Raw genomic sequence first — 57,671 nt, 5'->3', positions numbered from 1 at the left:
GAGATATTGCTCCTTACATCTCTAAGAACGAGTTCACGGTTCTCGAAAGCAAGTTGGTGAACGGTGAAATTAGTGTTAAGGAATTTATTCAAGGTTTGGGTTACTCTAGCCTTTACCAGAAAGAGTTCTACACTCCTTACCCCAATACAAAAGTAATTGAGTTGGGTACTAAGCATTTTTTGGGTCGCGCCCCGATTGACCAAGCGGAAATTCGCAAATACAACCAAATTCTGGCTACTCAAGGAATTCGTGCCTTTATTAGCGAGATGGTGGATAGTGCAGAATACCGTCAAGTGTTTGGTGAGGATACTGTTCCTTTCCGTCGCTTCCCCACGTTACCTGCTGCTAACTTCCCCAATACCGAGAAGCTTTACAACCAGCTAACTAAGCAGAATGATGATTTGGTTGTTCCTAGCTTTGCCACTGTGAAGCCACGGATTAAAACTGAGAATACGCCAATTCTAGCGAAGGCGATCGCTGATTTGGCAGCCCAAGCTAAAAAAATGGACAAGACTAAACCCTTGTTTATTGAGTTGGGTCGTTCTTTCAATGATGGTCGTGGTCAGTCTGTGGAAGTCGGTGTGGGTACAAGCCGCCGCAAACCAGCCCGGATTTACCGCGCTACCACTGGGACAAATTCCCCAGAAACCAATCAGGTAATTAATGCTATCTACTGTCAGGTAATGGACGTATTTAGCGGTCAAGTTCCTGAATATTTCCGCCGTTCTGAATTAGATAGCAAATTGCGTAACGGTGAAATTACCGTGCGTGAATTTGTTCTCGAACTAGCTAGTTCAGATATCTATCGCAAGCGGTTCTACACTCCTTACCCCAACACTAAGGTAATTGAGTTCCTATTCCGTCACCTATTGGGACGCGCACCAGCTACCCAAGGCGAAATCCGTCAGTATAACAAGTTGCTGGCTGATAGCGGTTTAAGGGCTGCTGTAGAGGCAATTGTCAACAGTCCAGAGTATGCTCGCTACTTTGGTGAAGACGTAGTACCTTACAACCGCTATCCATCTTTACCAGCCGGTAATTATTTGGGTAGTGTCCAAGCTGCTGCTGACTTGGTGAAACAATCTTGGTCTAGCTTGTCTCCCTCTGTTTTAACAGGTCGTCCTAGTAATAGGTAGGTGACAGGTAACAGGTGACAGGTGATAGAAAAGAGCTTTTGATCTTGCTCCTACTGGCTTTTTACTGTTCCCTGTTCCCTGTTCCCTGTTCCCTCAGAATGAGCAAATCTGAAAATAAATGTTACAAAATATTAAGAGCAGTAATAAATGCTCAACATAATACTGGACAATGTTTTCCGGGAGGTAGTTGAGTTTCCACCTTGTTTACACTAAATCCGGTCAATCTGGCTAAAAATGTAAATCAAGATGTTAAGTCCCTATCAACCGCATAAAGTCGTACCAGTTTAATCAAATTCTGGTTCCATTAGTTTTGGAGGAGTCCATTAATGAGTATCGTCACGAAAGCTATCGTGAATGCTGATGCAGAAGCTCGCTACCTCAGCCCCGGTGAATTAGACAGAATCAAAGGTTTTGCTGCTGGTGGCGCACAACGCCTCCGCATCGCTCAAGTTTTGACCGAAAACCGCGAACGCATCGTTAAGCAAGCTGGCGACCAACTGTTTCAAAAGCGTCCTGATGTTGTTTCCCCTGGTGGTAACGCTTACGGACAAGAAATGACAGCTACTTGTCTTCGTGACTTGGACTACTATTTGCGTCTTGTTACCTACGGAATCGTTTCTGGTGATGTAACCCCCATCGAAGAAATCGGTATCGTTGGTGTTCGTGAAATGTACAAATCTTTGGGTACTCCCATTGATGCAGTTGCTGGTGGCGTTGCCGCTATGAAGAACGTTGCTGCTACCTTGTTGTCTGCTGAAGACGCTGGTGAAGCTGGTTCTTACTTCGACTACGTTGTTGGTGCAATGCAGTAAGTTTTAGCTATTTCTAGGCTCAAACGAATACTGTTGCAATCAGGTTGGAAATAAGGAAAAAAACAACAATGCAAGACGCAATTACCTCCGTTATCAATTCTTCAGACGTTCAAGGTAAATACCTTGATACCGCTGCTCTCGAAAAGCTAAAAGGCTACTTCGCTACTGGTGAACTGCGCGTTCGTGCGGCTCAAACAATCAGTGCTAATGCTGCTGCGATCGTTAAAGAAGCTGTAGCTAAGTCCTTGTTGTACTCTGATATCACCCGTCCCGGTGGTAATATGTACACCACTCGTCGTTACGCAGCTTGTATCCGTGACTTGGATTACTACTTGCGTTATTCTACCTACGCTATGCTCGCTGGCGATCCTTCCATTTTGGATGAGCGTGTATTGAATGGCTTGAAAGAAACCTACAATTCCTTGGGAGTACCCGTAGGCGCTACCGTTCAAGCTATCCAAGCTATGAAGGAAGTAACCGCTAGTTTGGTTGGTCCTGACGCTGGTAAAGAAATGGGCGTTTACTTTGACTATATCTCCTCTGGCTTGAGCTAGGAGTTAGGTTTGCACTTAGTCATGTAGGTGCGACTTTATTAAGGTCTGGAAATCAATCATGATTGCTAGAAGGTTCTCTTGCTGATTGGTTGTAAGTGTTATCAGTCTAGTATTGATGGTTGATTCCCAGCCTTGGAAAGAATAATTTAAAGATTTTCACTCAACATATTTGAGATAAAAAGTTTCCAAAACAATATCAGGAGATTTGAAACAAAATGGCTCGTTTATTTAAAGTAACTGCTTGTGTTCCTAGCCTAAGTCGTACTCGCACCCAACGCGAATTACAAAATACTTACTTTACTAAGTTAGTTCCTTATGAAAATTGGTTCCGTGAACAACAACGGATTCAAAAAATGGGTGGCAAAATTGTTAAGGTGGAATTGGCAACTGGTAAGCAAGGTACTAATGCTGGTTTGTCTTAATTTCTATAAATCAGAGATTATTTTAGTAGATTTGGAAGGGGTCAGTGATGACCTCTTTTTTTTGTTTACAATTAAGAGTATTTAGCTCACGCAGAGGCGCAGAGTCACAGAGAGTGAGAGTAGTAAGAGTTTAGTTTAGTTTATCTTTTTTTCATTTGATATTCCTTGGTATCAAAGAGAAAGTTGCAAAGTGTTTTAGCTGAGTTAACTGCTAATCTTGCATGATGTTCTGACGGTTTATAGGAAATTACATGAGAATCACTCATTGTATTTCGTAATGTAGCCAAACCAGAAACAATACTTGTCAACCCTGAAAGGATTTGTTGTAAGCACTCCCCAATATTTTCCTGTCCTGGAGAAAGATTCAAATGATTTTGAACTCTCCTGTAAAGTTTTGGAAGATTACCATCATATTTTGGTGGCTGAGGATCAAACTCTTTTTCAATTGCAGATAAAACTGCTTCAATAAGAGACCGCGCATTAGTTATAGCACCATCAAAGTCCCCTTCAGTAAGTTTTCTATCACACTTTTTAATTTGCTCATCAATAAATATGTGTGTTATCTCAACTGAATTCTCATAAGGATGTAATAGATCAATTTGAGTATCAACTAATTGAGAAACTTTCCATTTATTACCAACAGCTATTAATTGATATCCATCAAATTTAAGAAATTCGTTAAGATAATCAACTGCACTTTTAATATCTTTACCTCCATTGAGAAAGTCCAGAGGATGAAAAGCAGTTTCTAAGATATTTTTCATGGAAACTGTATTATTAAAGTCATACAGTTTATCCTTTGTATAACGCCAACGAGAAGGAAAACCGCTCTCATATATATCATCTGAACCAAAGGTACGGAAAAAATCAATGAGTTGTGGACCAGTTCGGTATGGCGAAATTTGTTTATCACCTGTAATAATAGATCCGAGTGCCGATATTGTTTGTTCTGATAAATTCACACTTTAATTAATCTTGATTATTGCATCAACAATTATAAAGTATTTTTCTATGTATCACAATGTAGAAATCTTACCAGCAAGTAATCTATATTATGAGCGATCGCCTGTGGTGCGATGCGCCAACAATAAACTAAAATTAAATAACCTTAGCTAAAAATTCTCTCAACTATGCTAACTGCGACTAACATTGGTACGCTAGTAACCTGTTCTCCAGATGTAAATAATGGTCGTCCCGTGATTACAGGGACTAAAACTTCTGTAAGTCGGGTGGTTGTTCTTTACAAACAAGGTGCAAATGCTGAAGAAATTGCCCGTCGGATAAGTTACCTCAACCTTGCTCAAATATATGCAGCTTTAGCTTACTACCACGCTAATCGTGATCAGATTGAGGCTGAGTTAACTGAAGCAGAGGCTGAATATTGGAGTTTAGCAACTTTACACAGCCAGAAAGATAAAAAAGCAGATGAATAAGATCCGACTTTATATTGATGAGGATTCTATGGATGAAGACTTTGTTCAAGCTTTGCGTTCCCGCAATGTAGATGTATTAACGGTTGCAGATGTGGGAATGTTGTACAAATCTGATCCAGAACAGCTAACTTGGGCTAAGGAAAACAACCGAGTTATATTTAGTTTTAACGCCAGAGACTTTTACCAGATTCATACTAATCTGCTGGAACAGGGTTTATCTCATGCTGGAATAATTCTAGCACCACAACAACGATATGGAATTGGTGAATTAATGCGTGGGGTTTTGCGATTGATTAATACCAAATCAGCAGAAGATATGCAGGGGCAAGTAGAGTTTTTAAGCAACTGGGTTTATTAATTATGCCAGGTTTTACAGTCAATCATACAAAAATGAGATGGGCTGTTATGCCCACCCCTAATTTATTAAACTTATTTAAATAATTAAGAATTATTGAGGTTTATTTTGTTGACGGCGAGAACGCATATCTTCCCGCATTTGCTTCATTTGTGCTTGCTGTTCAGGAGTTAATACAGCTTGCATTTGTTGTTTAGATGATTCTTTAATTTGTCTCATTTGATTTTTCTGTGCTTCCGTTAGGTTCAAAGAAGCAAAGAGATTACCCTTCTTACCACGTCTACCCTGACGTTGCCCTTGTCCTTGTTGGCGTTGAGCCTTACGTTCTGCCATTGCAGCCGTTAATTTAGCTTTTTGTTCGGGAGTTAAAACAGCTTCCATTTGGGCGCGGGTACTGCGGCCAATTTCCTGCATTTTAGCTTTTTGTTCGGGAGTCAAATTCAATTTTTGGAATTGGCCTTTTTTTTGCCATTCTTTGCCAGGTTGAGGAGAAGATGGATTTTGTTGTGCTTGAACTGCAAAAGGAGTTGCGGTTAAAGTCAAAGCCAAAGTACCAGCAATGAGTGATAATGTTTTCAGTTTCATAGTAACCTCTTAGTTATCTCGGTTTTCCATGCTTCTATCATAGGGACTAATGCCCAGTAACGACATGAGGCAAAAGTCACGTCTACATCCATTACTTTAGTCATGACATTAGCATTCAGATATCTGGCTCTCATCCTATTGAACTTGATCGTGATACAACTATTTTAAATCCGGGTTAGGCTTCCATCTTTTCAATTGTCAATTTTCAATTATCAATTGTCAATTATTTATGAATCGTCCTATTCAGTTTAATAATCATCCCTTTCGATTTTTACTGTATTTAGAATGGCTACTATTAGGATTTTCTACTTTAATGGCATTAATGCCATCTCCATCACCGCGCTTTTCTGTCTTGTATCCAGAACTGACAATTTGCAGTTTGGCAATTTTTGGGTTGATGGGTTTAAGGTTGCCTACTTACAATAAAACTAATAAAGTTATCTATACAGCTATTGAGGTAATATTAATTTTAATTACTGGTTTTTTTGGTGGTAGAAGTGCCAGACTTTTTCCTTTTCTTTATCTAATTTTAGTAACTCGCAGTTGTTTAATATTTAAACTTCCAGGGCGGTTAACAATAACTCTTGCGTCATTTGTTTTATTCTTATTTAATCTTAGGCAAAGGATGCCTCCGGGTAAATTTGCACCCATAGCCCAAGAAAGATTTAGATTTTTTAGTTTTAGTTTAGCTGTTATATTTGGTTTAAGTTTAGTATTTATTTTATTATTAATGAATGCAGTATTATCTGAACGTGAAAGTCGAGATAAATTAGAAAATGCCAATGAAAAACTTCGTCAATATGCACTGAAAATTGAAAATCAAGCTACTTTAGAAGAACGTAACCGCATTGCTAGAGAAATTCATGATTCTTTAGGACATTCTCTCACTGCTTTAAATTTGCAATTAGAAACTGCTTTAAAATTATCAAAATCTGATATACCTAGAGCTATGACATTTTTAGCCACTGCCAAAGAACTCGGTTCAAAAGCCTTACAAGATGTGCGTCAATCTGTTTCTACAATGCGATCGCATCCTTTGCAAGGAGAAACTTTAGAAAAGGCTATATATCTCTTATCTACAGATTTTCACCGTTCTAATGGCATTTTACCTAGTTGTCATATTTCTATTATATCTCCATTGTCTCTAGAAATTAGTACCCCGATTTATCGCATTATTCAGGAATCATTGACAAATATTTCTAAATATGCACAATCTACAGAAGTTAAACTAGAATTAACCACAACAATAGACACTTTAAGGTTAATAATTGAGGATAATGGCAAAGGTTTTGATTTGGAGAAAAATACGACTGGATTTGGTTTACAAAGTATGCGCGATCGCACTTTAGCATTAGGAGGTGAATTTCAGATTCATAGCAGTCATAATCATGGTGTTAAAATTCTCGTTGATATCCCTTTACCCAGATATAAATAATGATTACACTCTTGCTAGTTGATGATCAAAGTCTTATTCGTCAAGGTTTAAGAGCATTATTAGAATTAGAAACAGATATAGAAATTATTGGAGAAGCAGAAAATGGTAAAATTGCCATTGATCTAGTTAAAGAATTACAACCCAATGTAATTTTAATGGATATCAGAATGCCCATCATGGATGGAGTTGCAGCTACTAGAGAAATTAGCCAATATTTCCCCCATAGCAAAGTTTTAATCTTAACAACCTTTGATGATGAAGAATATGTTAAAGCTGCACTCAAAAATGGAGCAATGGGTTATTTACTCAAAGATACACCATCAGAAGAATTAGCAGTTGCCATTCGCGCTGTTGATAAAGGATATTCCCAGCTAGGACCAGGAATAGTTAAAAAGCTTTTAACTCAATTTTCTTCTCATCCACCCCAACCTGTATTATCTGTACCACAGAACTTAGTGGAACTCACACCGAGAGAAAAAGAAGTTTTACGACTCATTGCTATTGGTGATAATAATCGAGAAATCGCCCAAAAACTTTACATTTCTGAGGGTACAGTCAAAAATCATGTGACAAATATTTTAAATACACTCAATTTACGCGATCGCACTCAAGCTGCTATCCTAGCCAATAGTTTTTTTGCTTACTTAGAACAAGATACTTAAAAAAATAGCACCTAATTAATTTAAGTGATAAATACTAGATGGCTATTTTTTTGCCTTTACCATAGTTACGTATCTATAACTTAATTCTTAATAAAGATTAATATATAATTGGGTAAACTTAGCATGGCTAAAATGCTGGTAATGCTTATTCTACATGACTTTTTTAGACTTATTTAACCCAAATATCTCATTTATATGCTTAACTTATGTTAATGATAAAATAAACTGAATCCAGTATTTTCTCGGTATTATATTAATCTTTTTTTCGGCATAATTTAAATCACAAGGACACTAGTGAAGAGGCATCTAAGTAATAGGACATAATTAATTACACAACTGATCTTTCTGTTCCCTGTTACCTCTCTCAACAAGTGAATTTGATTTTGTCCGACTACTTATTTACACAGTTACCTGATTTTTAAAATTAGTTAGTTTAGATTATGTTTATTTTTGCAGCAGTCGGATAGATTCGCAGTGTCAGCCTGTAGTGAAATCAGGAAAAATGTGTTACCTGATGGAAAGTTGCGTAGTTTAACGCTCAGAGCTTTTTTTCCAAGTAAATATCGGCATATTTGAATTCTGGGTTTTAATTTTCATATTAATAAGGAGGTCGATTATGTCTATTACTGGTAACTTTGCAGATTTTTCTTTGCCAGAACTACTACAATTTTTAGATCAAGGCAAAAAAACAGGTATACTTCATATTGAATTATCCTCTGACAAAAATCAAACTAACGCCAAACAAATTTATTATATTTGGTTGCATCAAGGACGAGTTATAGGTGCATCTGATCGTTTAGATCATCAAGGTTTAACCTTAATGATTGCTCAAAGAGGATGGATAAGTGAGCGTGTAATTTCCAGGGTGACTCAAATTTCCTCATGTTTTATTAATGCACCTCTTGGGCTATGCTTAAAATCCCAAGGATTAGTACAACCCGAACAACTAAAATTGTTATTTAACTCCCAAGTTCTTCGGCCAGTTTGTGCTTTATTTCAAATTAAAGATGGTCAATTTAAATTTGAAGCAATCTCAACATTACCCTTGGGAGAAATGACAGGTTTAAGTATGTCTGCAACCGAAGTTATATTAATTGGTTTGCGAGCATTACGAGACTGGAGAGCTTTAGCAGAAAAACTACCAGATCCTACTTCCGGTTTATCAGGGTTAAGCGCAAAACAGCCTCGGTTACATCTAAATGCTCAAGAATGGCAAGTATGGGAATTTGCTAATGGTGAAGTTTCTTTAGAAAAAATTGCCAGTCAACTCAATCTAAGCGTAGAGACAGTATTGCAAATAGCGTTCCGTTTGATTGTCGTCGGTTTGGCAGAAGAGCATTTTATGGTTACGGCTGCTTCTATCCCCATGATAGAAGATTCTCACCCCGAAATACCTTTGGTAACATCAGTACCAGAGCCTACTCAAAAGCCATCTGTTAGTCAATCATTCCTCAAAAATTTAGTAGGTTTTCTGAGAAGTAAAACTATATAAACTACCCTGTTGTAAGACAGACAGGGCTTCCCAATTCATCGGGAATAATCCAAATAGCCAGATATTTTGCACAAGTTTTCCACATTCTGCCTTTATATTCTTGAATATAGCACTCAGAGCAAGGTAAACTATGGCTATCTCAGGATTCCTATCTGAACTTTCCCTCGCAGAAATCTTTCAACTGCTTGAGCAAGGAAATAAAACAGGCCGGTTAACAATTAAAGCCCAATCACATCTTTCCTCTCAACACGAAAAAAACTTTTATATTTGGTTTAAGCAAGGACATATTGTTGCTGCGGCTAATAGGTTAGATGGACAAGGATTGTTATCCATCATCCAACAACGAGGTTGGCTTAGTATGCGTGCTGCGGCTCGAATTACAGATGTTTGTGCAACTAATCAACCAGCAGGTTTGTGCCTCAAATCCCAAGGAGTATTAGAAGCAGAGCAATTAAAAATATTATTTAATTATCAAGTTTTGAATCAAATTTGCCAATTATTTGAGTTAGAAGATGGAAGATTTCAGTTTGATACCAAAATGCCCTTACCTACTTCAGAAATGACAGGTCTAACTGCTGTACCCAAGGAAGTTATACTGATGGGCTTAAGAGCTATGCGTAATTGGCAAGTGCTGGAAGACAAGTTACCAGATCCAAGTTTTGCTTTAGTCAGTACAATTAATGAGAAGCCTCGATTGCGCTTAAATCAACTAGAGTGGCAAGTTTGGGAATTCACCAAAGGCACAGTTTCAATTATAGCGATCGCTGAACAGTTAGGGATGCCTATAGCCAAGATCCAACAAGTTGCATTTCGGCTCATAGTTGTCGGCTTATTAGAAGAAGTGCCGATTGTTTCCGAAGCACTAGGTCGGCTATCTGAACTAGAATCCACCATGCTTGAGCTAGAATTTGAACCAAGCAAAAAACAAGCTCCTGTGAGTAAGTCTTTTCTTCATAGTCTAGTTGGTTTTCTCAAGAACAAGGTTTAAATTTTCAATCAAAAATATCTATGATCTATGAATGATTATAGAACTATAAGACTTCGATGGAATTTTTGTGAACGTAGTCTAGACTTTGTGCTTAAAATTTCTTATGCATCTACCACCTAATTTCATACTATAAATATCTATCTAATTTTACCTATTGTTTTAAATCTCTGGCAATCTTGGATAGGGATAACGAGGCAAGGATATAATAAATGTTGTGCCTAAATTCTCCTGGCTTTCTAAAGAAATAGTACCTTGATGGACTTCAACACATTTTTTGACAATTGCTAATCCTAAACCTGTTCCCTTAATATTACCCACATTACTACAACGATAGAAGGTTTCAAACAATCTTGATTGACTCTCTACAGGAATACCAATTCCTTGATCTTTGATGCGGAATATAGCCTTCTGATTTTGACATTCTAAGTCAAAATAAATTTTTGATTCAGGTGAAGAATATTTAATTGCATTGGAGAGTAAGTTAGTCAGAATTCGCTGAATTAATGTAGAATCCATCTCTGCATCTGTAGGTTCTTCCGGGCAAGTAAAGCAAATTTGATGTTGATTATTTAAACTATATTCCAAAGTATCCATAACTTGCTGACAAAATTCTTTCAAGTTGATATTTACAGGTTCATACTGCATTTTAACTGCTTCCATATTGCCAACAAGCAGGATTTCATCTAATAATAATAGCAATTGATCAACAGCAGTATTAATCTTGCCAATATAACGGTTGATGATTTCAGCAGGAGGAATATTGCCACCACATTCAAGTAATCCGGCAAAACCTTGAATACTGGTAAGCGGATTGCGAAAATCATGGGAAATCATGGAAACAAACTCTGATTTCATCCGATTAAGTTCTTGTTCTTGCACTAAAGCTTTGAGAGCTTGATCTTTTGCTTCTTCCAGTTCTATTTGCATCCGTCGTAATCGTAACTGATTTTCAATCCGAGCTAGAACTTCTTCTACTTGAAATGGTTTAGTGATGTAGTCTACTCCACCAATGCGAAAAGCTTTAATTTTATCTATAGTTTCGCTCAAAGCACTCAGAAAAATTACTGGGATTTCACAAGTATTGGAATCTAGCTTTAACTGTTCACAGACCTCATAGCCATTGATATTGGGCATATTGATGTCTAACATGATTAGATCTGGATGCTCTATTGCCACAGCTTTGAGTGCGATCGCTCCACTGTTTGCACAACGCACATCATATCCTTGTTCTTCTAGCATATTAGAGAGCAAATGTAGATTGTTTGGTGTATCGTCAACTATTAAAATAGTTCCTTTATATGGTTCATATTGAATATTATTCATCATTTAATACACTTCACTAAAAAATAAAAACAAGAATTTATATGATGTTAAAAAATCTATCTAAACGTGATTTCGGATTGTGCGAATACGTTGAAGGCGATTGCTAATTCTGGTTAAGAGTTCTTTAGGAACAATAGGTTTATTTAAGTAATCATCTGCACCCATAATAAAGGCTTTGTGTAACATCTCTGCATCATTAGAGCCAGTCAAAACTAGAATTGGCAGCCAGTTCCAATCATGATTTTGGCGGACAGCTAAACATAAATCTAACCCTTCTGTGCCACTAGGCATATTAATATCAAGAATCAGAAAATCTGGACGAATTGATGCCAATATTTCCCAGAACTGATATTGATTTTCCAAACAAGTAAGCTCAACACCTAAAGGTTCAATTAATTTTTTTAGGGTGATCAAAATTTGTGGATCATCATCAACTGCCAAGATTTTGGCATTAATTTCTTCATACTCATTTATAGTAGGTAAACTAATTACCTCTTGAGCATACCCTTCTAAATGCTGGCGTAAATTTCTGACTAACAGATCTAATTTTTGAGCAACTTTATGTTGGTGAACCGGTGTAAAATGTGATGATAACTTAAATTCTGACTCCAATATAACTTCTATTTTTCGAGCCAAAATAGTTCCCTCATCTAAGCCAAACATACCCAAAGATCCAGCAAGTTTATGAGCATTTTGAAGAGCTTTTTGGCATAAATTATCATCAAAAACACCAACTAATAAAGAAGATATAGTTTCTTCTATAGCAATTAATCGGTCAAAACTTAAATTTTTGGTCTGGTTCCAAATTTTCCCCAAAGATACATTTAATATTTCTTCTTTGGCTACAGTGGGAATTGTTTGATTATTTTTGGGTAAAGTAAAAGCCGGATTAATTCTGTACCCCTGTCCATAAACTGTTTCCAGGAAATCATCCGCACCAACCACTTTTAAATTTCGACGAATATTTTTAATATGGGATCTGACTGTAGATTCATTAGGTGGTTCAGCATCAAATGACCAGAGGTGATCAACAATATCTCTGGGACTATAAACCCGTTTTTGGTTGCGAAGAAACAATTCCACTAACAGATACTCTTTACGGCTAAGTTTCAGCACTTGTGACTGATAACTCACTTCGTGCATACTTGGATCAAGGGTGATATCACCACATTCTAGGATAGGAGAAACTGATGTGCTGCCACGACGAATTAAAGCCCGAATTCGAGCAGCCAGTTCCTGAACATGAAATGGCTTCACCATGTAATCATCAGCACCGCTATCTAAGCCGACAAGTTTATCAGTCGTAGTATCACGAGCCGTCAAAAGCATAACTAAAACTGGATTTTTTCTCTCTCTTAAGCGGCGACAAAAACTAATTCCATCCAATTTGGGGAGCATCACATCTAAAAGGACTAAATCATATTGAAAGCTTTCGAGAAAGTCCCAACCAGCTTCACCATCGTGAGCAACATCAACAATATAGTTTTGCTTTAATAAAAGCTCGGTTAAGACTTTTATTATAGTTTCATCATCATCTACTAGCAAAATTCTCATCAGTTGTAATATATAGCAGTCCTAAATGATACAATCCTAGATTGAGCCTATAGCTTAAGGAAATTTTACCAAAGAAATGGGTTTAAAGCCTTGCCCTTTTAGACACTAACGGAATTAAGTATAGTATTTGATTTGGTAAACTCTATACAGCACTTCGCGGTGTTATGAGGTACAATTCTAGCCATCAAGATGCCTACACCACAAGAGTTTCATAATTTTAGTTTGTATCTCAAAAGAGCGCAATCTGCTGTATTAATACAGATAAAGAATACTAAATAAAGGTTACTGATGAAAAGTAAAAAAGTTTTAATAATTGATGATGAAGAGGATATTCGAGAAGTTGCTCAAATTAGTTTAGAAATTATGGCTGGATTAGAGGTGATTGTGGCTCGAACGAGTCGGGAAGGAATACAAAAAGCCGAAACTGAGCAACCAGATGCAATTTTACTAGATGTGATGTTACCTGACATGGATGGTTTAATCACATTTGAGCAACTTCAGTCTAATCCCCACACAAAGCATATACCAGTAATTTTGCTAACGGCTAAAGTCCAGGACTCAGATCAACGTCGCTTTGCGACTCTAGGCATTAAAGCGGTGATCACTAAACCCTTTAAACCTGCTCAATTAGCTGAACAGTTATTAGTAGCCTTAAATTGGAGTAAATAATATCCTCTGGAGTTTTGACGGATATCCACGATTTTTCCACAATTACAGACTATAACTTTTGAGTATCAGCTAATTATTTTTTCCAAGAGTATTAAATATGACAAGTACCCAATTTTTGAATTTCCATTATCCTGTTAGCACAGAAATAAAAGATGGAATATTCTTGGACATTAGTAATAATTTGCGTAATCCTTTAACTGCAATTCAGATGGCTCTTGATCTGTTAAGCTGTGGCCAGCTAGGTACTCTATCTAAACAACAACATCATATAGTAGAGATTGCAGCTAATAATGCACAGCGCTTAATTCGGCTAACAAGCGCCAGTAAGGGAGATAGAGAAGTTGTAAATACGGTCATTTCGGAAAAAGAACTTGCTCAAATAAAATTTGAGCAGGATCTAGAAAAAGCATTGTCGCGGAATGAGTTTAGCCTATGCTATCAACCAATACTTTCTTTGAAGAATAATAAAATTATCGGTTTTGAAGCATTAATACGCTGGCAACACCCTACCTTAGGGACAATTTCTCCTGATACATTTATTCCTTTGACAGAAACAAGCGGTGCGATTATCAAAATTGGCAAATGGGTTTTAAAAGAAGCTTGCTCTCAATTATGCAAGTGGCAACAGGAATTTCCTGAACATTTTGCTTCCTTAACAGTGAGTGTTAATGTTTCTAGTAAACAGTTAGCAAACCCTGATTTCGCAGCAGAAGTTCAGCAGATTTTGCAAGAAACTGGCTTGAAATCTCAAAGTTTGGTTTTAGAAATTACTGAGACTGCAATAATTGATAACGATATCCAAGCTAAAGAAACACTAACTAAACTACAAAATGCAGGAATTCGGATATATATAGATGATTTTGGCATGGGTTATTCTTCTCTTAGCCGACTCTATGAGCTACCTTTAAATGTTATCAAAATTGATCGTTACTTTGTAGAGAAATTAGATTGCCCTAATGGAAACCATATAATTGAAGCGATTACTAATATGGCACACAACTTAGGACTAGAAGTGATTGCTGAAGGAGTAGAAACTTCTGAACAAATTTTAAAGCTTCAATCACTTGGTTGCCATCAAGTACAGGGATATTTCTTGTCCAAGCCTTTGGAAAAATATGCAATTGCCCCTTTTGTTTGTGGTGAAATTCAATAATTTGTTGTTAGTTTATCTAGTTTTTAATGTGATAAAAATTTCAGTTTTTCAGCGATGCTTAAATACGGATTTTTAAAATAAATTTTGATAAAAAGATGAGCCAGATAGAAAAGTTACAATTACCCGCTACTATTTTAGTAGTTGATGATAATCAGGTAAATTTACTTTTACTTTCCAAGGTACTTGCTAGGTATGGTTATAAAGTTTACCCAACTATAGATGCTAATTCAGCATTAGGATATCTGCAAACAAATTTACCTGATCTGATTTTAATGGATATCATAATGGGTGATATGAATGGTTATGAGCTTTGTCAAAAGCTGAAAGCAAATGAAAGCACTCGTGATATCCCCATTATTTTTATTAGTGCATTAGATGAGCCTTTTGATAAAGTAAAAGCATTTAATGTGGGTGGTGCTGATTATATTACTAAACCATTTCAAACACAAGAAGTAATTGCCAGAATTGAAAATCAACTGCGGTTGCGACGCTTACAGGATCAATTAGTTGAGCAGAATACAGAATTACTACAAAAAACTCAAGCACTAGCAAATTTTAGTTCTAGTTTAAAGCAATTACATCGCATCAATATCACTGATTTTAATAATGTTGAAGAACTCTTTACTGACTATTTAGATACAGGTTGTCAAGTCCTGGAGTTTTCAGCCGGAGCAGTTGGCCAAATTAATAATCAAAGTTATTCATTTTTAGCTGTTAAATCTGAGTTTAATTCTTTAGTACCTGGGTTACAAATCAATCTATCAGATGCTTATTGTGGAAAAGTAGTTGATCAAAGACAAACAGTTACATTTGATCATGTAGGAGAAATAGAAGAGATGCGTTGTCATAGTCTCTATCAAAGCTTAAAAATAGAATCTTATATTGGTACTCCCATTTGGGTAGATGGAAAAATTTATGGGACACTTTGCTTTTTTTCTACTAATGTCAGATCTAAAAAATTTCAAAGTCATGAGAAACAAATTATTGAGTTGATGGCTCAAAGTATTGGTAAATTTATTAGCGCTCACAGAACAGAAATTAAACGCCAACAGGCAGAAGAAGAATTAAAAATAAGTGAAAGAGAAATCAGGGAAACTCAAGCATTTCTAGATTCAATTATTGAAAATATTCCTGACATGATATTTGTTAAGAATGCAGAAAATTTAAAAATTGTCCGTATTAATAAAGCAGCTGAAGAGCTATTAGGCTATTCCCGAGAAGAATTAATAGGCAAGAGTGACTATGATTTGTTTCCAGCAGAGGAAGCAGATTTTTTTAATGCCAAAGATCGAGAAGTTTTAACTAAGAAAAAAAATATAGATATTTTTGAAGAATTTATTCATACCAGATCCCAAGGAATAAGAATTCTACATACAAAGAAACTGCCAATTCTTGATGAAATGGGAAATCCAAAATACCTACTAGGTATAGCTGAAGATATTACTGATCGCAAACGGCAACAAACTGCATTGCAACTGATTGTTGAAGGGACAGCTTCTAAAACAGGTAATGAGTTTTTTCGTTCCTTAGTTCGCTACCTAGCAGAAGTTTTAGAAGTTCGTTATGCTTTTGTAACTAGATTTGTAGAACCTACAAATACTAAAGTTCGTACCCTGGCATTTTGGCGAGGAGAAGACTTTGGTGAAGACTTGGAGTATAAATTAGTAGGAACACCTTGTCAACATATATTATCGGGAGAAATACTTTACTATCCTCAAAATATTCAGTCGTTTTTTCCTGATTATGAACATTTAGCTAAGTTAGAGGTAGAAAGTTATTTAGCGATCGCATTACATGATTCAATGGGCAATATTCTAGGACATTTAAATGTGTTAGATACCAAGCCAATGCTAAAAACCCAGACGACAGAACTAATTTTAAGAATTTTTGCAGCCCGCGCTGGTGCAGAGTTAGAGAGGCTCTTATTTGAAGATACTTTACAAGACAGTTTAGAACAGCAACAGGGAACTCTACGAGTAGTAGAACGAATGCGGCAGACCTTGGATATTCAACAAATATTCCGAGCTACGACAGAAGAATTACGAGAATTATTGAAATGCGATCGCGTCGCCATTTATTATTTCCATTCCGACTGGAGTGGTGAATTTGTCTCTGAAGCAGTTGCTCCTGGGTGGAAATCCTTATTAGAAGAAAAATGCCATGATATCGTTCTTCAACAACATCTTTATAACTCTAAATGGGAAAATTTAAAACCCAACTGGTTTGCAGATACCTACCTCCAAAACAATCAAGTCAATCAAATATCAGATCAATCAAAATTTGTTGTTGACAATATTTACAAAGCTGGTTTTTCTGATTGCTACATACAGATATTAAATAAATTTCAAGCTCAGGCATATATTATTGTCCCGATCTTCAAAGCTCATAAATTGTGGGGACTTTTAGCAGTTTATCAAAACTCTGCTCCCCGTTCGTGGAAACAAAATGAAATTAATCTTGTTATCCAAATTAGTAACCAGTTAGGAATAGCACTGCACCAAGCACAGTTATTTAATAAAATTCAACAACAATCACTAGAACTAGAAAAAGCTAAGGATACAGCGGAATTAGCTAACCGATCTAAGAGCGAATTTTTGGCCAATATGAGTCACGAATTACGGACTCCCCTCAATGCCATAATGGGCTTTACTCAACTCATTAACCGAGATTTACTCTTAAGTCCAAAACATCAGGCACATCTGGAAATTATTAATCGCAGTGGACAACACCTGCTAGAACTAATTAATGACATACTAGAAATGTCGAAGATTGAAATAGGTAAAATTCAACTCAATCCTTCTAGCTTTGATTTATATTATTTACTTAATAATTTGGAAGATTTATTAAGTCTAAAAGCTGCTTATAAACAGTTACAACTTATTTTTGATCGCGCTCCTAATATTCCCCAATATATCACTACTGATGAGGTGAAACTTCGTCAGATTTTACTGAATTTACTAGGAAATGCGATTAAGTTTACCGAGCAAGGGCAAGTAACACTGCGTGTTAGAACAGAAAGCAATAAAGATCAAGAAGGTATAATTTCTACTTTGTTATTATTTGAAGTAGAAGATACTGGACCTGGTATTTCCACCGAAGATATTAAACAATTATTTAATGCTTTTGTCCAAACAAAAATAGCTCAGTACCATCAAGGAACAGGACTAGGATTAACTATTAGTCAAAAATTTGTTAAGTTGATGGGCGGTGAGATCACGATTGAGAGTATTGTTGATCAAGGAAGTATATTTAGATTTCATATTCAGGTAGATTGTGCTGAAAAAGTAAGTATTCCTGCCAAACAGCCTAACCGCCACATTATTAGCCTAGTACCTGAACAACGAAGTTACCGATTATTAATCGTAGAAAATCATAGCGATAGCAGAAAACTTTTGGTTGAGTTACTTATCCCATTGGGATTCGATATTTATCAAGCTGAAAATGGCCAAGAAGGAATTGCTTTATGGCAGCTTTACCAACCCGATTTAATTTTAATGGATATGCAGATGCCTGTCATGGATGGTTACGAAGCAACTAAGAGAATTCGCACTTTAGAAAAGCAAAATATGGCTTCTTCACACCTACCAATCAAAATAATTGCTTTGACGGCTAGTGCTTTTGAGGAACAACGAAATCATATCTTATCTATAGGTTGTGATGATTTTATTCATAAGCCTTTTCAAGAAGAATTTCTGTTAAATAAACTTGCTGAACATTTAAAACTTCGCTACATTTATGAAGAAAATATAAAAGATGTAGAAAAAGAAGAAGAACAATATTCATCCTTAGATTTGATGCCTGATGAATGGATTATCCAATTATATAATGCTGCTAGTAGATGTAGTAAAAGTCAAACGATGGAATTAATATCTCAAATCCCTGAATTTCAAAAAAAGTTAGCTAAGACCATAACAGATTTAGTCTATGATTTTCACTTCGATAAAATTGTCCAGTTATGTGTTGAATATTTACCAAAACAGCTAAAATAGTTATACCCCTCATTTCCCACTGTTAACTCTCATCATCGGTGATTACGGAAGTTGATCTATGAAAATTACAAGATGTGCGTCAATCGGTTTCTATTATGCGATCGCATTACATTTTCAAAAAAACAGTCAAGAATTATGTTATTAACATCTTGGATAAACTTAACTTACGTGATTGTACTCAAGCCGCGATCCTAGCTCATACTTTTTTCACTTATTTGGAAAATAATACGTAAAATAAATAGCACTTATTTTTATTTATGTATTAATTCCTGAATCATATCTTTTGGGTCTAACTATATTTATGTACATATAGCTAATAAATTTTACACAACTTAATATAAATACTCAAAACTTACTAGGGTCAAACTGTCAGAAAAGCTGATTTTCTATGAATTACACCGCGTAAAGCAACTCATGTCAAATTTACACATAGCCTGAAACTTATATAAATGATAAGATAAATTGAATTTCAGTATTTTCTCGGTATGATATTAGTTGTCACTGGGGCATAATTTAAATCACAAGGCAGCTAGTGAAGAGGCATCCATTTACACAGTTCCGTGATTGTTAAAACATGAATTTGGAAACATGATGTAAAAAGCTAGTACCGGATGGGGGAATTAACAATTAAAAATTAAAAAAGCAGATTACACAAGCTTCTTAAGAATTTTTAATGGTTGGTTGAATTACACCGTTGTGTACTAGTACAATTAGTAACTAAGCTGTGCATTTAAAGAGTGATGATAATTATGTATTCTAAGTTACGACTTTAGAATAAAAAAATCTGTATTTTTACAGGCAAAAAAGGGTTAAGCTAATTTAGTATTTGCTTGATTTCCATACTCACTTTCCCATTCAACACAACGGAGAATAATTATAATGGCTATCAACTCAGAAAAACTTGGTATGGTTTTGCAAAATTTTGTTAGTGGTACTACAGATGTACAGGGTGCTGCACTTGTAACTCCAGATGGTCTACCACTAGGAGCAAGCTTACCTGGTGGGATGGATGAAGAAAGAGTATCAGCGATGTCAGCATCTATGCTATCCCTGGGTGAAAGAATTGGGATGGAATTAGCCAGAGGAACTATTGACCGGATCTTTGTAGAAGGCAATAAAGGCTTTGGCATACTAACTGGTTGTGGTCAAGATGCAGTTCTTCTAGTCTTAGCTAGTGAAAGTGCTAAACAGGGATTGCTAATGCTAGAAATTAAGCGGGTACTGGCAGAATTAAAACTGATCCTCCAGTAAATGACAGCACCTTACAGGTAACTTAATTTAGAGTTCCCTGGTAGATAAGTGCTGCTGATTCTAGGGAACTTGATATTTGATTTTTGAATGTGTTTATTTTTGCAGCACGCGTCTAGATTGGTCGTATAAGCCTGTGGACTGGATAGCACCAACGTTGCCAGAGTGAAACAGGAAAAAAATGTGAGCAATTATTAACATTTTCGTATCGGAGTGGATAAAGATGGAAGTTATGCGCTTGGTTGTCACGGGAACTGTAGGAGCGGGTAAGTCTACCTTCATCCGTTCCGTTAGTGAAATTGAAGTTGTAGATACAGATACCCGTGCAACTGATGAAACAGCATTGCTGAAGAAAAGAACCACTGTAGCCTTTGACTTCGGCAGATTGCAATTTGGTCCTGATATGGCATTACACCTTTATGGAACGCCTGGACAAACTCGCTTTGATTTTATGTGGGATATTCTCATACACAAAGCGCACGCTTATATTCTCTTAGTAGCTGCCCATAGGCCGAGAGAATTTCGTCAGGCACGGAATATTCTTAACTTCATGCAAGCGCGAGTAAGTGTTCCTATGATTATTGGTATCACCCATACCGATTGTCCTGGAGCTTGGGCAGAGGAAGATATATATCTAGCAATTGGTTATGTAGATGAGCAAAATCGGCCTCCTCTAGTTAAGGTTAATCCCAACGAAAAAGACTCAGTAGCAGAAGCAGTAATTCATTTAGTACAACACTTAATGGAAAGCTGTGTTGTTTAGAAATTAAAAGCTTTTTTAAAAGTACAAATTAGCAGTTTAAATTCTGGGTTTTAATAAATTTCTTATGAATAAAGGAGGTCAGTTATGTCTATTAATGGTAACTTTGCAGATTTTTCTTTACCAGAACTGCTCCAATTTTTAGATCAAGGTAAAAAAACAGGTGTACTTCATATTGAATTATCATCTGACAAAAATCAAACTAGTAGCAAACAAATTTATTATATTTGGCTGCATCAAGGACGGGTTATAGCTGCATCTGATCGTTTAGATCAACAGGGTTTAACCTTAATGATTGCTCAACGTGGATGGGTAAGTGAACGTGTAATCTCTAGGGTGACAAACATTTCCTCTTGTTTTATTAATTCCCCTCTGGGACTATGTTTGAAATCCCAAGGTTTAGTACAGCCAGAACAACTAAAACTCTTGTTTAACTCTCAAGTTCTCCGTCCAGTTTGTGCTTTATTCCAAATCAAAGATGGCCAGTTTAAATTTGATCCAATCTCAGCCTTACCCTTAGGAGAAATGACAGGTTTGAGTATGTCCGCAACCGAAGTTATATTAATCGGTTTGCGAGCATTGCGAGACTGGAATGCTTTAGCAGAGAAACTACCAGATCCTACATCGGGTTTATCAGGATTAAGTGCAAAACAGCCCCGGTTACAGCTAAATGCTCAAGAATGGCAAGTATGGGAATTTGCCAATGGTGAAGTTCCCTTAGAAAAAATTGCCAATCAACTCAATCTTACTGTAGACACAGTATTGCAAATAGCTTTCCGTTTGATTGTCGTCGGTTTGGCAAAAGAACATTTTATGGTTGCGGCTACTTCTATTCCCATGATGGAAGAATCTACTACCGAAATACATTTAATCGAATCAGTCCCAGTACCCAGTCAAAAGCCTGCTGTGAGTCAATCATTTCTCAAAAGTTTAGTAGGATTTTTGCGGAGTAAAACAGGTTAATTATACTTGATACTGCTGCTATCTTAAATTTTGAAAAATTTTCCAACTCTATCTTTTATAGAGTCTCAACAAAAGTTAATTAAATCCGATAAAATCTAAATCTAAATCTAACTATCAATTGGTAAAATGGTTTATCCAGGAATTTAAAATTATGTTAGAGTTACGAAAAGAACTAGGCGACTTTAATAGTATTATCTGTTTTAAGGCAGCCATTACAGGTATGGAAGAAGCTTTAGGAGAAAAAGCTACAGCTATTGCACTAACCACAGCAGGTCGAGCCAGGGGGAAAAAGGTAGCTGAAAATTTAGGTTTTACAAAAGCTTCACATTCATTAAATGATGCAGCAAATGAATTAAACCTGGCTTTAGGCAAAGAAGGCACACGGTTGTGTATTGTTGAGAAAATTGTTGCTGAAGGTGAAATCATTAAAGTCTATACTTCTGAAACCTTTTGTTCTGCTGGTGAACCACTAAATTCACCTCGTAAATGCACTTTTACTATGGGTGCATTTTGGGGTGCTATCGAACAAATACTTGGTAAGTGTTTGAGAGGAACACATACTAAATCAGTCCTCCAAGGAGGTACTCATGATGTATTTGAATTAGTTCCTTTCTAGTAACGGGTATATATTAATTATACTTCTACCGCTACTATGTGATTTGGAAAAAAATCCATACTCTATCTTTGATCAAGTTTCCACAAAAGTTAATTAAATCCACTTCTAACAGTTTTTAAGGATTAATCATGGCTATTGAACCTCGCGCTTTTTTGACCACTATGGAAACTCGTATTGGTCTGACTCCAGAAGATAAATCTGTCATGAAAGAAAATGCAGATTGGGGAAGCAGTATTGCTGAAGAAATGGCAAATCATTTTTATGCTTATCTCGGACGTGACGCAGAAATGAGTGGCATTTTAAGTGCAACTGAAGGACGCGCTCATCGTTTACATAAAACCTTTATTGAATGGTTTTCTCAAATGTTTACAGGTATGGATAATTGGGGCGATGAATATGCAAAATGTCGTTGGCACATTGGTCTAATTCACGTCAAAATTGGTATTGCTCCTCAGCACGTAGTTCCAGCAATGGCTGTTGTAGTTCATGAAGTTGGCAAAAAGCTTAAAGCTGATGGTAAATCAGAAGAATTAAAAGAAGCATTGGGTAGAATTTGCATGATTGATTTAGCTTTTATTGAGCAAGCTTATGTAGAAGTTTCTTCAGCCGCTGTACTCAAAGAAACTGGTTGGTCGGCAGCTTTATTCAGACGTTTAATTGCTACTGGTGCATCTGATATGTAATTTACATGATGAAAATATAGCAATTCCCATTTTAGTGAGGTATAAGAAGAAAGAATTAACCGCAGATGGACGCAGATAAACACAGATAATTTTGTACTTCATTAGACTAGGAAATGCGTTATTAATGGATAATTGACAATTGGTTTAAAATCTTTCTTTGTCAAGAGAAAGAGACAGAAAAACCTTTTTTACCTATATTTTCCAAAGCCCTGGTAATATCCCAAGGGCTTTATTTTTTTGTATAATTAGAAACTACTGTAAGATTCAGAAATTTGCCCAAATTTGGGATTTAGGGGTTAAATCTGTTGAATCTATGAGTATTTGTAACTATTCCTATGTCGTAGCTTTTGTTGCTCAAAGTAAGTTAACGGATCTTTTTGACGATTTACCTATTGCTGGCGGTGCTGAAGCAGTATGAGAATATGGTAGTAAATATTACGTTATGGCTGATAGTCTTCTCCGTTGGTCAGAACGGCCAGAACCCTTAAAAAACAGTATTTTGGCAAAAATACCTGTCTTGCTATAGAATTAACGTGAGTAGAGAGGCAATACTCTTGGGTAAGCGACAGCACAACCCAACCAAAGTCCGTAAATGTTGGGTTTCCTAATTTCAACCCAACCTGCCTGATTTAATGTTTTTAACTTAACCGACAAGTATTGAGTAGAGAGGTGCTGCTAGAACGTCTTTACTTGATATTAGGCTTTAAATTGGCATCTGCTATAAAGTGAAGCACAGAAATTAATAAAAATTTTGATCCGTCGAGATTTCTCGGTTACAAGTCCACCATACAATTGAATTAAATCAACCATATTGATGATGAGAATATAGCTTTGAAAAATCAAAATTTATACTCGCAAGATCATGAAACAAGTAAAAATACCAAATGATTTAACACAAAAATCTAGGGAGAAAAACAGAGAAGAGAAATTGATCAGTGATGTTGAACTATTATTAACAACGTTGGTTTATCAGGAAGAAGCTATAATTAAGGCAATTTTGGATTGTCTCTATGATGTGGGATCAACTAATTTGGTAAATCAGAAGTTCAAGTTGGGAACTTTGAATAAAACACTGAAATTTATAACTAAAATGTCTAAGCCTGCATTTAAACTTTTGGCTTGGCAATGGTTTAAGAAAAATTGCCCGAATTTGATTACTCAATGGTTGCAAAGTAAAGTTGCTTTTCCTCGTGTAGAAAACCCTCAAATAGAGGTGGTGGGGGAAAATGAAAATCCGAGTTTAGTTTATGCTCCCCCGTATCCAGAGCAGAATCAGATACAGCAGGTAAAGCGTCTTCATTCCCAGGTAAAATTGCTAATCAGTCTTTTAGTGACTGTGGTGACAATGTTTAGTGGTAGTTTGATTTGGCTAGGTTATTCATCACAGCAAGCGCATTTGCAAACTGTGGAAAAATTGCAAAACCAAGTCAAAGCTTTGGAATCTATCACAGGTGATAGATAATAGCTTGTAAAAATTTTAAATTGATATGTTGCGGGTTTTAATTCTAGGTGGAATTGGTGATGCGGCAGAATTGGCTGCTAGGGTAGCAAATATTTCTGGTATTGAAGCGATCACCTCTTTAGCCGGTCGAACCCGTGAACCTTCTACTCCCGTTGGTAATGTGCGGATTGGCGGTTTTGGTGGTGTAGTTGGGTTGGTTAGTTATTTGCGAGAAATGCAAATTGATCTCTTAATTGATGCTACTCATCCTTTTGCTAATCAGATTTCTGGGAACGCAGCCGCAGCCGCACAGGAAGTTGGTATTCCGAGATTAATGGTAATTCGTCCACCTTGGGAAAAACTAGAGGATGATCATTGGTTAGAAGTAGAAAATAATATTGCTGCTGCTGCGGCGTTGGAAAACCAAAGCCAACGGGTATTTTTAACAATTGGTAGACAGGAAATTGCGACTTTTGCACATTTACAGAAAGTTTGGTTTTTAATGCGGATGATTGATCCGCCAAACAATGATGTTTTAGTGCCACCTGGTTTGATTATATGCGATCGCGGTCCTTTTACTTTAGAAAACGAACAGGAAATTCTCCTCAAATACAATATAGATACTATTGTTAGTAAAAATAGCGGTGGTAGTGCTACCTATCCGAAAATTATCGCCGCCCGAAAACTAGGAATAAAAGTTGTGATGGTAAACCGTCCACCTGTACCCCCAGGAGAACAAGTTTCAGATGTGGAAAGTGCTATAAAATGGTTATTTTACAAGATGGATATTTTGTTACAGGATGGTAAATAATCCTATAATATTACTATTGATGTTCTAAAATTTCATAATACATAATATATTATGGTTTCAAAACGGTTACAAAATATTATTTTTAATAAGTATGTGGATTCTCATAGATGTATTCTAGAGCAGATTCGTTCACAAAAATTCTGGAATACTTGCAATACTGATGAAATGGGAGAAATTTTATTTTTTAGTAATCCGACAGAGTTCATTTCTGGGTTTAATTGGGGAAATATTGAACTTAATAAGTTTAGAGAAAGTTGGTCATTATTATCTCATGAAATACTTTACTTAATTCCTCTTCCACCAGCTTTCAGAATAAATCAATTGCAGGAATATGGATATCCAGAACCTTTATATGGATATCAGCCTATTCCCATAGAAAGATCCGACTGGACTTTAAACTTTTCTAGAATAATTGATTCTTGGTTAATGGCTGCTATTATTTATGATGGTAATCTCCTTTCAAAACAAGATAGGCTAAATCTCATTGCCAATATAAATTCTCATCCTACATTATTTGAAGTTTGCCAATCATTACAATTTTCTCAAGATGACTCTAAAATTCAATGGAATAAATTACCAAAAGCTATTTATAATCAGGAATCAGAATTTTATGATCAAAGTTTACTAAGTTTAAATTCCTCAATTGATATGTTGCAAATACCTGATGTTTATATACAATGGCAGGAAGTGCTAATAAAAGCTTTACGCTCTTGGGATATATGGAATATATGTAACACTTACGAACGAGGAAATTATTTATTTTTTAATATGCCTTTATACTCAAATAATACTGAGTGGCAATTAATTGATGTGAGTGATAATGAAACTGAATTTCATATTTTAGGTGTTTTACCTGGATTGATTCAACTCCCTTACCCTCCATCATATAAATCAACTGCCTCTCCTGTGATTAATTATCAACCTACTGTTGAAGAAAGATATGATTGGACACTTGAATTTGCTAGACGACTTGATGCTTGGTTAGCTGCTACTATTTTATATGCTGTTAGCTTATATCAACAAGAAGATAAGCTTCAAGTGTTTAATATAATAAATTCGATAGACTCCATATCTGATGTGTGTATTGATTGGGAATTTGATCAACATGAATGTCAATTAAACTGGGAATAGTTCACTAATTCTCAAAAATCCAGATTTTTTCAAAAAATATAGTATAATCGTGACTCTATACGAAAATATCAATTATATAGTACAATAGTATTAATAAACTATTGTACTATATAATTTGCAGGTCATAAAATGGTATCAGTTAATCCGTTAGTCAAACCATTTGTAAAGTGGGCAGGAGGAAAAAGACAGCTTGTGCCGACAATTCTAGCCAATCACCTCCCTAAAAATCATAATCTTCAAACCTACTACGAGCCTTTTATTGGTGGTGGTGCGCTTTTGTTTAGTTTGCAACCTAAAAAAGCTGTCATTAATGACAGTAATGCTGAATTGATAAATTGTTACAAAATAATTAAAAATTCTTTAGATGAACTAATTGAAGATTTAAAAAATCACAAAAATGATGAATATTATTATTATGATATTAGAGACTGGGATCGAGAAAAGAATTTTAAGTCTAAAACAGAAGTTCAACGAGCATCCAGAATTATCTTCTTAAATAAAACTTGTTATAATGGGTTATTTAGAGTTAATTCTCAAGGTCAATTTAATGTACCTTTCGGCAAATATAAAAATCCAAATATTTTAGATATAGCTGTTTTAAAAGCAGTTAATAAATATTTAAATGAAAATCAAGTTAGAATATTAAACTCTGATTTTCAAGAAGTTGTTAAAGATGCAAAAAGAGGAGATTTTATATATCTCGATCCTCCTTATGATCCAGTTTCTGAAACTGCTTCTTTTACTGGCTACGATGTTAACGGTTTCAATAAACAGGAACAGCGAAGATTAAAAGAGGTATTTGATGATCTAAATAATAGGGGTTGTCATATTTTACTAAGCAATGCTTATACAGAATTTATTAAAGACCTATATAAAGATTATCCACACACAAAAATATCAGCTATAAGAGCGATAAATTGTAATGGTAAAAAAAGAGGTAAAGTGGATGAGATTTTAGTAAAAAACTATGAGTGATAAAAATACTAAAAAAGCAAAAAACAAAAATGATATTGCTTGGGAAGCACTATTTGAAAAATACTCTATTTTGGAAAAAATCAATGAAATAGGATACTTTAAGATAGAGTCAAATAGTATTAATGAATTCAGAGAAAGTAGGTTAATGGCAAAGTTTGATCATTATCATACTTTGCCTAAAATATTTAAACAACATAAGCTGTCTATATTACCTATTTCCAGAAAGAAATATATAATAGGCAGATTTGATACTTATTTAAATGTTGATTATGACGCTTGTTTAGAACCTACTCCTGTTGATTTTCCTTCCAGTATAGAAAGTATAGATTATTGTAATCTCTTTTCAGAAAGTGCAGCTTTAAGTTGTGCTTTCAATATAGATATTATAGATGATTTAATAAATAGTAATGGAGAAATTTTTAAACAAACTGTTTATGGTCGAATGTCTACAGGTCAGTTTAAATTCTTTATAAAAGATAGAGTAGATAACAACCAGTATCAAATTGAAGTTGATAATTCTCAGTGTGAAATAGATGCAGGGTTTGAGAGTGAAAATTATTTTGTTTTGGTGGAAGCTAAATTATATGATGTGGATAATTTTTTAATTAGGCAGCTTTATTATCCATATCAACTATGGTCTAATAAAATTAGAACAAAGCAGGTGATTCCAGTTTTAATGACTTACTCTAATTCTAGTAATATATTTAGCTTCTTTATATATAAATTTGAGAATTTATTAGATTACAATTCTATAAAGTTAGTAGAACAAAAAAATTATGTTATAGCACCCGAAATAATAACTCATGATGATGTATCTGAAATATTTAAATCTATTAAGATAGCTCCTGAACCAACAAATATTCCATTTCCACAAGCAAATACATTTGCAAGAATTATAGATTTACTCACAATTTTGTTAAATAAAGAGCTTACAAAGGAAGAGATTACAGCAAATTATCAATTTGATCAACGACAGACTAATTATTATACTGATGCTGCTAGATATCTTGGATTTGTTGATAAATATGAAGACAGAAATACTAAAGAAATCAACTTTAAGTTAAGTGATGAAAGCACAGATTATTTGAAAAAAAGGCATAAAATAAAAATACTATATTTTATTAGAAAAATTTTACAATATCAGGTTTTTTATAAAACTTTTGAATCTACCCTTTTAAATGGTGAAATACCGGATAAAAATGAAATTATTAAGATAATTTTATCCTGTACAAAGTTAAAGTATAAAACTGCGGATAGACGTTCTAGCACTGTTAGACGATGGATAGAATGGATATTAAGTATGATTTCTGATGAGTAAAGATATAGATGACTAAGAGAACAGCCCTCTTAAAGTTTAAACATATAAGAGGGAGAATTAAAAGACATTACCAATGATGATCATTAGCATCAATTAGGGATTTTATTTTTGGAACTCCCTTAACAATCATCTTTTAATAACTGAGAAAATCCTTAGAAATAGCAAAGGTTTCGCTCACAATTTCCGATGCTAACTGATCAAATTTGAGTTGAGGATAAGTTTTACTACCATTATTTTGATGCCAAGATGAAAATGACTGAGATTGTAAAGAAATCCCTATAGCCACACTAGGTAGATAACTAATATTATAGTCCACCGAATTTAAAGACGAGATTGCAGAAAAAGACAGATTAAATAAACTGTGTAAAGGTAACTTGTACAAATCACGGTGGGGAATTAAGATGATTGTATCTATCCCTTCTAATTCTTGAATAATTATCGGAATATTCAAGATATTTTGTAATTCCAAAACTTTGGATGGAATTGCTAATTGTTGCCAATCTGCTAACCAATTTTCAAATTCAATTAAACGTCGTACTGCTTCTGGTATAGCCTCAATATCTTGTATAGGCGTAAGTAGAAGAATGGGAGACGGTGCTTGATCTTTGATGATAAATGTGTGTAAAGCGGCTGGGCTAAAATGCCAGTAAATTATGGCTGTGGAGGGATTAAGTAATTGTTGAATAGATGTATAGTTAACATTGTTAATGTGATAATTTGCTTCAGACATTAACCAATGTAAACAACTATTTTTACCTTGTTCGGCAATTTCCCAAGCTTCTACTAAGTCTCCTGTATTTACAGACAAATCAACGGCTAGTTGTCCCAAACCAGCAAATTTCAGTGCTAGTTGTTTTTTGTTTTCATCAGAACGAGTGGGGTGAGTGAGTAATTGTTGTAATAATTCCATACCCCATTTTTGCAATTCTTGTGCAGTTGCTGTTTCTCCCAAACAGATCAACATTTTGGTCAGAGATTGCAAAATTTCTAGATGCAATTCGGGGAAATCTTCTGGTGTGAGAGTGGATAGTGCTAGTTGATATTCAGATATAGCATGATGCCAATAATCACGGGGGTTGGATTCTTTTTTGCCTTGCTCGTAATAAGTATTACCAAGAGCTATATGTAATCTTCCCCAGCCTTCGGGGTGAGTATCTGGGCGAAGATGTTTTAAACCTTCTTGATAACTGGCTAATTTGCCTGGATATCCGCCTAAATTGAGGGCGGGATTGGCAGCAGAAATGCTACTAACGACAATCAATGATGATTGATGAGGGTTTAAATTACCAGCAGCAGCACCACGACCGAGCCAAGCTTCCCAGTAGTCTAGTTTAATTTGTAAAGCATTGTCATAGCAGGAAATAGCTTGAGCAAAACGTTCTAAATAAAAGAGGGCTACGGCTTGGTTATACCAGGCGGGGTGGAAATCGGGTTTAATGGCGATCGCTTGTTGATAAGAGGCGATCGCATCTTCCCGTCGTCCCAGGTTTTCAAAGGACACGCCCCGGTTATACCAGGCTAAATAAAATTCAGGTTGAACAGAGAGGGCTTGATCCCAAGATTCAATGGCTTCTAACCATTGTTTCAAATTAAACAGCACTACACCTCGATCAATCCACACCTCATGATAGTCCGGTTGGAGATTGAGGGCTTGATCATAACTAGCGATCGCTTCGGGATATTGCTCACCCACAGCTAAAGCTATACCTCGGTAGTACCAAGTTTCTGGATCTTGGGGTTGGAGATTGAGAGCTTGATCGTAACTAGAAATTGCTTCCCAGATTAAACCTAACTTCAATAATGCTAAACCCCGGCTCGACCAAGCCTCTTCATAATCAGCTTTAATAGCGATCGCCTGATCAAAAGATGCGATCGCCCCATCAAAGTCTCCCAACTCGCCGAGAATACAGCCACGACTGTACCAAACCTTGTAGAAATCTGGTTTGAGTGCCAGTGTTTGGTCATAAGCGGCGATCGCCTCTGGAAACCGTTGCAAATAATAAAGTGTCAATCCCTGATTAAACCAATATTCATAAGCTCCAGATTCTATTTGACTTGCTTGCTCATATAAAGCCAAAGCTGCCAATAAATTCCCAGATTTAGCTTGCTGCAAACCTTCGTAAAATAAAATTTCCGCCTGATTAGCAACAACAATTTGCGATGTTTGACTATCCCGAATTGCCAAATCTGAAGCCAACTGCTGGACAAGATTGGTACTTTGCTCCAACCGCACTACCAACTCATCTAAAGTGGATGCTAACTGCGGTTCTACATTCGCCAAAGAATGATGCAAATTTTCCTCAGTTAGAGATACTGCAACTACTTCCTCAACATTCTCAGAAAATTCCTGAATTGTATACTCATAACTTAGCTGCTCAGTTTCCGACTGAACATAAACATCATGTAGATTTTCATTCTCAACATCTTTGATCAAAAACTCATCACTCAAATCTAAAGAGTAATCAGTCAACACCTCCTCAATTACTTGAGGCGTTGGTGGATTAGTTACACTGTCTGCTTCCTGATATTCCCAAAGCTGTTCACCAAATTGGCGCAGCAATTCTTGTCCTGGACTATCTAACTCCTCTTCAGTAGGGATAAAGATGTCCAATTCCAGTGGCTCTTGCTTACGCTCATACTCTTGATTCAAATTGCGCCGCAATAATTGAATCCCAATATCATAAGCCAGGTTACTAACCTCACCCAGCCCCAATTCACCCAATTGCACCATCCGCTTGGCTAACTGATGATTGGGAGCAGGAGAGGCTAATAATTTATCACCAAATATCAACAGCCAATCTATCCAACGGTCAATAGTAATTCGTGGTTCCATCCGCTGTAAATACTTCAACGCCCACTGTTGTCCTCGCGCTTGATGCACGCCTTCTAGTAGTTCGTTAAACAACAACTCTAGATCCGCATTCGTGAGTTCTGGGGGTTTATCTACCACCAGTTCGCCTTGACTAAACCGGGGATCATTGATCCCAAGGCTGCCAAAGGGGTACTTTAAAAATTTGTTAAGCCACTGCAAGAGCCACCTGAACATCTGCCACTTTATTGGGTTTTCTTTCTCCTAGATTGTAGCTATCGTTGTGTCAAAAAAATTATTAATTACGGAATGGACTACAAAATCTAGATTTACTCGCGTAAAAATACTGATAGCTACTTTGAACAATTAGAACATAATTACTGCAATTAGTCATCAGGAGATGGAGTCAAAAATTCTGCTGTGTCCTCAGTCTTGGATTGTGTAGAAGACTCATTAGCCTCATTATACTGATTCACCAAGGCTTGAATAATCACTTCTGGATTATCTGTTTCTATCCCTAGTTGTTGGGCAACTTGTTGACACAAATGTTCATCCTGTTGCAACATAATCAGTAACTCCTCTAGAGTAACAGTTTTGTATTCTCCCTCTGGTGAGTCTTCTGGCTCTTGCGGAGGTGCTGGGGGATTATTTTGGACTGCATCAGGTCCAGCATATTCCCAAATCGGTTCTCCTGGATTGCGTGTTAACACTTTCATGCCGATGTCATAGGACAGATTACCGATTTCCCCAACACCTAACTCACCTAATTGAACTAATCTAACTGCTAATTCATTATGGGGTTTGGAGGATGCTAATAATCTGTCACCAAACCGATTTAGCCATTCCAACCAGCGTTCTATGCTGACACGATGCTGAAGATTATGTAACCATTTTTGCGCCCAAGCCTGTCCTTTGGCTTGATGAACACCTTCTAAAAGTTCTGTAAATAGAAATTCTAAATCTGTATCGCTCAGAGGTGGTGCTGCTTGTTTGGGGATATTTTCTGGACGTGAGGTGAGATTTTCCTGACTACCAAACAAGCGTCGGAAAAATTTTTTAAGCCATTGAATTAGCCGCTTGAGCATCTGATACACCATTGATATTTGTTGCTTATTCAAATTTTAGCCATGTCGGTGACTCCCGTGAGTGGAATTAAAAATTAATAATTAAAAATTAAAAAAGCAGACTATACAAGCTTTTTGCTAATTTTTCATAGTTGTTTAACTTACATCATCCTTTACTGGCGGCTATCTATCAGGGAAATTGCCATGAGTTGTTAGAATGGTAAAGCTCTAAATTCACCAGAGCTATACGGATTTAAACCTGTCTCCATGTCTTACGAACCCCTGCACCATAAGTATCGGCCAAAGAGTTTTGCTGAACTGGTGGGTCAAGAGGCGATCGCTACTACCCTGACTAACGCCATTCTTTCAGCGAAAATCGCCCCTGCTTATTTGTTCACTGGCCCCAGAGGTACAGGAAAAACTTCTAGTGCTAGAATTCTCGCTAAATCTCTCAATTGTCTCCAAGGAAATCAGCCAACTCCACAACCCTGCGGCGTTTGTGAAATCTGTCAGGGCATTACTAAAGGCTATTCTACAGATGTTATTGAAATTGACGCTGCCAGTAATACAGGTGTTGATAATATTCGTGAACTGATTGAACGGGCGCAATTTGCCCCAATGCAATGCCGCTATAAAGTTTATGTGGTTGATGAATGTCATATGTTAAGTACAGCAGCATTTAATGCGTTACTAAAAACATTAGAAGAACCACCTAAGCACGTTGTTTTTGTCCTCGCCACAACAGACCCACAGCGGGTATTACCAACAATTATTTCTCGTTGTCAAAGATTTGATTTTAGACGAATTCAGTTAGAAGCGATGGTAAAGCATTTAACTTATATTGCTGCTAACGAAAATATTAATATTGCTCATGACTCCCTCACCCTCGTTGGACAAATTGCTCAAGGGGGATTAAGAGATGCAGAAAGTTTACTTGATCAATTAGCTTTAGTCGCTGGGGAAGTCACACCGGATAAAGTTTGGGATTTAGTGGGTTCAGTCAGTGAAAAAGACCTATTTGGATTATTAGAAGCGATCGCTCAAGATCATGCCGAAATAGTCTTAGATACTACTCGCAAAATCCTAGATCGAGGACGAGAACCCCTGATCATCCTCCAAAACCTCGCCGCTTTTTACCGAGATTTACTAATAGCCAAAACCGCTCCCAATCGTCAAGATTTAGTTGCTTGTACTCAATCAACCTGGACAGCATTAGTCAACTTTGCCCAAAAACTTGATATCAGTACAATCTTGCGAGGACAACAACACCTGAGAACAGCAGAAGTCCAACTCAAAAACACCACTCAACCCCGTTTATGGCTAGAAGTAACATTACTGGGATTATTACCCAGCGCCAATATTCAGATCCAACCTGTAAATATCCCCCAGCAAGTTCATACAACCTCTGTAACCCCAGCTTACCCTCCTGTATCTGCACCCCCACCAACATATCCAACTCATTCACCACCAACACCCATCCCAGAACCTGTATCTGCACCACCTCCACCTATTGACAATCAACCAGCAGCAGTACAACCAGTTGGAGAAGGTTCACAATACGACGTAACTCAACTGTGGCAGCAAGTTCGTGGACATATTCAACAGTTACCCACCCAAGCATTGTTGGGTCAAATGTGCCATTTAATTGAGTTCAATGGTTCTCATGCCCGGATAGGTGTAAAAGCAGTTTGGTTTGACAAAGTAAAATCTTATTTACCTATTATCATCACAGCTTTTAGGCAAACCTTCCAACAGGAAATTCAAGTCACTTTAGAAAAAGTCACATCTGCAAACCCTACTTCAACTAGGAGAAATCCACCACCACAAACTTCTCCCCCTGTACAACAACCACCCCAACCTACTTACAACCAGCAAATCCCCACTCCACAACCCACTCCACAACCGCCTCCAGCCGTACCACAGCCAGTACCTACACCGTTACCCGAAATGGTAAAAACTGAGCCTGTTATTACCAACACAGCGCCCGTAAAAACCATTTCTCCACTACCAGTGCAACCATCCCCATCAAACTGGGATCATGATGGCGTAGTCAAAGCTGCGGAAAGTTTAGCGAAATTCTTTTCTGGAGAAATCATCCGCATGACAGATGATACTTTCCATCTATCGAATTCTGTGACAGCTACTGAAACAACTGAGATATATGAATCCTACGTTGATGATGAATATATTTAGTAGGGGCGGGGTTTCCCCGCCCTCAAAGGAGTCAGGGGATATCTTGACTCAATCGTCTGCGCGTAATAATTTGCGGTAAAAAGGTTTAGAAAAATCAGTAATGCGATGGCGCTTATAATTTTCCATCAGTTCAATCAAAAAATTAATAAATTCAAAACTAGCCATCATTACTTCATAAGTTAGATCAGAATCAGTATCAAACTGCATCCGGCAACGAGTTAAATCGGAGGGTAAGGTGGCAACATTCCAAGTAGCAACAAAGGAAATATTATCACTGGCTTCAATTTTACGGTGTCCTTCTAATACGCCTTTTTGATAAAGACTAATAGCATAGGGTAATAAATTTCGCTTGTTCCCCTGAATATACGGTAGATACACTGTGGCTTGTTGCTGACTTGCTGGTTGGAGTTGATCAAAAGACGTATTACCAGACATCGTTGTAGATTCCTTAAATTAACTAAGAATTGGTGATCCTATCGTTTTCTCAATAGTATTCCGCAGAATATATTTACTTTTTAGCAGTATGTATATAAAATAGCATTCAAATTTCCCTCCACCAGTGAAAAATTTTTCTAGAACAGTTTTTTTGATGTGATTTCAAAAGAGTCTGGATTTATGCAACTGGCACATTGGTAAGGTGCGTCAGAAGGCAACAATCTGTTTATTTGCAGAATTTATGCAATCTGACGTGGTTGGTGAGCTTGCCGAACCACACCCTACAACTAAAACTAATAAGGTACGGCTACCTGCTCATTAGTGACTTGGAGTTTAGAGTAGTCAGCGACAATTGTCCGGAACACATCACCATCAATGGTTTCTTGTTCTATGAGCAAATCTACAACACGCTCTAAAATTAAACGGTTTTCTTGTAGTAGTTCCTTAGCTTGAACATAGCTGCGGTTAATAATTTCCCTGACTGTGGCATCAATTTTAGCGGCGATTTCCTCAGAATATTCTGATTTATTCATCCAGTCACGCCCTAAAAATACCTCATTATTTTGATTTTCCAAAGAAACCGGACCCAAATCAGACATCCCAAATTTAGTTACCATTTGTCGTGCCATATTGGTAACTTGTTGTAAGTCATTTCCTGCACCTGTGGTAACTTCCGCTTTCCCAAAGACGATTTCTTCTGCTGCCCGACCGCCCAAAGCAGCGGCAATTCGGGCTAAAATTTGGGAACGGGAAATTAAACCTTGTTCTTCATTGGGAGTAAACCAAGTTAAACCTAATGCTTGTCCTCTAGGAATAAGAGTAACTTTTTGTACAGGATCATGACCTTTGACTAAAGTACCTACCAAAGCGTGTCCGACTTCGTGGTAAGCAATCAGGCGTTTATTTTTGCTATCTACTAAAGCAGTTCCTTCCATACCGGCAACTACTCTATCTATGGCATTATCAATTTCTAAATCGGTAACAGCTTCTTTGCGTCTTCTGGCTGTGAGAATAGCAGCTTCGTTGAGTAAATTAGCTAAATCTGCGCCAGTAAAACCAGGAGTTCTGCGAGCGATCGCTTCTAAGGATACAGTAGGATCAATCTTCTTATTTTGAGCATGGACTGTCAAAATATCCTGTCTTCCTTTCAAATCTGGGACATCCACAATCACCTGTCTATCAAAGCGTCCGGGACGTAACAAAGCTGAATCTAGGACATCTGGGCGGTTAGTAGCAGCAATAATAATAATTCCCGTATTCCCTTCAAAACCATCCATTTCTGTTAATAGTTGGTTGAGGGTTTGTTCCCGTTCATCATTACCACCACCAATACCAGCACCCCGTTGTCTACCTACTGCGTCAATTTCATCAATAAAGATCAAACAAGGAGCATTATCTTTAGCTTTTTTGAACAAGTCACGGACACGGGAAGCGCCCACACCGACAAACATTTCTACAAATTCCGAACCAGACATACTGAAAAATGGTACACCTGCTTCACCGGCGATCGCTTTTGCGAGTAAAGTTTTCCCAGTTCCCGGCGGTCCAACTAACAGCACACCTTTGGGAATTTTTGCTCCCACAGCCGTAAATTTTTCTGGCTGTTTTAGGAAGGTAACAACTTCTTGTAATTCTTCTTTTGCTTCTTGGACTCCAGCGACATCATCAAATTTCACCCCCGTTTTTGCTTCCATTTGAAACCGAGCGCGAGATTTACCGAAACTCATAGCTTGGTTAGAAGCATTTGCTGAACGACGCAGGAACAACAGCATTAAAGCCACCAGTGGTAAAATCCACATTAGATTGATTAACAACCCAACAGCGGCTCTATTACCAGCAGAGGAAACTTCGCCAAAATCAACGTTTTTTTCTTTAAGTTTATTAATTAACTCCGGATTTTGATTTAAAAGTCGTACCTGTAAAGGAGGTGTATCTGGCTTTTGTCCAGCTAAATAAACCCTAGCTGTCTGCTCAACTTGATCCAACTCTACCTTTTTAATTTCCCCTTTATCAGCCTTCTGGATTAATTCTCCATAGCTTAAAGTGTTACGCTCTGTTTTTTGCTGCGCTAATGCAGAACTACTACCGAATGCTCCCGGCAACATCATCAACCCAGCCGCTACAACTCCAGTTAAAACATGACGCTGGTTCATTAGACCTTTTTTGTCGAAATTTCTCATAAAATTTACCTTTTATCTATTAGCAAAAGCTGAGAGGATGTTTTATGCCCTTTTGTCTCAGAAATGGCCATTTGTAGAAATTACAGTTCTCCTATCTAGTTTAACTGCCAGACCTAACTATTGACAGGTGACAGAGAAGAAGGTGACGGTTCAACAATTGACAATTGACAATTGACAACGGACAACTGATAACTGACAACGAACAACGGACAATTGACAACTGACAACTGACAACTGACAACTGACAACTGACAACGGACAACTGACCACTGACCACTGACCACTGACAACTATATATTTATGCAAATAAATTTTCAAAGCTTTACCGTTAACAAGCGATTTCCCTTAACCATTAGTAGAGGGACAACAGCACAAACGACAAATATCTGGTTACAAATTGCCCAAGAGGGAATTGTGGGTTGGGGAGAAGCATCTCCTTTTGGTGTGGGCAACCATAGGCAATCTACTGAGAAAATCCAAGAGGGTTTGCAGCAAATTACACCGATTTTACAAAAATTTAGCCCTTGGCAACGGCAAGAAATTGAGGCAGTATTAGAACGAATGCAAATTCCTTCCGCCGTTAAAGCGGCTGTGGATATGGCATTACATGATTGGTTGGGTAAGCGGGTGGATTTACCATTGTGGAAACTTTGGGGACTAGATAAAAATGCGATCGCTCCCACTTCTGTAACAATTGGTATTAATTCCCCAGCAGGTGCAAAGGCCAGGACGCAAGACTGGTTACAATTTATGGATGTGCAGTTATTAAAAGTAAAATTAGGTTCAACCGAGGGAATAGAAGCAGATCAAAAAATGTTGTTAGCGGTATGGGAAGCAGCCGCAGGAAAAGATGTGTTTGTTGACGCTAATGGTGGTTGGAGTTTGGCGGATGCTATAAATATGTGTGGTTGGTTAGCTGACTTAGGGATAAAGTATGTAGAACAACCTCTAGCCAGAGGTGAAGAAGCAAATTTAGCTAATTTGCAAAAAAATTCCCCGTTACCAATTTTTGTGGATGAAAGTTGTTTTACCAGTGCTGATATTCCCCAATTAGCAGATCATGTAGATGGAATTAATATCAAGTTAATGAAATCTGGGGGTATAACCCAGGCTATGAGAATGGTGCATACAGCCAAAGCCCATAATTTACAAGTCATGTTTGGCTGTTATTCTGATAGTTCTCTGGCTAATACCGCCGCATTACAACTTGCACCACTAGCTGATTATTTGGATTTAGACAGTCACTTAAATTTAATTGATGATCCTTTTACTGGTGCAGTCGTAGAAAATGGGCGAGTTTTACCGAATAATTTACCTGGTTTGGGAGTGAAACATAGTGCGTTTGTCGCTTAATCAAAAAGTAGCCATTCTTCTCCATGAAGGAATTACAGGATTGCAGGGAAAGACGGGTTTATCAATTTTACGTTACAGTGAATCTCAAATTGTCGCGGTGATTGATCAAGAATCTGTTGGTAAAAGTTTAGGAGAATTAACAGGTATTCAGCGAGATGTGCCAATTGTGGCATCTGTAACAGCAGCACTACAGTACAATCCAGACGTTTTAGTAATTGGAATTGCGCCTAAAGGTGGTGCTGTACCGAATAATTATTGGTCTGATATCAAAGATGCCCTGAAAGCGGGAATGTCTTTGGTAAATGGATTACATACACCAATGGCAAATATACCGGAATTAACCGCCCTCCTTAAACCAGGACAATTAATTTGGGATGTCCGCAGAGAACCAGCTAATTTAGATGTAGCATCAGCAATGGCGCGAACTCTGGCCTGTCGGCGGGTTTTGACTGTGGGGACAGATATGGCGATTGGAAAAATGTCCACCAGTCTGGAATTACACCGGGCGGCTAAGTTGCGGGGTTTACGTTCTAAGTTTTTGGCTACCGGTCAAACTGGGTTAATGTTGGAAGGGGAAGGGGTAGCTTTAGATGCTGTGCGGGTGGACTTTGCGGCTGGTGCTGTAGAACAGTTGGTAATGCGTTTTGGTCAACATTACGATATTCTGCAAATTGAAGGGCAAGGTTCTCTTTTACACCCTGGCTCGACGGCAACTTTACCTTTAATTCGGGGTTCTCAACCCACACATTTAATATTAGTGCATCAAGCAGGACAAACTCATAACCGTAATAATCCCACTATCCCGATTCCACCTTTACCGGAAGTAATTCGGATGTATGAAATTGTGGCTAGTGCTGCTGGTGCTTTTAAGCACGTTCCTGTGGTGGGGATAGCGTTGAATACGAAGAATTTAGAGGAAGTAGAGGCAAAAAATGCGATCGCTCAAATCATAGCAGAAACTAAACTACCTTGCACAGATCCTATCCGTTTTGGGGCTGGGTTACTATTGGATGCTGTTATGCAAAGTTAGATGTAAGATTTTCTGCACGCAGAGACGCTCCAGGCGCAAAGAGTAGAAGTTTTATTGTTGATGTAGTTTAATGGGAATTTCAATGATAAATTCTGTTCCTTTTCCGGGTGCAGAAATACAATCTAATTTACCACCGTGTTTATCTACGATGATTTGATAACTAATTGATAATCCTAAACCTGTTCCTTCTCCTACAGGTTTGGTGGTGAAAAAAGGATCAAATATGCGTTGTCTAACTTCGGGATTTATGCCCATACCATTATCTTTAATGGCAATTTGTACCCAATTATCATTAACAACTTGGGTACTAATCATAATTTGGCTAGAATTATTTTTTTGTTCTACTTGAGATGAATTTTCCTGCTGCTGTTTCAGAACATCAATTGCATTACTAATGATATTCATAAATACCTGGTTCAATTGGGAAGCATAACATTGAACTAAGGGAATATCACCATAATTTTTAATTACTATCTGATTAGAATAGCCTAATTTTTCTTGGAATCGAGGTTGTAAAATCATTAATGTACTATCAATTCCTTCATGGATATCTACAGGTTTCATGGCTGATTCATCAAGACGAGAAAAATTACGTAAACCTAAAACTATCTTGCGAATTCGTTCTGAACCTACCATCATTGAATTGAGAATTTTCGGTAAATCTTGCATGATAAAATCAAAATCATGCTCTTTTTTATAGTTTTCAATAATAGCTGAAGGATGAGGATATTCCTGTTGATATATATTCAGCATATTGATCATAAATTCAATATAATTGCTGGCGTGTTCAACATTAGCATAGATAAAATTTACCGGATTATTAATTTCATGGGCAATACCTGCAACCATTTGTCCTAAACTGGACATTTTCTCTGTTTGAATAAGTTGAGATTGTGTGGTTTTTAATTCATACATTGCTTCTTCTAAATGCTGATTCTTTTCATTTAATTCCTGAGTTCTTTGTGTAACTTTTTCCTCTAAACTCCTATAGAGTTGAGCATTTTCTAGAGAAATAGCAGCTTGGGAAGATAGCAAATTTAATATTCTCAATCTTTCAGTGGTAAAAGCTCCTACAGTTAGATTGTTCTCTAAATAAATGATACCGATTAATTCCCCTTTATTCAAAATAGGAGTACAGAGGATAGATTTTGGTTGATATTGAATAATATATAAATCATGAGCAAATTCTGGAGAATCTTTGACATTGCTAATTAGCAAATATTTTTGCGTATGAGCAACATAATTAATAATACTTAAAGGTAAATATTGACAATTGTTAATTGGTGTATTCGATAATTCATATTCATGCTCATTTATACATTGAGCTACCAAGACTAAATTTCCCTCTTTTTGCAAAATTAACGCAGATTTATTAGCAGCAACATTTTCTGATATCATCTGCATGAGAGTATGTAATAACTTGTCTATCTGAATTTCTGAAGAAATTGCTAAAGAGGCTTTAGTCACAGTTTCTAAATCTAATAATGCAGAAACACCTGTCAAACTAGGTTTACTAATAAGGGTACTTACTTCACCTTCTGTTAATTTAGTTTTTGTTTGATTAATGATAGGTTCAAGTAATTGAGGATAGGTTGTTTCCAAATTTTCAATTTTTACCTTCGCTCCCCAATTAGCATAACAATAATAAGCATCTATTAAGTAAGCTTTAGCAATTTTTTCTTTATTACAACCCAGGTAAAATTTAGCTGCTAGTTCATTAGCTAGTGCTTCCTCTTGAATATATTTATTTTCCTTAGCTCCCGCAATTGCTTGATCATAAAGCTCCATTGCTTGCCAATTATTTCCTAATACTCTGGCTTTTTCTGCTTCTACCAATTCATATTTATGTTGATAATTCATGGGGGCGTAATTAGCCCAATTTTTCATTTGTTCTTGATTAGATAGAATTTTTTCTAAAAATCGTTTTTGTTCACTTGCAGACTGATAAGGATATTCAGCTAAAAGTGATAAAGAATAGTAAAAATTATATTGACTAATTGTCACTTGTCCAACAACAAATTGCAAATATTCTCCACCTTTGATGGAATTATCAACAGCAATATTTGTGAAACCAAAGAAGTAATAATATATGGTTTTTGCTAAATATAATGAAAAGAGTGTGGTGGAAGCTTGAGTTTCTATAAGAATTGGTAATAATTCTGATTCATCAAAAATATCACCATCAAATATTTGTTTATTTTCATTAATTTCTGAAAAATTAAAAACTAGCTGATACCATATTTTATGAAGCAGCACTGTGCCTTCTTGCTTGATGCTATACATTAAAAGGATATGATTTTTTAAATTCTCAAATAGATAAGATAAATTTTTACCACTAAGGAGCATATTTATATCATACATTGCACAACAGTAACCAAAGTATTCTATATCTCCAGTTTCCATTCCACTTTGTAAACCCTCTTGTAAACTAGTTATTGTTTTTCGCAAATGTTGTTTCCAAGGGAGAATATTACTATTCCACATCACTAAAACTCGGCATTCAATACTTCTAGCATCAAATTTATCTAATATACTTAAAGCCAATTCACCATAACGGTATCCAGTTTCAATATCCGCAAAGAAACCGCACAATAATAAACCATAATTCACATATCCATGAGCAGAAAATGGAGAATTACCATATTTCACAGATAGATGAATCATTGTAAATATAATAGCTGGAAATAGTTTTGGATCAACAAAATAACTAGCAGCAGTCATATTAGTTAAAATCCGCATGACAGCAAGTTTATCAGCAGCTATCATCTCCGGTAAGTTGATTAAATCATCAACATTTAAGTTAAGTGGAGGTGTTGTTTCTAAATTCACTCCCAGCAAGTTTACTAAAGTTAAACCTGTCTCAATTGCTTGTTGTATTTGCACTTGAGCCATATATATTTGTATTTGTGCTTCATACACTTTTACTTGATCAATCAGACTATTAGCATTTTGCTTAACTGCTTCTATATATATTTCTGCTTGCTCAAAATTAATGTTTAAATATTCTGCTTCTACAGCTTCAATATAAAGATTTAAAGTTAATTCATACTGATATTCCCAACTATCTGCTGCTAAAAGTTCTAAACCTACTTTTAAATATCTGACAGCAGCTTCATAAGCAGTTGAAGATTTAGCTTTACAACCAGCAATTAAGTTTAATTTAGCTAATTCATATCTATCTAACTGATTGGAAATTAATTTTATCCCCATATTTAACTGATTAACTATCTCAAATATCTTTTCTTCCCCTTCCTCAGAACTGCTATCTTTTAACAGCAATTGACCTATTTTTAAGTGTGTTGCTGGTTTATCTTCATCAGAAATTAATGAATAAGCTGCTTGCTGAACTCTATCATGAAGAAATTTATATTGAACTATAATTGATTCATTACTATTAGCTGTTAAATTTGAGTCAAAAATATTTAATGATGATTCTTCATCATCTGTAAAAAATTTATAAACTTCATTTTGAGAGATAATTAATTCTTCTTGTAAAGCATTCCATAACTCAGATGCTATTTGGATTTGGGATTTTTCGCAGACTATAGACAAAGTATATAAATCAAATTTATTACCAATACAAGCAGCTACTTTTAAGATATTTTGAGTATTTTTAGATAATTTCTTTAACTGGTTTTTTAGAAAATTAACAACATCTTCATTATGATATAAAGCTTTGGCTGCATTAATATCACACTTCCAATAACCTAGACTAGAATTAAAAACAATTAATCCATCTTCATGCAGTGATTTTAATAATTGATTTGTAAAAAATGGATTCCCTTGAGTTGTCTTTAAAAGTAATTCAATGAGAGATTCAGTATGTGCTTCTGAACAAATTAGAGTATCTGTAATTAATAGCCGCAGATGGGATTTATCTAAAGGTTGTAACCTGATTTCATGAACGGTGACATTCGCTTGTCGAATATCATCTAAAGTCATGACTAAAGGGTGTCCGGGCTTGACTTCATTATCTCTATATGCTCCAATTAATAATAAATATTTGGTGTCTTTTGCACTCATTAATAATTTGATTAATTTCAAAGAAGCTATATCAGCCCATTGTAAATCATCTAAGAAAATTACTAATGGATGTTCACTAGTAGCGAATATCTGAATAAATTTACCAAATAGTAAATTAAAGCGATTTTCGGAAGCATTACCTGTCAGTTCTGGAACTGACGGTTGTTGGCCAATAATATTTTCTAGTTCAGGGATAACATCAATAATTACCTTTCCTTGTTCTCCTAATGCTGATAAAATTTTCATTTTCCAGTCTTCTAACTGATTTGTATTTTCAGTGAGGAGTTGTGTCATGAAACTACGAAATGCTTGTAATAAGGCCGAAAAAGGAATATTTCGTTGGAATTGATCATATTTACCAGAAATAAAGTAACCTTTTTCCCGCACAATTGGTTTATGAACTTCATTAACAACAGCAGTTTTACCAATACCAGAAAAACCTGCTACTAACATTAATTCTGTATTCCCAGCACTGACATTTTTAAAAGTATTTAGTAAGGTAATAATTTCCTGTTCTCTACCATAAAGCTTTTCTGGAATCAAAAAGCGATCGCATATATCTTTTTCTGCTAATTTAAAATTACTAATTTCTCCCTGCATTAATAACATTTGTTGACATATTTCTAAATCATGTCTAATTCCTCTGGCTGTTTGATATCTTTCATCAGGGTTTTTTGCCATTAATTTCAAAATCATATCTGCCATAATTGGCGGAATTTGTGGATTAATTTCTCTAGGATTAATCGGTTCTTTTGCAAGATGACAATATACCAATTCTAAATGATTTTGACTATAAAAAGGTAATTTTCCGGTGAGTAATTCATAAAAAGTCACTCCCAAAGAATAAAAATCTGTGCGGTAATCTATCCCTCTATTCATTCTTCCTGTTTGTTCAGGAGACATATAAGTAAGTGTCCCTGCTAACACTTCTGGGTTTTTGATATCCGCAGTTTCTTTGGGTAATAGGGAAGAAATACTAAAATCTATCAGCTTAATTTGCTGCGTTTGAGAATTAATTGTAATATTTTTAGGCTTAATATCTTTGTGAATAATTTTATGATCATATAGGAATTCTAAAGCTTTGGTAATTGCGATCGCAATGGGTAAAAAAGAGATTAAATCTAAACTTTGATAATTAGCATATTCACTCAAAGATATACCTTGAAAATCTTCTAAAACCAGAGCATAACTATTGCCATATTTTTCTAAACCATAACATTTAATAATATTTGGATGATCAATTTGTTGACTAATAGCAAACTGATTTTTAAAAGCAATTAAATCCTGCAACCGGGGATATTGTGAGTTGAGAATTTTGATAATAACTGGAGTCTGGTTTTTTTCTTGTTCACCACGATAAACTGTAGTTTTTTCACTAGCATAGATGAGTTCAGTAATTTTATAACCAGGAATAGTAATTGCACAGATATTGCTTTTGCTCATAAGGATAAAATCAGAATTACAGCAGTGAACAGGGAAATATTAACTGGGTTGAATGTATTTTTATATATGGCTTAATTCTTAACTTGTGTACCTCATTTACCTGCAATCTGCTGTAAATTACCTACGAATCCTGTTGGAGCTATAGGAGGTAATAGAAAAAAATGCGCTTTTGATTTTGAATTATGCTACCCAAAATCAAAAATTGTTTAACTCGATAAACTTTGATCAAAATCTAGCCAAAAGTTGTGCTATTCCAACCCCACATTGAGCCTTGAGCATCTGAAAATTCTAAATAAATGCGGTTTTTAGGTATATTCAAAAATTGATTAATTTCCTGACAAAAATCCTGACTCATTGCTTTAGTTTGCTCAGGTTTCATTGTTCCCACACTCTTAATTTCTATATAGCAAACTGGTTCTGTAGTACCAGCAAAAGTCATGGGAACTCCGGCTTCAAAAGCTGTCATCACATAGGATTCTGGTTTACCCGTATGTTTAGCTAACTTAGCGGAGAGAACCTTGAGCATAGATTCAACCTGAGATTTTTCAGGATTAGAAACAGAAGTTTGGACTTTAATTAATGGCATAATCAGGATTTTAAATTGCTAAATTTGTATTTATTGGATTCAATTTTATCGCAACTACCAAAGTAGTGAAAATATGTATCCTCAACCATCTAATTTTTCACCTACTTAATGTGATGAACGGAATAAATGATTATGTTCAGGATGATATAAACGTGAACGTCCATTTACTGGTAATAATGCTGGGCTAATCACATAAAGTGTAGTCCGCACTAATTGTTCTTCATGAGTACAATTTGCCATTTGTGCTAGAGGAACAACCCGAATTTTTTCATCTGGCCATCCTAAGCGATAGCAAATCGCTACCGGAGTATCCTGGTTATAATATTCCAACAATTTGGCTTGGGCTTCAGTGATATGACGCACACTGAGATATAAACATAAACTAGCATGATGTGCCGCTAAAGACGCTAACTCTTCAGTAGCAGGAACGTGGGTGCGGCCACTAATGCGGGTGAGGATGATAGTTTGTACTAAACCAGGAACAGTTAACTCTATTTTAAGTTTAGCTGCGGCGGCTTGAAATGCACTGATACCAGGAATGATTTCAAACGGAATATCCGCCTCTGCTAATAGCTGCATTTGTTCATGAATAGCACTATAGAGACTAGGATCACCAGAATGCAGTCTAACGACAGATTTATGCGATCGCACCGCAGCCACCATGATTGGTAAAATTTCTTCTAAAGTCCGATTTGCCGTTTTCACAATTTCCGCATCTCCACGACAAACATCTAAAATTTGTTCGGGAATCAAGGAATCTGCAAATAAAATTACATCAGCCGTAGCCAACAACTTTTGCGCTCTAACCGTTAATAAATCAGGATCTCCAGGACCTGCCCCCACAATATAAACCGCTGGTTCTAAGGCATTTATATACTTAGATGAACTTAAATTATTAGTAGATTCACTCATCAAATTTCCTCTTCACAACGCCACAAAAAAGTTTTTTTGGCTTTTCCTCAGTACCCGTCCGGATTCACCCTCTTTCCCTAGTAGAAATAAATGGTAGATGCACCCTGGTTAAGCCCTAGAGATTAATTACTCTGGGGCATTTTTTTCTCCATATAACGGAGGCACAACATCAGGTAAAGGCCGCTTAATGACATACAACCACGCCAAACCAACTACTCCTAAAGTTATTCCCCCTAAACTGATCATCTGTGCCATCCGTAAAGGTCCGAGCATTAAGCTATCTGTGCGTAAACCTTCAATCCAAAACCGCCCTAAGCTATAAGCTATCCAATAAACTAAAAATAAAGTCCCTACTTTTAAACGTGGTTTTTTAGATAAAGCCCGAAAAAATAAAGTTAGTAGCAGGGCAAATACCATTAAATTCCACAGCGATTCATATAAGAAAGTGGGATGAAAATATTCAAAATTCACTAAATCTAAAGGACGACGATCTGGGGGAATGTACAGTTTCCAAGGTAAATTTGTGGGACTTCCGAATGCTTCTGAGTTGAAAAAATTTCCCCACCGACCAATTGCTTGCCCTAAAATTAACGAAGGGGCAACTAAATCAGTCAATTGCCAAAAAGAAACTTTATTGATTTTAGCAAAGATGAGCGCCGCTACCACACCGCCAATAATCGCCCCATGAATAGCAATACCCCCTTGCCAAATTGCAACGATCCGTTCTGGGTTTTGAGAGTATTCTGACCATTCAAACAAAACATAATATAACCTGGCGGCGGGAATAGCACCAATTACTAGCCAAATTGATAAATCACTGATTAAATCTGGATTTACATGACGACGCTTGGCTAGATACTGGGAAAGACTAACACCAATTAATACAGCACAGGCTATTAACAATCCATACCAGCGAATAACTATTGGTCCAATTTTCACTAGAATCGGACCAGGAGAAGTAAATTGAAACCCTAAGGGCAGAACAGAAAAATCCAGTACCATGAGAAATTACCTATAGGAGTATGGATGAAAAACAATAATATAGTATGTCTGAGCGACTAATCCTCAATCCTGAAGCAGGAGATGTTAGATTTAATTAAGTTCTACGAAAAAACTGTCAATATAATCACCTAAAATAACATTGTGATTGCTATTTATCCTGGTAGTTTCGATCCCATCACCTTGGGACACCTAGACCTCATACAGCGCAGTAGTCGTCTGTTTGAACGGGTGATAGTTGCCGTGCTACGAAATCCTAATAAAATGCCCTTGTTTACAGTAAAGCAAAGATTAGAACAAATTACTCTGGCTACAAAACATTTACCAAATGTGGGAGTAGACAGTTTTGATGGTTTAACCGTAGAATATGCTCAAATGCAACAAGCGCAAGTTTTGTTGCGGGGGTTAAGAGCGGTTTCTGACTTTGAAATTGAGCTACAAATGGCTCATACCAATAAAACACTGTCTACTCAAATTGAGACTGTTTTTCTGGCAACATCAAATGAGTATAGTTTTTTAAGTAGTAGTGTGGTACGAGAGATTGCCAGGTTTGGTGGCTCTGTTGATCATCTTGTTCCTCCACACATTGCCCTAGATATATACCAATGCTACAACCAAAAATCTCTAGCCTCGAATCCAACCACAACGGAAATAACCTTACCCCACGAGAGTATGTGAATGGAATTCCCCCAAATGGGCTGCCAACACCTGCTGGAGGGGTAGATATTCAGCAGGAACTCAACCGCTTAGAGGAAATAGTTCTCTCCAGTTTGAGGATTCCACTCACGGGACGTACTCTCATAGATGAAGATAAATTACTTGAACAACTTGATTTTATCCGCCTTTCTCTGCCATCAGTGTTCCAGGAAGCATTAGATATTTTGGAACAAAAGGATGAAATTCTCCTAGAGGCTGAAGAATATGGACAACAGGTTGTAGATGTAGCCCAAGCCAAACGAGCGCAAATTTTGGCGGAAAGTGATATTATCAGACAAGCTCAACGGGAAGCTGACCAATTACGGCGACAAGTGCAGCAAGATTGTGAAGCGATGATGCAGGAAACCCTGACAGAGATTGAACGCAAGCGTCGCGCCTGTCAGCAAGAATTAGAGGAAATGCGCCAAACTGCGATCGCTCAAGCTCAAGATATTGAAGATGGTGCTGATAAATACGCTGATAACGTTCTGGGTAATATTGAGCAGGATATTCAAGAAATGCTACAAATTATTACTAATGGTCGCAAACAATTAAGAGGAGATGAATCACAACAGCGGCCTGCACATAATTCTAAAAAGAGATAAGTAGGTTGGTGTTAAAAATTGTCTATGGCAAGCTGACAGGGAACAGGGAACAGGGAATAGGGAATAGATAATATTGATAATTACCTCTTTAACGGCGAATAAAAGCTAAAATTAGCAATTGGAGAGTTAACCAATGCCATGTTTGATATATTGCCTTTTCGCTTTGAGTTAGATAAGATTGCGATCGCCGGAGCTTGTTTATGGGCTTTGGCTTTATATCTGGGTTTTTCCCAAACTAGAGAATGGGTAATTACACAACTCAACCGCTGGTTCAATTTTGCAGAACGTTCTCTCTACACCAGTCAGTCAGAATTTGAAAAGACGCGCAAAGCTAGAGAAGCACAAAACTTCTTCTATGCTTCATTATTTAGCATTTTCCCTTTCCTAATATTTGGTAGTTTATCTAACTGGATTTTAGATATAAGTTTAGGTAATAGCTGGGGAATTAGTATTGGTATTCTTGCTTGTATGGGTGCTGGTGTCTATGAACTAGGACGCAGACAAGGAGAAGATTGAACTAATTGTTGTCAGTTGTCAGTGGTCAGTTGTTAGTTGTTAGTTGTCAGTTGTCAGTTGTCAGTTGTTAGTTGCAGCAAAGCCTAAATACAAAAAATTAACGAGTCTCACCCCTTCACTTATACTGATTAGCGTCAGCAGGGATAAAACTCGTTATAATCTTCAGTGAAAAAAGTAGACTAGTCTAACCTTCAACAATGAGTTTACCAACCATGCCAGCACCACGGTGAGGTTCGCAGTAGAAGGTGTATTCACCAGGAGTAGCATCAGCAGGAATAACAGTGGTTTCAGTTTGTCCAGGACTCATCAACAATTTCTTGTGAGACAAAGATTTGGCCAAATCAGCACTCTTAGCAGGGTTTTTAGCAGGATCAAATACAACGTTGTGAGGAGGAACTTTATTATTTTTCCACTCAATAGTATCACCTGGCTTAACAGTCAGCTTTTTAGGTTCAAAAGCCAACAAACCTTTATCACTACCCAACTTGATTGTATATGTTTCCGCAGATGCAGTGGGAGTAAACACAGCGAAGCTACTAAAAATTACAACCACTGTCAATGCAGCTAGGGTAAAGCGTCGCAAATTTGCCAAAATAGATTTCATGCCTACTCTCCTCAGAAATACTTTTACTTTCTTACTCCTATTTTAAATACAATTCACGCCAAATATGACAACCTGTCATAGATTTATTTTTGTTAAGTAATACCAAAGGCTAAAAACCAGGGAGATAAAAGGGCGAAATCCTGTAGGGGCGCAGGGTCTGCGCCCTGCATTATTCCCAATAAATCGCCAGGAATGTCAATTAGATTGAGTTGATACCGTTAAAACTTGTGGTGGTGAAGCATCGGGTGGATAAAGAAAATCTACTTCTACTAAAGAATTCTCACCTGGTTTAAGATTCAATAATACTAAAGGTTCTCCAGTTTCACCACGCTTTTGAACCAAATGCACAAACTTGTTTTGCCATTTTCCGTCTGCTTGATAACGTAAGCGTACAGTTCCTCGGAAAAAGACTTGACGCGCTGGAGGAACAAAAAAGCGGAGTCCAGATTTGCTTAATTCATTCTCCTTAATGGGAGTCTGTACCGCAATACTCACAGTTTGTTGATTTTGAGTATTGTTATATAAAGGTAACTTGATACTATATTGAATACCATAATTACCATGGGCGTAATAAGCGGTATCAGGATAGCGCACTAACATAGGTGCAGTTTGAATTTGACCAGTTCCCAACATTCCCCCATGTAAGGTGCTTAAACCGTAGGAAAATGCTTCACCAGGTTGAGGAATAGTTAAATACTTACTTGTTGGTTTATCTACTACATAAGCTCGCCACCGAGAACCTTTAGATACTCCGGCTACACGTCCGTAAATTTCCGGTTTATTATTTCCTGTTATGGGAGTGGGGACTTTATCTCTAGGCGTAGATAATTCACCCTGATCTAATAAATTTTGCCATTCTTCCAAATTGGGCGATCGCTCACTACCATCAGTATTTGTACGTGCGAACATAGCCAAACTAGCCGCGTAAATATTACCATTACTCCGCAGTCGCATATATGTAGAACGGCCATTCAGTGGTGGAGTGAGTCCTTGAACAGGAATTGGTAAATTTAATAACATCTGACTTTCCCCTGGAGGAATAATAATTTGTGAGGGGAAAATATCTTGTTTTCTACCTCGTAATACATCAGATGTGACTCGGCTACCGGGTCCGGCAAAAACTGTTCCTAAGTTATTGGGAACGAAAGATGATAATGGGATAAATGGTGCATCTGGTTGACTTAAATAACTCGCACCTTCCAATATATTCACGGTTACTGGTTGAGAACCAGGATTATGTAAGATTATGCCCAAGTAAAGAGAACGTAAATTTTCGGGTGGATCTGCTTTGGCAACATGGTGGGCAAAAATATCAAATCGGCCGCGAAAGGGAAAGTCTAAATGGGCTGATGTGACTTTTTTTCCCGCGCTTGGAAACGTAGAAAGTAAGATTCCTTCCTTTAATACCAGTTCTGGACTATTGCTATTAAATACCGGCACGGCATCCAATTTTCCTGGCAAAGGGCGTACTGATTGCACTTGTAATATTTCTGTCGGTGGTGGTGTAGCAGGAACAGCTTGGGAAAGAGTCAAAGAAAGTAATAGTGGCAACATAATACTGAGTAAATTTGTCCTAACAGACGTTAACTTTTCTAAAGAAGTGCCAAATTGTTAATGATCAAAATAAAATCGGCAACTATATCTATCAAGTTTTCTTGATTTAAGATTGGTACATGAACAAAAATGCACTTAATTGACAGTTGGGACTGACGTAAATAGTCCAAGACTGAATAGTAAAGTCCCTCGCAGACAAACTTACCACAGTCGTAGCTAATCTCAACTGCGGCTGTTTGGGCTAATAATTTTTCGATATCAACGCTGGTTTGCAAAACATTTTCGGGAGAATTTATTGTCTCTACAGGTAAGATAGCTGTACTACTAGCAAGGACTTCTACGCTTAATTGGGAACGACTTGCAGCCATGCCACAACAGATAATATAGTCAGGTTGAATTTCCTTAATTTTGGCAATGACACGAGAACTAGACAATTGCACATTTACAGGGAGACGGTGCAAAAAATTTAAGTCATGGGAGAGTGAAGCCATTTTGGCTAGTGCGAGTAATAAGTCATCGGATGAATTTGACTCTTGTTGGCTCAACCAAATGTCAAAAGAAGTTAATAGTATTTTTTTTTGCATAATAAATAATATTTAGAATTAGAATAATTAAATGCCCTCCCTCATAAATTTACAAGGAGCAGCTAAATGCCAGTGATTGCAGTTGTTGATTACGACATGGGAAATTTGCACTCTGTTTGCAAAGGATTAGAAAAAGCTGGTGCAACTCCTCAAGTTACTTATTGTTCTCAAGAGATGGCAAAAGCAGATGCTATAGTTTTGCCAGGAGTGGGAGCATTTGATCCGGCTGTACAACATCTACGATCGCGTGGTTTGGAACAACCTATTAAAGATGCGATCGCTTCTGGGAAACCGTTCTTGGGTATTTGTCTAGGGTTACAAATTTTGTTTGAATCCAGCGCCGAAGGGACGTTACCAGGACTAGGAATTGTGCCGGGAAAAGTTCGTCGTTTTCGTTCTGAACCAGGAATGACAATTCCTCACATGGGTTGGAATCAACTGCAACTTTCTCAGCCAAAAAGTCTTTTATGGGAACATTTACCTATCGATCCTTGGGTTTATTTTGTTCATTCTTTCTATGTTGAACCAACAAATCCCCAAGTTCGCGCTGCCACGGTTACTCATGGCAATCAAACGGTAACGGCGGCGATCGCTCATGAAAATCTCATGGCTGTTCAATTCCATCCCGAAAAATCATCAAATGTCGGATTGCAAATCTTATCTAATTTTGTGGCTCAAGTCCGCGAAAAAGTTTTTGCTTAATAAAAGTTTGCAATATTTTCAGGTGTTTATTTTCTCAAAGTTGAAGATTTAATGATCAATAAGTAATGAGTCTGAGAATTTACGGGAATCGTCTGCTTAAAACTTTACCAGGTGAAAATACCAGACCTACCAGTGCGCGAGTCAGGGAAGCATTATTCAATATTTGGCAGGGGACAATCAGTGGTTGTCGCTGGTTGGATTTGTGCGCCGGTAGTGGTTCAATGGGTGCAGAGGCTTTATGTAGGGAAGCCAGCTTAGTCATCGGCATTGAACAATCAAGCCAAGCCTGTGCCATTATTCAAGCCAACTGGCAACAAGTAGCCCAGCCAGAACAGAAATTTCAGCTATTGCGGGGAAACGTCACCCAGCAGTTAAAAAAATTATCAGGTCAAAAATTTGACAGAATATATTTTGATCCACCTTATGCCAGTGGATTATATGAACCAGTATTAGAAGCGATCGCCCAATATCAGCTTTTAGATCCCCAGGGAGAAATAGCAGTCGAACATCGTCACCAAGATTGGACACCACCAAATATCCCCAACTGGGAAATCTGCCTTCAAAAAACTTACGGCAACACAGCCTTAACATTTTATCAAGAACAGGGAACAGGGAACAGGTAATTTAGTGATTCTCTCTTTTACTGTCACCTGTCACCTGTCACCTGTCACCTGTCACCTGTCACCTGTCACCTGTCACCTAATTAATATCAGCCACCCAACTCGTTAGGACGCTTATATTGCCGATAAGCAGCATAAAACAATCCACTTAAAGTCACAAAAATCAACCCAAGCACAATACCTGATAGTAGGGGTTCAACCACTGTAAATCTCCTCGTTACAATTATGAAAGATTCGTTTCCTGTTGTTGATTTTAACAAATCTGGCACTAATCCCGCGTCCTATCAGAGTTTTAAATCAAAATAGTTGTAAAAATCATCATTTGTACTTGCTAACACAATCAAGAAATTTTAAGCTATGTGTAGGAAATGAAAACTTTGGGATTGTCAAAGCAACTCTTTTGGATAACCAGCTAATTAAACCTGAAACTCTGATTCAACAGATTATTATCTTCGTCGTAGCGATGTTGATAGCCATCCCTCTTGTCCTTTTTTGTATTCAGATAGTACAAGCCTCTGATCCTTATGTCAAAAGTGTTCTATCCATTCAGGGAGACCCAGTACAGGGAAAAGCTATTTTCCTAATCAACTGTGCTGGCTGTCATGGTTTAGAAGCCAACGGTCTAGTTGGTCCTAGCTTACATGAAATCTCTAAATACAAATCCCGCTATGGGCTAATTCATCAAGTAACTAGCGGTGACACTCCCCCTATGCCAAAATTTCAGCCTAGTAGCCAAGAAATGGCAGACCTTTTAAGTTATTTAGAAAGCCTATGAATTTATTTGCATAATATAGCGTAGTGTGGCTTTGCTTATAATAAATTTTGGGCGCACGCCCTGCGCCCCTACATTAAATGTCAATTTGCGGCTGGTGATTGGTAATGAAATTCCAGTTATCATCCTGGACATCCTGTATCCCTAATGGGAGGCGTTAGTCATTTTTGACAATCTCTCTAACTCGTACACAATGGCGTAAATCAACCAATTATTAAAAATTTACACAAAGCTGTTTAAGGGACTTCCAAATAAAAAAACACTCAACCACCTAACGTAAAAACCTCTCAAACCCTTATTCCTCTGTGTCCTCTGCGCCTCTGCGGTATGCGTTTCACGCACGCTACGCTAACGTTAATCTGGATAATTTATTTCTTGGAAGTCCCTTAATCTGCTTTTTTAATTCTGCTTTGCGGTACTAGGATCTGGTAATAGGGTATATCTCAGATATAAGCCCAACCAGACAAATGAGATAATTAATAAAGTACCAATTCCCAAGAAATTAGGCAACCAGAAAACTACTTCTATGTGATTTATAGAACCTGGTTTAAGTTGCCAGATTAATTGATTATTATGTTTTTCGGGTTGGATAGAATTTTCGTTATTTTGAATATTCTTAACACCCCAAGGTGTTTGTAAGCTAAAATCTAAATTGATGATAGAATTATTGCTTTTGCTAGTCAGCATAGCCAAAGAACGTAAATCCAAATCATAGATTAGGTGGTTTCTAGATAATAAAAGAAAATTCTGATCTTCGGCTACTAAAGTTGAAGTAATATTAGAAATTTCCGAACCATCAATATCTTCATCTGTTCGAGAGTTAAAGAAACCGCTAAACTTTTCTTGTAATTCCTTAACATTAGTAAAAGGAATTTTAACAACTATATCTTCTGAGGAAATCTTCTCTGCTGAACCGGATAAGGTTCGCGCTCGATTTTCTAAAGTTTTTAACCATTCAGATACATAATCATTACTAAAAAGGCTAATTTTTTCCGATAACTTAATATGCTGGACTAATTCACCATTATTTGTGCTGTTAAATGTAACTCCTAAATCGTACTTTACACAACCAGATAGAAGTAATGATGCCAATAATACCACTAATAAAATAGGATTAGCTTTGGCAAATTTTCTAATTTTGTTAATTGGAGAAATAAAATATTTTCCCAACCGTGAGATATTTTTCATCAACATATAAAACTCCTATTTAATTAGAGAAATTCAAACCTATTTCCTAATAGATATTCATGATGCAATTTGCAGAATTGTAACATCTGCTAAAAACTTAACCAAACTAGATAGGAAATTGTCAAAGCAACAGCGATTAAAGCTACCCACACAAAGCGATTATCTCTGGTATTGACTGTGCTAAGATCAATATATTCTGGTTCTACAGGTTTTGCTTTAGAGGGAGATTTTTTAGGTTGAGCAGTGACAATTATTTTGGATTTATTATCAGAAATTGTCCCCAGATCAGGAATTTCTGTCATCCACTCTTTGGGTCTTTTTAGTTTAGGTGCTTTTAAAATATAGCCTAGACGTTTTGCTTGTTGACGCACTTCATAGTGGGGATGACGACTGAGTTGTTGACAAAGAGCGATCGCTTCTTCAGAACGTCCCGCAGCCTCATACGCATTCACTAACCAAATTTCTACTTCACCACCCAAACGGGTATTTTTTACCAATAGGGCGCTGGCTTTTTCTAAATTTTCTACGGATTCCCGATATTGGCCATTTTCAAAGGCAATTTTGCCAATTTGATATCGAGATTTAGCAAGTTCTAAACTTTCTGTAGTCATTAGTCAGTTGTCGGTTTTAATTATGATGAGGGGATTTTGGATAGATTTTTTTGTCCAGAAAAAATAGCTTTATCTAGGGAATAAATCCAAAATCCAAAATATCTTGACTTTTAAATCATCTTATTGTCGAAATTGAGAACTAAGAATCATTGTTCCAATCCCCACATCTGTAAACACTTCTAATAATAAAGCGTGAGGAATGCGGCCATCAATGATATGTGAGGCTTTAACACCTTGAGCGAGCGATCGCACACAACAATTCACTTTAGGAATCATCCCTCCACTGACTATACCATCAGCAATTAATTGCCGCGCTTCCCGAATATCTACCTTGGGAATTAAGGTAGATGGATCTTTATAATCTTTGAGAATACCTCTAGTATCAGTCAGCAAAATTAACTTTTCTGCACCTAAAGCTGCGGCTATTTCTCCCGCTACAGTATCAGCATTAATATTATAAGCCTGTCCAGTCTCATCAGCCGCAACGCTAGAAACTACGGGAATATAGCCATTACTAGAAAGTGTTTCTAAAATTTTGATATTGACATTACTAACTTCCCCAACAAAACCAATCCCTTCATCACCTTGAGGACGAGCCGTAATTAAGTTACCATCTTTACCGCAAAGTCCTACAGCCATCCCTCCAGCTTGATTAATCAGTTCCACAATTTCTTTATTCACACGCCCAACTAACACCATCTCGACTACATCCATTGTATCCGCATCAGTTACGCGCAAACCATTTTTAAATTGTGCTTCAATTCCCAGCTTACCTAACCAACTATTAATTTCTGGTCCACCACCATGGACTAAAATTGGCCGCAAGCCGACACAAGATAAAAAGACCACATCACGAATAACTTTATCCTTGAGGGTGCTATCCTTCATTGCTGCGCCACCGTATTTAACAACAACGGTACGACCGGCGAATTGTTGAATGTAAGGTAGTGCTTCGCTGAGAACTTCTACGCGATTAGCTTCAGCTTTCCTGATATACTCCGTATCATTAATCATGTTATTACCCAAGTTGCTAGTTATATAGTTTATGGGATAACTAGCAACTAGAGCTAATAAGCTGTTGTGATCATAGCAAGGGAGCAGGGGAAATATTTATTTCCTGTTCCCTGTTCCCTGTTCCCTATTCCCTGTTCCCTGTTCCCTGCGATGCACTGAGCTTGTCGAAGTGTTCCCTATTCCTAAGAGAGTTGAAACAAGAAAGTTACTAAATCTCCCTTACCCAAGCTAATGCGATCGCCTGGACGGAGGCGGTGTCTGTTTCCAGGTAATAGAGGTAAGTTATTGATGTAAGTACCATTGGAACTACCTACATCTTCTATGTAACATGAATCTCCCTCAATGCGAATATCTGCATGAATCCGCGACACAATTTCCGAATTAGCAAATCCCGAAACGTCTATATCTGGAGGAATCCGATCATTAGGCTTACCAATATGAATAACCGAAAGATTTTGTGGTAATTCTATTTCTTGGTTAGCTTGAACATAGAATAACCGCGCTACTATCTGTTGTAATTGTGTTTTTGACACATTTCCTGCTGGTTCAGCGACTGGTATGGGGTCTATTTGAGGTACATACGCAGGCGGAATATAAACTTCTGGTTCTGGTTCTGAAGCTACAGGCGCTGGTGCTGGTGTAACTACAGACGGAATATAAACTTCTGGTT

At 36.9% G+C, this 57,671-nt stretch carries 52 protein-coding genes (1 of these 52 running past the window's edge); 32 read left to right on the top strand and 20 right to left on the bottom strand.

Annotated features, from left to right (window positions below; all coding sequences use genetic code 11):
- From FJR04_RS06310 to FJR04_RS06295, 4 genes are all read left to right on the top strand, one after another.
- Positions 1-1,136, top strand: the end of a protein-coding gene (locus tag FJR04_RS06310) for a phycobilisome rod-core linker polypeptide (protein WP_168492792.1). 2,260 nt of this gene lie to the left of the window's left edge; 1,136 of the gene's 3,396 nt are visible here — the last part of the coding sequence; its start codon lies off the left edge, out of view; its stop codon occupies positions 1,134-1,136.
- 326 nt (positions 1,137-1,462) lie between these two features.
- Positions 1,463-1,948, top strand: a complete 486-nt coding sequence (gene apcA, locus FJR04_RS06305) for an allophycocyanin subunit alpha (protein ID WP_168492790.1) — start codon at positions 1,463-1,465, stop codon at positions 1,946-1,948.
- Positions 1,949-2,016: 68 nt separating this feature from the next.
- On the top strand, positions 2,017-2,502 hold the full coding sequence (gene apcB, locus FJR04_RS06300; RefSeq protein ID WP_168492787.1) for an allophycocyanin subunit beta: 486 nt from the start codon (positions 2,017-2,019) through the stop codon (positions 2,500-2,502).
- Between the two features lie 215 nt (positions 2,503-2,717).
- On the top strand, positions 2,718-2,924 hold the full coding sequence (locus FJR04_RS06295) for a phycobilisome linker polypeptide (protein WP_027402734.1): 207 nt from the start codon (positions 2,718-2,720) through the stop codon (positions 2,922-2,924).
- Between the two features lie 140 nt (positions 2,925-3,064).
- On the opposite strand, the gene FJR04_RS06290 is transcribed toward FJR04_RS06295, so the two are convergent.
- Positions 3,065-3,886 carry an abortive infection family protein gene (locus FJR04_RS06290; protein ID WP_168492785.1) on the bottom strand — a complete coding sequence of 274 codons (822 nt, stop codon included), beginning with the start codon at positions 3,884-3,886 and terminating at the stop codon, positions 3,065-3,067.
- Between the two features lie 168 nt (positions 3,887-4,054).
- On the opposite strand from FJR04_RS06290, the gene FJR04_RS06285 reads away from it, so the two are divergent.
- Both FJR04_RS06285 and FJR04_RS06280 read left to right on the top strand, forming a co-directional pair.
- On the top strand, positions 4,055-4,357 hold the full coding sequence (locus FJR04_RS06285) for a DUF433 domain-containing protein (RefSeq protein ID WP_168492783.1): 303 nt from the start codon (positions 4,055-4,057) through the stop codon (positions 4,355-4,357).
- Complete coding sequence (locus tag FJR04_RS06280; protein ID WP_071190498.1) at positions 4,350-4,715, top strand: DUF5615 family PIN-like protein; 366 nt, start codon at positions 4,350-4,352, stop codon at positions 4,713-4,715. Before FJR04_RS06285 ends, FJR04_RS06280 begins: the two co-directional genes overlap by 8 nt.
- A 90-nt stretch (positions 4,716-4,805) precedes the next feature.
- Here FJR04_RS06280 and FJR04_RS06275 read toward each other — a convergent pair whose 3' ends face one another.
- The gene (locus FJR04_RS06275; protein ID WP_168492781.1) at positions 4,806-5,297 is read right to left on the bottom strand and encodes a Spy/CpxP family protein refolding chaperone; all 492 of its coding nucleotides are present in this window, start codon (positions 5,295-5,297) and stop codon (positions 4,806-4,808) included.
- A gap of 229 nt (positions 5,298-5,526) precedes the next feature.
- Between FJR04_RS06275 and FJR04_RS06270 the strand changes: the two genes are divergently transcribed.
- The 4 genes from FJR04_RS06270 to FJR04_RS06255 all read left to right on the top strand — a co-directional run bounded on the left by FJR04_RS06270 (position 5,527) and on the right by FJR04_RS06255 (position 9,874).
- Entirely contained in the window at positions 5,527-6,732 is a 1,206-nt protein-coding gene (locus FJR04_RS06270; protein WP_168492779.1) for a sensor histidine kinase, read from the top strand.
- Positions 6,732-7,394, top strand: a complete 663-nt coding sequence (locus FJR04_RS06265) for a response regulator transcription factor (protein WP_168492777.1) — start codon at positions 6,732-6,734, stop codon at positions 7,392-7,394. Before FJR04_RS06270 ends, FJR04_RS06265 begins: the two co-directional genes overlap by 1 nt.
- A 616-nt stretch (positions 7,395-8,010) precedes the next feature.
- The gene (locus FJR04_RS06260; RefSeq protein ID WP_168492775.1) at positions 8,011-8,886 is read left to right on the top strand and encodes a DUF4388 domain-containing protein; all 876 of its coding nucleotides are present in this window, start codon (positions 8,011-8,013) and stop codon (positions 8,884-8,886) included.
- A 130-nt stretch (positions 8,887-9,016) separates the two neighbouring features.
- Positions 9,017-9,874, top strand: coding sequence for a DUF4388 domain-containing protein (locus FJR04_RS06255; RefSeq protein WP_168492773.1), 858 nt, complete (start codon positions 9,017-9,019; stop codon positions 9,872-9,874).
- A gap of 159 nt (positions 9,875-10,033) precedes the next feature.
- On the opposite strand, the gene FJR04_RS06250 is transcribed toward FJR04_RS06255, so the two are convergent.
- Both FJR04_RS06250 and FJR04_RS06245 read right to left on the bottom strand, forming a co-directional pair.
- A complete protein-coding gene (locus FJR04_RS06250; RefSeq protein ID WP_254445213.1) occupies positions 10,034-11,200 on the bottom strand; it encodes a hybrid sensor histidine kinase/response regulator in 1,167 nt (388 codons plus the stop codon).
- Positions 11,201-11,257: 57 nt separating this feature from the next.
- Entirely contained in the window at positions 11,258-12,751 is a 1,494-nt protein-coding gene (locus FJR04_RS06245; protein WP_168492771.1) for a response regulator, read from the bottom strand.
- A 288-nt stretch (positions 12,752-13,039) separates the two neighbouring features.
- On the opposite strand from FJR04_RS06245, the gene FJR04_RS06240 reads away from it, so the two are divergent.
- From FJR04_RS06240 to FJR04_RS06180, 13 genes are all read left to right on the top strand, one after another.
- Entirely contained in the window at positions 13,040-13,420 is a 381-nt protein-coding gene (locus FJR04_RS06240) for a response regulator (protein ID WP_168492769.1), read from the top strand.
- 97 nt (positions 13,421-13,517) lie between these two features.
- Complete coding sequence (locus FJR04_RS06235; RefSeq protein WP_168492767.1) at positions 13,518-14,573, top strand: EAL domain-containing protein; 1,056 nt, start codon at positions 13,518-13,520, stop codon at positions 14,571-14,573.
- Between the two features lie 95 nt (positions 14,574-14,668).
- The gene (locus FJR04_RS06230; RefSeq protein ID WP_168492765.1) at positions 14,669-18,562 is read left to right on the top strand and encodes a response regulator; all 3,894 of its coding nucleotides are present in this window, start codon (positions 14,669-14,671) and stop codon (positions 18,560-18,562) included.
- Positions 18,563-19,441: 879 nt separating this feature from the next.
- Positions 19,442-19,813, top strand: a complete 372-nt coding sequence (locus FJR04_RS06225; RefSeq protein WP_168492763.1) for a roadblock/LC7 domain-containing protein — start codon at positions 19,442-19,444, stop codon at positions 19,811-19,813.
- A 220-nt stretch (positions 19,814-20,033) separates the two neighbouring features.
- On the top strand, positions 20,034-20,573 hold the full coding sequence (locus tag FJR04_RS06220; RefSeq protein WP_168492761.1) for an ATP/GTP-binding protein: 540 nt from the start codon (positions 20,034-20,036) through the stop codon (positions 20,571-20,573).
- A gap of 84 nt (positions 20,574-20,657) precedes the next feature.
- Positions 20,658-21,533, top strand: a complete 876-nt coding sequence (locus FJR04_RS06215; protein WP_168492759.1) for a DUF4388 domain-containing protein — start codon at positions 20,658-20,660, stop codon at positions 21,531-21,533.
- A gap of 151 nt (positions 21,534-21,684) precedes the next feature.
- The gene (locus FJR04_RS06210) at positions 21,685-22,149 is read left to right on the top strand and encodes a hydrocarbon-binding protein (protein ID WP_168492757.1); all 465 of its coding nucleotides are present in this window, start codon (positions 21,685-21,687) and stop codon (positions 22,147-22,149) included.
- 128 nt (positions 22,150-22,277) lie between these two features.
- Complete coding sequence (locus tag FJR04_RS06205) at positions 22,278-22,832, top strand: protoglobin domain-containing protein (protein WP_168492755.1); 555 nt, start codon at positions 22,278-22,280, stop codon at positions 22,830-22,832.
- A gap of 862 nt (positions 22,833-23,694) precedes the next feature.
- A complete protein-coding gene (locus tag FJR04_RS06200; RefSeq protein WP_168492753.1) occupies positions 23,695-24,294 on the top strand; it encodes a hypothetical protein in 600 nt (199 codons plus the stop codon).
- A gap of 25 nt (positions 24,295-24,319) precedes the next feature.
- The gene (locus FJR04_RS06195) at positions 24,320-25,084 is read left to right on the top strand and encodes a cobalt-precorrin-6A reductase (protein WP_174763508.1); all 765 of its coding nucleotides are present in this window, start codon (positions 24,320-24,322) and stop codon (positions 25,082-25,084) included.
- Between the two features lie 51 nt (positions 25,085-25,135).
- Complete coding sequence (locus FJR04_RS06190) at positions 25,136-26,215, top strand: alfin (RefSeq protein WP_168492751.1); 1,080 nt, start codon at positions 25,136-25,138, stop codon at positions 26,213-26,215.
- 129 nt (positions 26,216-26,344) lie between these two features.
- Positions 26,345-27,190 carry a DNA adenine methylase gene (locus FJR04_RS06185; RefSeq protein WP_168492749.1) on the top strand — a complete coding sequence of 282 codons (846 nt, stop codon included), beginning with the start codon at positions 26,345-26,347 and terminating at the stop codon, positions 27,188-27,190.
- Positions 27,183-28,508: a translation elongation factor gene (locus FJR04_RS06180; protein ID WP_168492747.1), complete on the top strand. Its 1,326-nt coding sequence runs from the start codon at positions 27,183-27,185 to the stop codon at positions 28,506-28,508. The genes FJR04_RS06185 and FJR04_RS06180 overlap by 8 nt, the downstream gene beginning before the upstream one ends.
- A 133-nt stretch (positions 28,509-28,641) precedes the next feature.
- On the opposite strand, the gene FJR04_RS06175 is transcribed toward FJR04_RS06180, so the two are convergent.
- Together FJR04_RS06175 and FJR04_RS06170 are read right to left on the bottom strand one after the other, a co-directional pair.
- On the bottom strand, positions 28,642-31,554 hold the full coding sequence (locus FJR04_RS06175) for a tetratricopeptide repeat protein (RefSeq protein ID WP_168492744.1): 2,913 nt from the start codon (positions 31,552-31,554) through the stop codon (positions 28,642-28,644).
- Positions 31,555-31,703: 149 nt separating this feature from the next.
- A complete protein-coding gene (locus FJR04_RS06170) occupies positions 31,704-32,414 on the bottom strand; it encodes a hypothetical protein (protein WP_254445212.1) in 711 nt (236 codons plus the stop codon).
- Positions 32,415-32,648: 234 nt separating this feature from the next.
- Between FJR04_RS06170 and FJR04_RS06165 the strand changes: the two genes are divergently transcribed.
- The gene (locus FJR04_RS06165; RefSeq protein WP_168492742.1) at positions 32,649-34,574 is read left to right on the top strand and encodes a DNA polymerase III subunit gamma/tau; all 1,926 of its coding nucleotides are present in this window, start codon (positions 32,649-32,651) and stop codon (positions 34,572-34,574) included.
- A 48-nt stretch (positions 34,575-34,622) separates the two neighbouring features.
- Here FJR04_RS06165 and ebsA read toward each other — a convergent pair whose 3' ends face one another.
- Together ebsA and ftsH are read right to left on the bottom strand one after the other, a co-directional pair.
- Complete coding sequence (ebsA, locus tag FJR04_RS06160) at positions 34,623-35,009, bottom strand: type IV pilus biogenesis protein EbsA (RefSeq protein ID WP_168492740.1); 387 nt, start codon at positions 35,007-35,009, stop codon at positions 34,623-34,625.
- Between the two features lie 293 nt (positions 35,010-35,302).
- Complete coding sequence (ftsH, locus tag FJR04_RS06155; RefSeq protein ID WP_168492738.1) at positions 35,303-37,189, bottom strand: ATP-dependent zinc metalloprotease FtsH; 1,887 nt, start codon at positions 37,187-37,189, stop codon at positions 35,303-35,305.
- A gap of 300 nt (positions 37,190-37,489) precedes the next feature.
- Between ftsH and FJR04_RS06150 the strand changes: the two genes are divergently transcribed.
- Both FJR04_RS06150 and FJR04_RS06145 read left to right on the top strand, forming a co-directional pair.
- A complete protein-coding gene (locus FJR04_RS06150; RefSeq protein ID WP_168492736.1) occupies positions 37,490-38,542 on the top strand; it encodes a dipeptide epimerase in 1,053 nt (350 codons plus the stop codon).
- A complete protein-coding gene (locus tag FJR04_RS06145; RefSeq protein WP_168492734.1) occupies positions 38,526-39,572 on the top strand; it encodes a DUF1611 domain-containing protein in 1,047 nt (348 codons plus the stop codon). Before FJR04_RS06150 ends, FJR04_RS06145 begins: the two co-directional genes overlap by 17 nt.
- Before the next feature lie 51 nt (positions 39,573-39,623).
- Here FJR04_RS06145 and FJR04_RS06140 read toward each other — a convergent pair whose 3' ends face one another.
- The 4 genes from FJR04_RS06140 to lgt all read right to left on the bottom strand — a co-directional run bounded on the left by FJR04_RS06140 (position 39,624) and on the right by lgt (position 47,538).
- Positions 39,624-45,038 (bottom strand): ATP-binding sensor histidine kinase, encoded by a 5,415-nt coding sequence (locus FJR04_RS06140; RefSeq protein ID WP_168492732.1) that lies wholly within the window; start codon positions 45,036-45,038, stop codon positions 39,624-39,626.
- Positions 45,039-45,270: 232 nt separating this feature from the next.
- Complete coding sequence (locus FJR04_RS06135) at positions 45,271-45,624, bottom strand: phenylpyruvate tautomerase MIF-related protein (RefSeq protein ID WP_168492730.1); 354 nt, start codon at positions 45,622-45,624, stop codon at positions 45,271-45,273.
- Between the two features lie 105 nt (positions 45,625-45,729).
- On the bottom strand, positions 45,730-46,536 hold the full coding sequence (gene cobM / locus FJR04_RS06130) for a precorrin-4 C(11)-methyltransferase (RefSeq protein WP_168492728.1): 807 nt from the start codon (positions 46,534-46,536) through the stop codon (positions 45,730-45,732).
- 126 nt (positions 46,537-46,662) lie between these two features.
- Entirely contained in the window at positions 46,663-47,538 is an 876-nt protein-coding gene (lgt, locus tag FJR04_RS06125; protein ID WP_168492726.1) for a prolipoprotein diacylglyceryl transferase, read from the bottom strand.
- 141 nt (positions 47,539-47,679) lie between these two features.
- Between lgt and coaD the strand changes: the two genes are divergently transcribed.
- From coaD to FJR04_RS06110, 3 genes are all read left to right on the top strand, one after another.
- Positions 47,680-48,213 carry a pantetheine-phosphate adenylyltransferase gene (coaD, locus tag FJR04_RS06120; protein WP_168492724.1) on the top strand — a complete coding sequence of 178 codons (534 nt, stop codon included), beginning with the start codon at positions 47,680-47,682 and terminating at the stop codon, positions 48,211-48,213.
- The gene (locus tag FJR04_RS06115) at positions 48,141-48,836 is read left to right on the top strand and encodes a DivIVA domain-containing protein (protein ID WP_168492722.1); all 696 of its coding nucleotides are present in this window, start codon (positions 48,141-48,143) and stop codon (positions 48,834-48,836) included. Before coaD ends, FJR04_RS06115 begins: the two co-directional genes overlap by 73 nt.
- A 138-nt stretch (positions 48,837-48,974) precedes the next feature.
- Positions 48,975-49,352 carry a hypothetical protein gene (locus FJR04_RS06110; protein ID WP_168492720.1) on the top strand — a complete coding sequence of 126 codons (378 nt, stop codon included), beginning with the start codon at positions 48,975-48,977 and terminating at the stop codon, positions 49,350-49,352.
- 184 nt (positions 49,353-49,536) lie between these two features.
- On the opposite strand, the gene petE is transcribed toward FJR04_RS06110, so the two are convergent.
- From petE to FJR04_RS06095, 3 genes are all read right to left on the bottom strand, one after another.
- Positions 49,537-49,956: a plastocyanin gene (gene petE / locus FJR04_RS06105; protein WP_168492718.1), complete on the bottom strand. Its 420-nt coding sequence runs from the start codon at positions 49,954-49,956 to the stop codon at positions 49,537-49,539.
- Between the two features lie 195 nt (positions 49,957-50,151).
- Entirely contained in the window at positions 50,152-51,510 is a 1,359-nt protein-coding gene (locus tag FJR04_RS06100) for a DUF3370 domain-containing protein (RefSeq protein ID WP_168492716.1), read from the bottom strand.
- A gap of 38 nt (positions 51,511-51,548) precedes the next feature.
- On the bottom strand, positions 51,549-52,094 hold the full coding sequence (locus tag FJR04_RS06095; protein WP_168492714.1) for a peptidase C15: 546 nt from the start codon (positions 52,092-52,094) through the stop codon (positions 51,549-51,551).
- A gap of 66 nt (positions 52,095-52,160) precedes the next feature.
- Here FJR04_RS06095 and hisH point away from each other — a divergent pair, with 66 nt between their 5' ends.
- On the top strand, positions 52,161-52,796 hold the full coding sequence (gene hisH / locus FJR04_RS06090; protein ID WP_168492712.1) for an imidazole glycerol phosphate synthase subunit HisH: 636 nt from the start codon (positions 52,161-52,163) through the stop codon (positions 52,794-52,796).
- Positions 52,797-52,861: 65 nt separating this feature from the next.
- Positions 52,862-53,419: a 16S rRNA (guanine(966)-N(2))-methyltransferase RsmD gene (gene rsmD, locus FJR04_RS06085; RefSeq protein WP_168492710.1), complete on the top strand. Its 558-nt coding sequence runs from the start codon at positions 52,862-52,864 to the stop codon at positions 53,417-53,419.
- Between the two features lie 86 nt (positions 53,420-53,505).
- On the opposite strand, the gene petG is transcribed toward rsmD, so the two are convergent.
- On the bottom strand, positions 53,506-53,619 hold the full coding sequence (gene petG / locus FJR04_RS06080; protein WP_083389681.1) for a cytochrome b6-f complex subunit V: 114 nt from the start codon (positions 53,617-53,619) through the stop codon (positions 53,506-53,508).
- A 197-nt stretch (positions 53,620-53,816) separates the two neighbouring features.
- Between petG and FJR04_RS06075 the strand changes: the two genes are divergently transcribed.
- The gene (locus FJR04_RS06075; protein WP_168492708.1) at positions 53,817-54,191 is read left to right on the top strand and encodes a cytochrome c; all 375 of its coding nucleotides are present in this window, start codon (positions 53,817-53,819) and stop codon (positions 54,189-54,191) included.
- Positions 54,192-54,587: 396 nt separating this feature from the next.
- Here FJR04_RS06075 and FJR04_RS06070 read toward each other — a convergent pair whose 3' ends face one another.
- From FJR04_RS06070 to FJR04_RS06055, 4 genes are all read right to left on the bottom strand, one after another.
- Positions 54,588-55,376, bottom strand: a complete 789-nt coding sequence (locus tag FJR04_RS06070) for a DUF3153 domain-containing protein (protein ID WP_168492706.1) — start codon at positions 55,374-55,376, stop codon at positions 54,588-54,590.
- An 89-nt stretch (positions 55,377-55,465) separates the two neighbouring features.
- Positions 55,466-55,987, bottom strand: a complete 522-nt coding sequence (locus FJR04_RS06065) for a tetratricopeptide repeat protein (protein ID WP_168492704.1) — start codon at positions 55,985-55,987, stop codon at positions 55,466-55,468.
- Positions 55,988-56,107: 120 nt separating this feature from the next.
- A complete protein-coding gene (gene argB / locus FJR04_RS06060) occupies positions 56,108-57,001 on the bottom strand; it encodes an acetylglutamate kinase (RefSeq protein ID WP_168492701.1) in 894 nt (297 codons plus the stop codon).
- Between the two features lie 182 nt (positions 57,002-57,183).
- Positions 57,184-57,671 (bottom strand): FHA domain-containing protein (locus tag FJR04_RS06055; RefSeq protein WP_254445211.1); only part of this gene is annotated, 488 nt, incomplete at its 5' end.

It is taken from the genome of Anabaena sp. UHCC 0204 (genome assembly GCF_009711975.1).
Lineage (GTDB): Bacteria > Cyanobacteriota > Cyanobacteriia > Cyanobacteriales > Nostocaceae > Dolichospermum.
The sequence above is the reverse complement of the archived record's forward strand: the minus strand, read 5'-3'. Positions and strand labels throughout refer to the sequence as shown.

Coding starts and splice junctions, on each gene's coding strand:
- FJR04_RS06270 (WP_168492779.1), top strand. CDS start 5,527: ATGAATCGTCCTATTCAGTTTAATAATCATCCCTTTCGATTTTTACTG.
- FJR04_RS06095 (WP_168492714.1), bottom strand. CDS start 52,094: ATGCAAAAAAAAATACTATTAACTTCTTTTGACATTTGGTTGAGCCAA.
- FJR04_RS06240 (WP_168492769.1), top strand. CDS start 13,040: ATGAAAAGTAAAAAAGTTTTAATAATTGATGATGAAGAGGATATTCGA.
- FJR04_RS06175 (WP_168492744.1), bottom strand. CDS start 31,554: ATGTTCAGGTGGCTCTTGCAGTGGCTTAACAAATTTTTAAAGTACCCC.
- FJR04_RS06230 (WP_168492765.1), top strand. CDS start 14,669: ATGAGCCAGATAGAAAAGTTACAATTACCCGCTACTATTTTAGTAGTT.
- FJR04_RS06250 (WP_254445213.1), bottom strand. CDS start 11,200: ATGATGAATAATATTCAATATGAACCATATAAAGGAACTATTTTAATA.
- FJR04_RS06190 (WP_168492751.1), top strand. CDS start 25,136: ATGGTTTCAAAACGGTTACAAAATATTATTTTTAATAAGTATGTGGAT.
- hisH (WP_168492712.1), top strand. CDS start 52,161: ATGCCAGTGATTGCAGTTGTTGATTACGACATGGGAAATTTGCACTCT.
- FJR04_RS06115 (WP_168492722.1), top strand. CDS start 48,141: ATGCTACAACCAAAAATCTCTAGCCTCGAATCCAACCACAACGGAAAT.
- cobM (WP_168492728.1), bottom strand. CDS start 46,536: ATGAGTGAATCTACTAATAATTTAAGTTCATCTAAGTATATAAATGCC.
- FJR04_RS06285 (WP_168492783.1), top strand. CDS start 4,055: ATGCTAACTGCGACTAACATTGGTACGCTAGTAACCTGTTCTCCAGAT.
- FJR04_RS06180 (WP_168492747.1), top strand. CDS start 27,183: ATGAGTGATAAAAATACTAAAAAAGCAAAAAACAAAAATGATATTGCT.
- FJR04_RS06210 (WP_168492757.1), top strand. CDS start 21,685: ATGTTAGAGTTACGAAAAGAACTAGGCGACTTTAATAGTATTATCTGT.
- rsmD (WP_168492710.1), top strand. CDS start 52,862: ATGAGTCTGAGAATTTACGGGAATCGTCTGCTTAAAACTTTACCAGGT.
- FJR04_RS06280 (WP_071190498.1), top strand. CDS start 4,350: ATGAATAAGATCCGACTTTATATTGATGAGGATTCTATGGATGAAGAC.
- FJR04_RS06260 (WP_168492775.1), top strand. CDS start 8,011: ATGTCTATTACTGGTAACTTTGCAGATTTTTCTTTGCCAGAACTACTA.
- FJR04_RS06255 (WP_168492773.1), top strand. CDS start 9,017: ATGGCTATCTCAGGATTCCTATCTGAACTTTCCCTCGCAGAAATCTTT.
- FJR04_RS06265 (WP_168492777.1), top strand. CDS start 6,732: ATGATTACACTCTTGCTAGTTGATGATCAAAGTCTTATTCGTCAAGGT.
- lgt (WP_168492726.1), bottom strand. CDS start 47,538: ATGGTACTGGATTTTTCTGTTCTGCCCTTAGGGTTTCAATTTACTTCT.
- FJR04_RS06200 (WP_168492753.1), top strand. CDS start 23,695: ATGAAACAAGTAAAAATACCAAATGATTTAACACAAAAATCTAGGGAG.
- FJR04_RS06245 (WP_168492771.1), bottom strand. CDS start 12,751: ATGAGAATTTTGCTAGTAGATGATGATGAAACTATAATAAAAGTCTTA.
- FJR04_RS06225 (WP_168492763.1), top strand. CDS start 19,442: ATGGCTATCAACTCAGAAAAACTTGGTATGGTTTTGCAAAATTTTGTT.
- FJR04_RS06140 (WP_168492732.1), bottom strand. CDS start 45,038: ATGAGCAAAAGCAATATCTGTGCAATTACTATTCCTGGTTATAAAATT.
- petE (WP_168492718.1), bottom strand. CDS start 49,956: ATGAAATCTATTTTGGCAAATTTGCGACGCTTTACCCTAGCTGCATTG.
- FJR04_RS06110 (WP_168492720.1), top strand. CDS start 48,975: ATGTTTGATATATTGCCTTTTCGCTTTGAGTTAGATAAGATTGCGATC.
- FJR04_RS06195 (WP_174763508.1), top strand. CDS start 24,320: ATGTTGCGGGTTTTAATTCTAGGTGGAATTGGTGATGCGGCAGAATTG.
- FJR04_RS06215 (WP_168492759.1), top strand. CDS start 20,658: ATGTCTATTAATGGTAACTTTGCAGATTTTTCTTTACCAGAACTGCTC.
- ftsH (WP_168492738.1), bottom strand. CDS start 37,189: ATGAGAAATTTCGACAAAAAAGGTCTAATGAACCAGCGTCATGTTTTA.
- FJR04_RS06070 (WP_168492706.1), bottom strand. CDS start 55,376: ATGAAAAATATCTCACGGTTGGGAAAATATTTTATTTCTCCAATTAAC.
- FJR04_RS06205 (WP_168492755.1), top strand. CDS start 22,278: ATGGCTATTGAACCTCGCGCTTTTTTGACCACTATGGAAACTCGTATT.
- FJR04_RS06235 (WP_168492767.1), top strand. CDS start 13,518: ATGACAAGTACCCAATTTTTGAATTTCCATTATCCTGTTAGCACAGAA.
- apcA (WP_168492790.1), top strand. CDS start 1,463: ATGAGTATCGTCACGAAAGCTATCGTGAATGCTGATGCAGAAGCTCGC.
- FJR04_RS06295 (WP_027402734.1), top strand. CDS start 2,718: ATGGCTCGTTTATTTAAAGTAACTGCTTGTGTTCCTAGCCTAAGTCGT.
- ebsA (WP_168492740.1), bottom strand. CDS start 35,009: ATGTCTGGTAATACGTCTTTTGATCAACTCCAACCAGCAAGTCAGCAA.
- FJR04_RS06135 (WP_168492730.1), bottom strand. CDS start 45,624: ATGCCATTAATTAAAGTCCAAACTTCTGTTTCTAATCCTGAAAAATCT.
- FJR04_RS06275 (WP_168492781.1), bottom strand. CDS start 5,297: ATGAAACTGAAAACATTATCACTCATTGCTGGTACTTTGGCTTTGACT.
- apcB (WP_168492787.1), top strand. CDS start 2,017: ATGCAAGACGCAATTACCTCCGTTATCAATTCTTCAGACGTTCAAGGT.
- FJR04_RS06165 (WP_168492742.1), top strand. CDS start 32,649: ATGTCTTACGAACCCCTGCACCATAAGTATCGGCCAAAGAGTTTTGCT.
- FJR04_RS06100 (WP_168492716.1), bottom strand. CDS start 51,510: ATGTTGCCACTATTACTTTCTTTGACTCTTTCCCAAGCTGTTCCTGCT.
- FJR04_RS06220 (WP_168492761.1), top strand. CDS start 20,034: ATGGAAGTTATGCGCTTGGTTGTCACGGGAACTGTAGGAGCGGGTAAG.
- argB (WP_168492701.1), bottom strand. CDS start 57,001: ATGATTAATGATACGGAGTATATCAGGAAAGCTGAAGCTAATCGCGTA.
- FJR04_RS06185 (WP_168492749.1), top strand. CDS start 26,345: ATGGTATCAGTTAATCCGTTAGTCAAACCATTTGTAAAGTGGGCAGGA.
- FJR04_RS06150 (WP_168492736.1), top strand. CDS start 37,490: ATGCAAATAAATTTTCAAAGCTTTACCGTTAACAAGCGATTTCCCTTA.
- FJR04_RS06170 (WP_254445212.1), bottom strand. CDS start 32,414: ATGGTGTATCAGATGCTCAAGCGGCTAATTCAATGGCTTAAAAAATTT.
- FJR04_RS06065 (WP_168492704.1), bottom strand. CDS start 55,987: ATGACTACAGAAAGTTTAGAACTTGCTAAATCTCGATATCAAATTGGC.